This is a genomic window from Bacteroides fragilis (assembly GCF_019583405.1).
GTDB classification, from domain to species: Bacteria; Bacteroidota; Bacteroidia; order Bacteroidales; family Bacteroidaceae; genus Bacteroides; species Bacteroides fragilis_B.
Window position 1 is genome coordinate 57,672 of the sequence record NZ_SZUU01000005.1, and the last position, 57,671, is coordinate 115,342.

Consider the following 57,671-nt stretch of genomic DNA (forward strand, 5'->3'; position numbering starts at 1 on the left):
TGATAGCTGCGGGATTATTGAATACGACGATGTCGTCTTTATCAATGCGCCTTGGATTCCAGCGGTGGTAGGAGAACAGTGACATATAAGGTGCCCGAAGTCCGTAGCTCCACTTATTGACCAGAATACGTTCGCCTTGGAAAAGGGAGTTCTCCATGCCCGATGAAGGTATCAGGCATGAGGTAAAAGCAAAGCCGCGGAGCAATAATACGATAACTATTGCTCCGGCAAATGCGATAATCCATTTGAATCCCTTTCTCATTACTACGTTAGTCTACCCACTTAAAGATGCGGTTCCAGCGGATTTTACCGTCAAACCAGCCACGGTCTTTATCCAATGACAGCCATACGACGATCGGTTTACCTACTACGTGGTCTTCGGGTACGAATCCCCAATAACGGGAATCAGCCGAATTATGCCGGTTATCACCCATCATCCAGTAATAATCCAACTGGAAAGTATACTGGTCTGTCTTCACACCGTTAATGTAGATTCCGTCTTCTTTCTGCTCCAGTTTATTGCCTTCGTAGGCAGTGATGCAACGTTCGTAGATAGGCAGATTATCCGGAGTCAGCGTGATAGTGGCTCCCTTTGCCGGAATCCAGATAGGGCCGTAATTGCTGCGGTTCCAGTGAGTATATAAATTCAGAGGATACATGTCTCCGGCATAATCTTCCGGTTCTATCACGATTTTGCTGATCAACTTTTTGTTGGCGGACAGAGTATCATACATTTTCTTTGTGAGCGGGAGGTGATATACAGGATTCAGCCTGCCTTGGGCGTTTCGTCCATCCATTCCTAACTCAACCAACCCTTCTTCATAACCTGCTCCTTCGGGAGTTAATCCCTGGTCGGCTTTACTGATTCCCAGTTCGCGGAACATCTCTTCTGTGATATACGGACCCGTAGTTTGCACAAAGTAGTTGAATTGCAGGTTCTCAGGGTTTTCTATTGCCTTCCCGTCAATCATCACCTGACCGTTGATAATTTGGAGTGTATCGCCCGGCAGTCCTACACAACGTTTTACGTAATTTTCCCGGCGGTCCACCGGACGGGTGACAACCTTGCCATACCGTTGGGGATTGGACATTATTTCTTTTCGTCCGGCATTGTAGTATAAATCGTATACAGTCTTCTGTTGTTCCCGGGTCAGACTGTCCATATTGATCGGATTCGGATAAATCTGCTTCCCGATGTTGTATGCCAGTGTATAAAAGTCGGCATCCGGAAAGTTCAACGCAACAGTGTCTCCTGCAGGGAAGTTAAACACTACAATATCGTTCAGCTTTACTTTACCGAACCCGGGCACACGTTTGTATTTCCATTGAGGCCACTCAATGTACGACTTGGTGTTCAGTATCGGCAGTGTATGCTGTGCCAATGGCATCGATAGTGGAGTATTCGGTACACGGGGACCATAGCTCATCTTGCTTACATACAGGAAGTCTCCCACCAACAATGATTTTTCCAGTGAAGAGGATGGGATCTGGTAATTCTGAAAGATATAGATATTCACGAAATATACTGCTACCAAAGCGAAAACGATAGCATCTACCCAACTCATTACGCTTCGGACAGTCGGGTTCTTTGACTTCTTCCAGAATGACCAGGGGATTTTCTTGGTAATGTAAACATCGAAAATGAAAGGAACCACAATCAGTCCCCACCAGCTTTTCACCCAGATCAGGAAAATCAGATAAAGAAGAATAGCAATGGAACATTTTATCCATTGAGTACGTGTTGCTTTTCTCATGATGTTAGTCTTTTAAGAATGGGAATAAATCGCTCATACCCAGATAGCCTTCATGGGTTGCTGTGTATTCTGCGGCAAGTACCGCACCCAAAGCAAAACCTCCCCGGTTTTTGGCATCGTGGGTGATGGAGATACTGTCCGCCTCCGAATCGTAACGGATGGTGTGGATACCGAATACTTCGCCTTCACGGATGGAGTGAATCGGCAACTCGTTCGCTGAGTGTGCTTCCTCTTTTACCCAAACGTTTTTACGCTCCATGTTTTCAAGAATACCTTCTGCCAGCGTGATGGCCGTTCCGCTTGGTGCATCGAGCTTGTGCACGTGGTGGGTTTCACTTATGGTCACGTCATATGCCGGGAACTGGTTCATTATTTTAGCCAGATACTTATTGACTGCCGAGAAGATGGTTACGCCCAAACTGAAATTGGATGACCAGAACAGGGTTTTTCCACCTTTGCTGCATAGTTCCTTTACTTCATCGCCGTGTTCTGCCATCCATCCGGTACTGCCCGAAACTAACTTTACACCTGCTTTGAAAGCTTTCATATAATTGTTGTAGGCTACCATGGGATTAGTGAACTCAATAGCCACATCTGCCGATTTAAATGCTTCAGACTCGAAATCATCCTGATTGTTGATGTCGATAATGCTGACAATTTCGTGTCCGCGACTGAGGGCAACTTTTTCGATTTCCCTGCCCATTTTTCCGTAACCTATTAATGCTATTTTCATTGTTTTACTGACTTTATAGACTTTATATCCAAAATATTAGTTGCAAAGATAGGATTTTTATTACATTTGTCGAGCACATTAACGTCTTGTTAACAATGGAACAACTCCTACATTATGTGTGGAAACACAAAATTTTTCCTCTTCACGAACTGCAAACAACCACTGGGCTGCCTGTTGAAGTGATTGATACGGGACTGCCGAATCCTAATGCAGGCCCCGATTTTTTTAATGCCAAATTAAAGATTGACGGTACGCTTTGGGTAGGCAATGTCGAAATACATACAGCCTCTTCCGATTGGTTCCGTCACGGGCATGATCGTGATATGGCCTATGATTCGGTGATTTTACACATTGCGACGGAAATAGATTGTGAGATATACCGCACCAATGGTGAACCTGTCCCTCAACTCCGGTTGGCCTGTCCCCGCCAGGTGAAGGAACATTATGACGAGCTTTGCCGGGCAGACGTACATCCACCTTGCTATTCGATCTTGGAAACTCTCCCTAAACTAACAGTTCATTCCTGGCTGACAGCTTTGCAGACCGAGCGTTTCGATCAAAAGAACCAGACCGTATCCCGGCGGCTTCAGCGCTGCAATCAACATTGGGAGGATGCCTTTTTCATCACGCTGGCACGTAATTTTGGTTTCGGACTGAATGGAGATGCTTTTGAAGCCTGGGCGAATCTGCTTCCGTTCCGTTCCATTGATAAGCATCGTGACGACCTGACACAAGTGGAAGCTTTCTTTTTTGGGCAGGCCGGTTTGCTGGAGGGAGAACCTGTTGACGATTATTTCAGTTGGATGCAGAAGGAATTCCGTTATCTGCAACATAAGTTTGAACTTCCACCGGTGATGAATGCTTCTTTGTGGCGTTTTCTCCGTCTTCGTCCCGGCAATTTCCCACATGTGAGGCTGGCACAACTGGCCTCCCTATATTACAAAGAGCGTTCCTTATTTTCACGTGTTATGGAAGCGCAAACCCTGAAAGAATTAAATTTGATTTTCTCCGGTCATACTTCTGCTTATTGGGAGGAACACTTCATATTTGGCAGGACCTCTCCCCGGAGGGAGAAAAGCATCGGTTCCGGTGCAAGGGAACTGATCATTATCAATACGGTCATACCTTTTCTGTATGCTTACGGTTTGCATAAAGCAGATGACAGGTTGTGTGAACGTGCAGCTTCATTGCTTGAAGAGTTGAAAGCTGAAAACAACTACGTCACCCGCATGTGGAGTGGAGCCGGAATTCCTGTCCGGACAGCAGCGGACAGTCAGGCGTTGTTACAATTACAGAAGGAATATTGCGACAAGAAGAAATGTCTTTATTGCCGCTTCGGATATGAATACCTGAAACATAAATAATTCTGTTCTTCCCGATTGGATATTAGGAAGATATATTATCTTTGCCCGCTGAAAATGCGGGGTGGGATTCCCCGTCTTAATAACCCATTCATTATGAAAGTGAAAAGATTTGTGCTTTGTCTGTTTATGCTTACCCTGATGGGAGGCATTTGCTTTATTTCCTGTGGAAATACTTCGAAAGCGAAGGCAGAAAGTGCTGCTACTGCGGAAACGGCTGATGAACCTTTCCAGACGTTTCTGAAGAAGTTCACCTCAAGTGCTTCTTTCCAGTATACCCGTGTGAAGTTTCCGTTAAAAACTCCCATCACTCTGATGACGGACGATGGAAATAGCGAGAAAACCTTCCCTTTTACACAAGAGAAATGGCCGTTGCTGGATGGCGAGACTCTAAAAGAGGAACGCATAACCCAGGAGGAAGGAGGAATCTATGTTTCTAAATTTACGGTGAACGAACCTACCCATAAAGAGTTTGAAGCCGGGTATGAGGAGTCGGAAGTTGACTTACGTGTGATATTCGACTTGATTGACGGTAAATGGTATGTAACCGATTGCTATACCGGGTGGTATGGATACGATCTGCCGATTGACGACCTGAATGAAACTGTGAAGCAGGTGAAAGAAGAGAATCAGACTTTTAAAGAATTGCATCCGTAGAGAATCTGATATCAGGGGGAGGATCACTCAAGGACTCCCTTTCTTTTAAAGAAAAGATAGGTTACTGCCCCAAGAGATGCAAGTTGACTAACATTCCCGTGTGTTGGTCAAGATTTTACGTACTGACGTAAAAGCCTTTACATGCCGGGGTAAATGCTTTTACATCGAAAGGAAAATACAGGTAAATATAATTTGCTGACTATCAGTGATAATGAAACGGATGCCAAACTACGCATTGTCCGGATGAACTTTCTGTCAGAATGCCGAACGGACGGCAATGTTGTATTTGGTAAGCGTAGTGCTTTTATGGATAGCTTTCCAACTTTTCCGGTCGATCTGTGGAGCCAGATACTCCCAGAATGTTTTCATCTTGGTTACCAGTTGCGCTTCGCCACCTTGTATCTGCTCTTCATAATGAAGGAAAACGGCTGTGTGCAGTGCCTTAAGCTTTTCATGCCACTCTTCGGGAGAAAGCTTTCTGCCTTCTTTGTACTCCCAGCCTAATGCAGGGTTTGTCAGTAATCCGCGTCCGATCATCACTCCGGCAAGACTTGGGAACTTGTCGGTAATGCGGTGGATGTCTGCTATGGTCAGGATATCCCCATTATAGACTACGGGATGTCTGCATGCTTCGTAGAAAGAGGTAAATCCCTCCATGTCTACCTCGCCTTTGTATTGCTGGATGCCCAACCGGGGATGGAGGGTGATTTCGGTCAGGGGAGCAGCGTTAAGCAACGGTATCAGTGACAGGCATTCATCCGGTTTTTCCCATCCCAGACGCATCTTTACCGAAAAGCGCATGTCGGGAAATTGTTCCGTTTGTTTTAGCAATGCCTCCACCTTGTCGGGATAAGGCAGCATGCCGGACCCGCATTGTCGTTTTGCCAACATCGGGAAAGGACAGCCGAGATTGATGTCTATCTCCCGATAGCCCTGTTCGATGAAGAGGGCGATCATACGCTCTGTTTTATCCGCTTCGGAGGCTATGAGTTGCGGGATAAGGCGGCCCACCCGGTTGTTTTCGGGTAGAATGTCCCGAACGTCTTTGTGGCGGAACTCTCCCCGGTCTACTCGTACAAAAGGAGTATGATAGACATCTATGCCGCCGAAAACGGCGGCATGGGCATTACGATAGGCTGCCTCGGTATATCCCTGAAGCGGAGCGAAGTGGATAGGTAATGTATTATTCATCTGTTTTTAAAACATAAACATGGCTACACCTACGATACGGTTGTTACCGATGGAATGCGTATCGATGATTTTGCCGCTTTTAAGATTCAGTGAACCGTAAGCAGCGGAAGTATAGGTATATTCCACTCCAAACTTCCAGTGATTGACGTTGTATGTCAGTTCGGCTCCGGCAGTTACTACCTGGTCTACATTGGTTCCTGTTCCGTACAGTTGACCGGATGCTAAAGCATCACTTGTCCCCAGATTCTTGACATATCCCAGGAAGATACCCGGTTTCCATTTCTGTCCGTATACAACGTTCAGCCATGAACTGGATACCCGGATCGGTGTATATTTCTGTTCTCCGGTCTGCTTATCGATCGATTTGATTCCGAATCCACCGAGCATCGAAGTTTGTGTCAGATTAGAGCCCAATACGGTTTTGGCTCCTACAAACCAGTCTTTATTGCTGTATTTTACATGTCCTTCATAAGATAAAGTGGTGATGCGTTCGTTCACTTTATAAACTTTATCATCTATTTTAGACTCTGTACGGGGTTTCAGGGAGAGAAGTTCTATGCCTGCTCCGGCTATCCATCCGTTGGCTTTATAATCGAGTCCCAGATAGAATTCGGGGACACAGCTGTTCTTTATATAAGCCTGGCTCTTGCCCGCAATACCTTGCGATAAATACTGCGATTGCCAGATTGCGGCTCCTGTCAGTTGGAATCCCTTATGTGTATAGCGATAGCGAATTTGAGGGGCACGGCTGAATGGCTGGAAAGGTGCACCCACCGAAAGATTCAGTATTTGTGGTGATACATCACCGAACAGCGGATGCCAGGTTTGGCCGAGTAAGAGAGCTGAACGTCCCCAATCCAGGTTCAGGTAGGCATGGCGTAAGCGGATGGTGGAGTAGGAAGTTCCTGAGCCGCGGAAGTCCACTTCTACTTTGGCAGAAGTCATGGCACGTCCCAATTTAGGGCCGGTTACGTCTATTCCCAGGCGGGTATATAAAGTATAAAAGCTACCGTTGGCAGTTGCGTTCAGGTCCTTGCCGTTTTCATCGAGTACTTCGTCTTTGGGATACATGTAAAACAATCCGTCTACTGTCTCTTCGTTAGCACGGCTGTTGTAATAAAGGTCTGTGCGAATCTGTCCGTAAAACTTATAACTAAAGTCTTTCTTTTGAGCAAAACTGCTTACTGCCATCATCAGGCAGGCAGATAAAATTAGATGCTTCTTCATTTTTTGTGTTATTTGTTAGATACAATGGGGATTTACCCGTTGAAGTTATTATCTTAAATCAATGTAAGATGGTTGTTTCACGCTGCAAAGGTAAGGAAATCATCTGACTGACCATGAAAAAGGATACCCGAAAGTAAACGTTTTCGGAAAAGGTTGTAAAATAGCACCGGATGGAGAATGAAATACTGGAATAAAGTATATATTTTTGCAAGATAAAAATAGAATAGACCATGAAAGTAAAAAAGATCAGTATTGCTAATGTGGAGGTCGATGCACTTCCCGAATTACTGGATAAAGAAAAGATCGGTTTCCAGGCTATTGATAATGTGAATTGGGAAGCTTATCCTTATCGTCCGAAAGTGGAGTTCCGTATAGCCCATAGCGATGATGCTGTTTTGTTGCACTTTAATGTGAAAGAGGCCAGTGTGAGGGCTAAGTACGGAGAAGACAACGGGTCTGTGTGGACAGACTCTTGCGTGGAGTTCTTTTCTGTGCCTGCCGGTGACGGTATTTATTATAACATCGAATGCAACTGTATCGGGACGATTCTTATAGGTGCCGGAGCAGAACGTAACGACCGGGAGCGTGCCTCTCAGGAAGTGATGGATCAGGTAAAGCGTTGGGCCAGCCTGGGACGCCAGCCGTTCAATGAACGCATTGGAGAGTGTAACTGGGAAGTGGCGTTGATCATTCCATATACAGCATTCTTTAAACACAACATTACTTCTCTGGACGGAAAAACGATTACTGCGAACTTCTACAAATGTGGAGACGAATTGCAGACCCCGCATTTCCTTTCATGGAATCCGATTAAAATAGAGAAACCGGATTTCCATCGTCCCGATTTCTTCGGTACCTTGGAGTTTGAATAGAATGAACCTGCCCGTGTAAAAGCATGGAAAATAATAAAAGAAAGGTGTAGTCATCCCAGGATGACTACACCTTTTCTTTATCGGCAGATGATTGTGCCTATTTTACGATTCCACGTTTTGACTCCTTGACGAATGCAACGATATTTTCTATCTCTTCGCTCATGGGAACCTGGTCTACAATTTTTTGTACTGCATCCTGCAGGCTGAAATTGCCCTGATAGATCAAACGGTAAGCATTGGCAATATGTCGCAAGACCCTTTCGCTCGTATTTTTATGTTGTTGTAATACTACAGCGTTTACTCCGTGATATTCTACCGGATTTCCGGCCATAATAACATAAGGAGGTACGTCTTTTGATATGCGGCAACCGCTCTGAATCAACGTCCATTGTCCTACATGGCAATATTGATGGAGTGTGACGTTTCCACTCAGGATCACGCAATCGTCCAAGGCACATTCTCCGGCAATTGTAGTACCGATACCGGCTACGCAATTGTCACCGATTTGTACGTCATGACAGACATGAACCTTGTCCATCAGGAAGTTGCCGTTGCCGATCTTTGTGGCGTTTCCGCCGAAAGTGGCCCGGCTGATGACTACATTCTCGCGGATATGATTGTTATCACCGATGATCAGTGAACTTTCTTCTCCTTTGTAATGGAAATCCTGTGGCTCCGCTCCGAGTACGGCGTGTTGATGCACTTTGTTACCTTTTCCCAGCTGCGTACCATTCAGTATGCTGGCATAAGACATAATGATGCAGTCGTCCCCTATTTCGACATTATCTTCAATGTAAGCGAACGGTTGAATGGTGACATTCTTACCGATTTTTGCCCCGGGGGCTATCGATGCTAATGGACTAATCATAATTGTATTGTATTTAAAGTTAATCTTCTCTTCCGCCGCCTAATGCCTGATAAAGGCTTACTACAGCCTGCATCCGGTCGAAAGTATCGTTTACCTGAGATAAACGGGCACTGAGCAAAGATTGTTCGGCCGACAATACCTCCAGATAAGTAGACGTCCCTAATTTAAACAATTCTTTTGTATATTCAGATGCTTTCTCTGATGATTCCACTTGCATTTTGCGGGAAGCCGTTTTTTCGGAAGCACTCTGATACTGGTATAGTGCATTGCTTACTTCACTTCCTGCATTCAGTATACTCTGTTGGAAGGCCAGTTTAGCTTCTTCCTGTTGTGCCTTGGCTATCTTCAGACGGGCGATGTTTGCACCCCGGTAGAATAGCGGCTGAGTAAGTGAACCAAGTACGGATGCCAGCAGTTTACCCGGGTTGACAATGGCGCTACCGGCACTGTTGGTCCATCCGGCTGACCCACTGATTGTGATCTGCGGATAGAAGGCGGCACGGGCTGAGTTTGCATTGTAATAAGTGCTGGCCAGAGCCATTTCGGCTGCTTTTACATCCGGACGGTTAGAAAGTAGCTGCAAAGGAACACCTACTGAAAACTCTTCCGGCAATTGCTGTTCTTCAAGGACTCCCCGTTGAATAGTCTGCGGCGCCTGTGCCAGCAGCATAGACATGGCATTTTCGGTTTCGCGGATACTCTGCTGAATGGCCGGGATAGAGGCCAATACTTGTGCATAGGCAGCTTTGCTTTGTTCCACTCCGGCAGAGGTCGTGTTGAACATGGCGGCATCCTTCATAGCTTGCATAGTTTCAACATTACGTTTCATGATGTCGGCGGTCTGTTCGGTGATGTCGAGCTGACGGTCGAGCATTAATAACGTGTAGTATGTATTGGCAATTCCCGAGATGATCTGGGTCTGTACAGCTTGGCGATATGCTTTCGTTTGTAACAATGCTACTTGTGCACCCCGTTTGGCATTCAGCAGTTTGCCGAACAAATCGATCTCCCAACTGGCAGTTGCAGGCAGTGAATAAGTTTTCGTTGCCGCATGTTTGTCGAAACTGCTGATGGTTCCTTGTGGTGACAATCCGAGTGAAGGAGCATAAGCCAAGCGGGCTGACATCAGCGATGCCTGTGCCTCTTTCACTTTCAGTGCGGCAGTCAGCAGGTCAGTATTGTGAGTCAGTCCCTGTTCGATTAACGCTTGTAACTGAGGATCTGTGAAGACCTCTCTCCAAGGCAGATTTCCGAAGTTGGCAGTATCGGATATCAAAGTATCGGCAACAGATACTGTATCCCGGTAAAGTCCGGAAGCTTCTATATCCTTAGGTCTGTCATATGATTTATAGATGTGGCAGCTGCTCAGGAGAGCAGTTGCACACAACATACCTATAATTTGTTTCTTCATATTCTTTTCTTTATTCCTATTTAGCGTATTGTTCAATTTCTGTTTCTGCATCTGTATTATCGATGTCTTCCCATTCGATAGGTTTCACCTTCTCCTGTAAATACTGGAAGAGAACGAACAAAGCAGGAACCACAAATATCTGGCATATCATACCGATAAACATACCGCCTACCGCAGCTGTACCCAAAGCACGGTTACCATTGGCACCTACACCCATGGCAAGCATCAACGGAATCAAACCTACTACCATTGCTAAAGAGGTCATCAGAATAGGACGGAGACGTGCACCTGCTCCCAATACGGCAGCCCAGGTGATGCTCATACCCATCTTACGACGGTCGAGGGCAAATTCGACAATCAGGATCGCATTCTTTGCTAACAAACCTATCAACATAATCAATGCAATCTGCATATAAATGTTGTTGGTAGCTGCTCCCAAAATAGGGATGATATTATTGGCCAATCCCATCAGGTGGGCAAAGATGAAGCTGCCTGCCAGACCGAAAGGAATAGAAAGCAATACAGCCAATGGTAAAATATAACTTTCGTACTGGGCACTCAGCAACAAATAAACGAATACGAAGCAAAGGACGAAGATCATAGCTGTGGAGCTGCCACTAGAGCTTTGTTCTTCGCGGGTCATACCCGAGAATTCATAGCCATATCCTGTAGGTAAAGTCTGTTCGGCTACTTCCTGCATTGCCTGGATGGCTTGACCGGAACTATAGCCGTCGGCGGGAGAACCGTTGATGGTCATAGCGGTAAACATGTTGAATCGCTTGATATTATCCGGTCCGTAGATGCGCTTAATATTCATAAACTGAGTGATAGGCGCCATTTCGTTACCATTGCGTATCTTGATTGACTTCAGCGACTCGAGGTTGGTACGACTGTTCGGTTCCGCTTGAATCATTACGCGATACATTTTACCGAAGCGATTGAAGTTTGAAGAATACAAACCACCGTAGTAGCCTTGCAAAGTGGTCAGAATATCGTTAGGTGATAGTCCGGCTTTCTTACAGGCAGCTGCGTCGATGTCTATCATGTATTGCGGGAAGTTCGGATTGAACGATGTTTGCGCTGATTGAATTTCGGGACGGGCCTGCAATTTAGAGATGAAATCCTGAGCCACCTCATAGAATTTGTCAAGGCTACCTCCCGTTTTATCCTGTAGGTTCATCTCGAAACCATTGGACACACTATAACCCGGAATCATTGGTGGAGCGAACAACAGTACACGGGCGTCTTTAATCACTTCACGAGCTTTGAGGTATAACATACCCGAAACAAAGTCTGAACGTTCTTTGATGGATCGCTCATCCCAGTTTTTCAGTTTACAAATAAATGAACCGTAGCTGGGTCCCTGTCCTGCTATGAAGCTATAGCCTACAATCATCGTACGGCTGTCGATTGCCGACTCTGAAGCTATCAGGCTGTCTACCTGTTGCATCACCGCTTCGGTACGTTCTTTAGAACTACCCGGGGGCATGTCGACAACAGCCATGATGGTACCTGTATCTTCATTCGGAACCAAACCGGTCGGGGTGATATTCATCAGGAAAATCATCAGGGCAAAGCCGGCTACTACCGCACTGATTGTAAGCCAAGGTTTCTGGATGAAGAAAAGTACCCTTTTCTTATATTTTTTCAAAATCGTATCGTATGCCGCATTGAATGAAGCATGGAAACGTTTGGCAAGTGTCACTTTTTCTTTTTTGTTCGGATCGTGTGGTTTCAGTAGGATGGCACACAGTGCAGGACTCAATGTCAAAGCATTCAAGGCCGAAAGTGCAATAGCGATAGCCATTGTCAGACCGAACTGGCGATAGAATGTACCGGAAGTACCGGACATGAAACTTACCGGAATAAATACAGACATCATTACCAATGTGATAGAAACGATGGCACCTCCCAATTCATTCATGGCGTCGATGGAAGCCAGACGGGCTGATTTATAGCCTTGGTCAAGTTTTGCATGGACGCCTTCCACGACGACGATCGCATCATCGACCACAATCGCTATGGCAAGTACCATGGCACATAGTGTCAGAAGGTTGATACTGAACCCAATCAGATATAAGACAAAGAACGTACCGATCAATGCAACCGGGATGGCGATAGCAGGAATCAATGTAGAGCGTAGATCCTGCAGGAAAATGTATACCACAATGAATACAAGAATAAATGCCTCGATCAATGTCTTGACTACCTCATGAATAGAGGCGAACAAGAAGTCATTGGCATTCTGTGATACATTTACTTTGACGCCCGGTGGGAAGGTAGAAGCTGATTTATCCAGTAAGGTGAGGATGTCGTTGATAATAGCTGTCGCATTCGAACCGGCTGTCTGGAATACGATGATGGTTACTGCCGGATGCCCGTTCACTTTATTGGTAAATCCGTAAGTCAGACGTCCCAATTCTACACTGGCGATGTCTTTCAGTCGAAGTACCTGTCCGTCTTCAGTAGCACGGATTACAATATTCTCAAATTCTTCTTGACTTTGCAGGCGCCCCTTGTATCTCAGAGTATATTGAAAAGTCTGGTTACCCTCTTCACCGAATGCTCCCGGAGCAGCCTCAATGTTCTGTTCGGCCAACGCTGCGGAAACATCGGTAGGCATCAGGTGATATTGGGCCATGATATCCGGTTTCAGCCAGATACGCATTGAATAGTCTGCACCAAGCACCATGGCGTCACCTACACCCGGTACGCGCTGCACTTCCGGCACCAGATTGATCTTGGCATAATTTTCCAGAAATTCGTTATCGTATTTGTCGTCGGAACTATATAAAGAGAATACCAGCAACATACTGGTCTGTCGTTTTGAAGTGATGACGCCTACTTTGGTTACTTCGGCGGGCAGCAGACCTTGTGCTTTGGCTACACGGTTTTGAACGTTTACCGCGGCCATATCCGGATCGGTGCCTTGTTTAAAGTATACGTCAATACGGGCTTCACCGGTATTGGTTGCTGTGGAACTCATGTACATCATGTTTTCCACACCGTTGATTTGCTCCTCCAGCGGGGCGACTACACTGTTTAATACCGTTTGTGCATTAGCACCCTGATAAGTGGTCGAAACGCTTACCGTAGGTGGGGCAATATCCGGATATTGGGAAATAGGCAGCGAAATCAAGCCCAGAATACCCAAGATTACTATAACGATGGAGATCACCGTAGATAGTACCGGACGATTAATAAATCTATCTAGTTTCATATTTAACTTGCTATGCTGATTTTATTTTCCTTGTTTTTTCTCTTCAAGTGCTTGTTGGAAATTGGCTTTAGCCTGTTCCGGAGTAACTGGTTTGATTGCCTGTCCGTCTTTCAGGGTGCTGGCATTATCCAAGACCACTTTTTCACCAGCTTTCAAGCCGGAAGTCACTACGTAATCGTGTCCGTTATCCACATTGAAAACATTTATTTCAGTCATCTTTACAGTATTGTCCGGCTGCAATACGAAAGCAAATTTCTTGTCTTGTATTTCCGTTGTAGCTTTTTGCGGAATAACAATTGCATTTTCCAGATGATAGGGTACGATCAGGTTGGCCATACCACCGCTTCTCAGCAAATGTTCTTTGTTAGGGAAAGTGGCCCGAATACTTACTGCTCCGGTATTTTGGTTGATGACACCACTAATGGTGGACATTTTACCTTTATCGGCGTAGGTGGTTCCGTCCGATAGCTCAAGCCCTACCTCCGGATAAGACTCTACAGCTGAAATCTGAGAACCGTCTTTACGTACCAGTGCCAATAGATCTTTTTCAGTCAGTGAAGAGTAGACATACATTTCGTTAATGTCCGAAACGATGGTCAGCGGAGTTTGGATAGAAGGGCTGACAAGGCTTCCCAGACGATAAGGAATTGTGTTGACAATACCATCTGAAGGACTTTTTACATTGGTGAAGGTTAAATTTTGTTCTGCACTTATCAGTTGTGCCTGTGCGGAAGCCAGTTGTGCTTTGGCAGATGCCAGAGAGTTTTCTGCCATCGCCAGGTCGTAATCACTGATAATATTCTTTTTATTTAATTCACGTTTGTTGTTCACTGTGATTTCTTGTGTGTTCACTCCGGCTTTTGCAGTAGCTACGGCTGCTTTGGCCGAACGGACAGCGGCTTCATATTGTACCGGATCGATGATGAACAATATCTGTCCTTTGCGTACCATAGAACCTTCGTCTACGCAAACTTTTGTGATGAATCCCGATACTTGCGGACGGATTTCTACGTCTTGTTTACCTTTGATAGTGGCCGGATAGGAACTCTTCAGATTTACTGTAGTGGGTTGCAACACCTGTACTGCGCATTCCGGGGTTCCCCCGCTCAGGTCAAATCCCTTTTTGCCGCAACTCGACAGGAGGGCTAAACAAAATGCAAATAAAACAATTTTACTTTTCATACCTTCTTTATATTCAATTTATAATGATGTCCATTTTGTGGTAATGTGATTTATCGTGCTAACCCTTCAATGATAAGGGAGAGAAAACCGAATGTACTTAATCAGTTTTCTGCGCAAAAGTACTCTTTTTTCCATCTTGATGTTCTTTGAATAGCTGTTTTTTAACTATGTTTTTCTCTAATTAATATAGGTGTTGCGTAAAAAGCTGTCAAAAGGTATCTGTCATTCTCGTTGGAAAGACTGCATAAGTGGAGCGGGAGAAGGTATATATAAAAACAGTGATCCGGAACACTCCGGATCACTGTTTGATTGTTGCTTTGAGGAATTTCTTTTTAATTCCTTACATGTTGACTTTATGACGTACAGGTGTCAGGATGAAACTGAATTCATAATCCTGATAAGGTACGCGGTACTTTTCAAGCGGAAGTGTTCCCCAACTGTTGACACATCCTAATCCCATCTGCACCTTGTCAATGCACAGATTGGTGAAAGGAGCTTTCGGCACTTCAGGAGAGTGACGTTGGTCTTTCTGTGCTCCGTCATCCAAAGATTCGATGCTGTAGTTCAGGGCAGAAGCAGAGAAAGGAGTATCGCCTACGAACTGCAAGCCGTTTCCGCTGACGTTCAATACTCTCCACCAACGTAAATCGGTCTTGGTTCCGGTTTCCTGCGGTCGGATATATGGATAGAATTGTTCGGCAACTGTCTGGCGATATTTGCCAAGCATGGTAGAGTGATTACGGTCGGCGTAATTTTCTATCGGACCGCGGCCATAATATTCTACTTCATTAAAGTTCTCGGGCATTTGCATTTGCATGCCAAAGCGGAACATATCAGAAACTTTCTCTTCTTTGCCGGCTTCCATCTTTTGAGTTACTTTGATGGCGCCTTCATTGTTGATGACGTAAGTCAGGAACAATTTACCCTTTACGGCTTTCATGTCATATTCTGCCTGAATAACCGCCTGCTCGTTTTCAATATTCTGTTTCAGAGAAGTTAACTTCAGTCCCGGATTTTTCCATACGGCATACCGGTGCTGCAATCCTGCTCCATAGTCGTTGTCGGTAGGAGCACGCCAGAAGTTGGGAGTCAGTTGGGCTCCCTGATTCAATAACTGTATGCCGTCTGCTTCGTAGCGAGAAAGATAGCCATTGTGTTTATTGAATTCAATAATGAAGTTTTCACCTTCTACAATCAGGTAGTTATGATCGTTATCTTTGATAGCCGGTACATGAACGGCAATGTTAGATGCCTTCCGGTTTTTTAATTCCGGAGTTTGGGCTTTGTACGGACGGATGGTCAACTGGTCATATGCCACTGTACTTCCTGCCGGCATCAATGTTTCGGCGGATTTCAGTTTGTAAGCTACGTTGAGTAGCAGTTCTTTGCATGGGTAGATATTTTCCGTATTCAGATTCAGTTTAAGGGTAGCTGTTTGTTGTGGAGCCACGTTCAGGTCCTGAATCACTCCGGCTTGCATTACTTCGCCGTCTGCCAGTAATTGCCACTCCATATAGTATGCAGACAAGTCGCGGAAGAAGTTTTCATTATATACTTTTATTTCTCCTTTGGCAAGGTCTGCGGGAGTGGTCCAGATAGACTGATAGAAATATCCTACTTCATGGGCATGCGGATTCGGACGGCGGTCGGGACTGATCAAACCGTTATTATTAAAATTATTGTCCGAAGCGTCATATTTATTGAAATCGCCGCCGTATCCGTAAATATCTACACCGTCTTTATTCTTCCAGTGGTTGGATTGGTCAACAAAGTCCCAGATGAATCCGCCCTGGTATTTCGGATATTTACGTATCAGATCCCAATATTCTTTGAAACCACCCTGTGAGTTACCCATGGCGTGGGCATATTCACACTGAATCAGGGGCTTGTCTATGTTGCCTTCACAATATTTCTTGCAGGCATCATAATCGTAATACATCGGGCAGAAAATGTCTGTGAACTGATTGGTGCCTGCCTGTTCGTATTGTACGGCACGCGTTTTGTCTTCATTCTTGATCCATGTGTAGCATTGTTCGAAGTTCGGACCGTATCCGGCTTCGTTCCCTAAAGACCAGAAGATGATGGAAGGATGGTTATAGCCTCTTTGTACGTTGCGCTGGTTGCGTTCCAGATGTGCTTTTTTATAAGATGGATTTTTGGCAAGTGTCTCTTTGCCATATCCCATTCCGTGTGATTCTACATTGGCTTCCGCCACTACGTAAATGCCGTATTGGTCACAAAGGTCGTACCACAGATTGTCGTCCGGATAGTGACAGGTACGCACGGCATTGATGTTCAGCTGTTTCATTCGTAAGATGTCTTGCAGCATGCGCTCACGTGAAACAACATATCCGCCGTCCGGATCTATTTCATGACGGTCGGCGCCTTTGAAAAGCACCGGCTGACCGTTTACCAGGATTTGTCCGCCTTTCAGTTCTATTTTGCGGAAACCTATTTTGACCGGGATCACTTCCAAGGTGGTATTGTTACCACTTTTCAATGTTGCAGTCAATGTGTATAAATTGGGTGTTTCTGCGGTCCATTTTGCGGGATTGTCTACGTTCATGCCAACAGACTTTTTACCGTTTCCGCTAACTTGGGCTGTGGCTACGTTTTTCCCTGTCGGATCTGCCAGATTCAGTTCTACCGTTCCGCTTCCGTTCAGGTTGAGTGCTATATCCAGTGTACCGTTTGTATAATTGGCGTCCAAATCAGGCGTTACACGGATGTCCTGAATATATTTCTTATTGCGGCTGTATAGGTAGCAGTCACGTCCTACTCCGGAGTAGCGGAAAAAGTCCTGATCCTCCAGATATGTTCCATCACACCAGCGGAATACTTGGAAAGCGATCAGGTTTTTACCGGGTTTCAGGTAATTGGTCAGGTTAAATTCGGCTTCCAGCTTACTGTCCTCGCTATAGCCTACATATTTACCGTTGACCCATAAATACATATTTGAGGTTACCGAGCCGAAGTGAGCGAATATTTCTTTTCCTGACCATTCGGCAGGAATAATGATTTCCTTCCGATACGAGCCTACATGGTTGTTTTCTATGGGCACATAGGGAGGATTGTTTTTGTATTGGCTTCTCCAGGCGTAACCTACGTTGACATAAATCGGATCACCGTATCCGTTCATTTCCCAAACACCGGGGACTTTCATCTGTCCCCAACCTTTATCGTTATAGTCTGTCCGGTAGAAGTCGGTCGGTCGCGCATCTGCATTTTTCACCCAGTTGAATTTCCAGATGCCATTCAGGGTCATAAAGTTGCTTGAATTTTCCTTGTCGGCTTTTGCGGCTTCTTCACTTGAGGAGTAAGCAAAGTAATTGGTGTGCATCGGTGCACGGTTTACCGCATTAATTTCGGGGTTTTTCCATTCGTCATGTTGAGCCATGGTCGCCAGGCTACACATCGCCAGGCAGCAAGTCAGCAGTTGTCTTTTCATGGGGTTAATCTTATTAGGTTTGTAAATTGTTGGTCAAAGATACGTTTTTTGTCTTGTAGGGCAGAGTCTTTTTGGATAAATTAGTGTAAAGTATAGCATTAATTAATGGATAAGGCTTATTTTTGCAGCATGTTAAAAGACAATATATATAGAAAAAAACGACTCATCCGTAGTCTGTTGGGAGTTGCTGCTCTGGTAGCTACTCTTTATTCTTGTGCCAGTATGGGACGTCCGGATGGGGGACCTTTTGATGAAACTCCACCCCGCTTCATCGGCAGTACGCCGACAGCAGGAGCCGTAAATACTAAAAAGTCAAAGATTGTCCTTGATTTCGATGAGTTTATTAAACTTGAAAAGGCCAGTGAAAAGGTAGTGGTTTCGCCTCCCCAGTTACAACAACCGGAGATCAAACCCGGAGGGAAGCGGATTACTGTAAACCTGCTCGACTCTTTGAAGCCCAATACCACCTATACAATCGATTTTTCGGATGCGATCGTCGATAATAACGAGGGCAATCCGCTCGGTAATTTTGCGTTTACATTCTCTACAGGGGCCTCCATCGATACAATGGAGGTATCGGGCACATTGCTTGAAGCTTCTGATCTGGAACCCATTAAAGGTATGTTAGTGGGACTGCATTCCAACCTGAATGACTCGGCTTTTACCAAACTTCCTTTTGACCGTGTAGCTCGTACCGATAGTCGTGGACACTTCACGATTCGCGGGATTGCACCGGGCAAATATCGTATTTTCGGTTTGATGGATGCCGATCAGAATTTCTTCTATAACCAAAAAGGTGAAGCGGTGGCTTTCAATGACTCGCTGATTATTCCCCGCTTCGAAGAGCGGATACGCCAGGATACCGCCTGGGTCGATTCACTGACCATCGATACGATTGTTGAGCAGAAATATACCTATTTCCTGCCCGATAATATTGTGCTTCGTTCATTTAAAAAGCCTTCCGTTTCACAATATCTGGTTAAGAGCGAACGCCTCACTCCGAATAAATTTTCCCTGTACTTTTCGGCTCCGGCAGATTCTTTGCCCGTGTTGAAAGGATTGAACTTCGACGAGAAGGATGCTTTTGTTATAGAAAAGACATTCCGCAACGACACTATCCATTATTGGATACGCGACTCGCTGCTTTATAAGCAAGATACACTTACGTTGAGCCTGAACTATTTGTATACTGATACGTTAAATCAATTAGTTCCTCGTACGGATACGCTTAGGCTGGCTGCAAAAAAGGTGAAGAAGGAAGAGCCTAAAAAGAAAAAGAAGAAAGACGATGAGCCGGAACCGACTAAGTTCTTGTCGGTAAATACACACGCTCCCTCGTCTATGGACGTGTTCGATTATATCACCATGACTTTCGAAGAGCCGGTAGCCCGCTTTGACAGTGCGGCTATTCATCTTCGCCAGAAAGTAGATACGATATGGACCGACGTTCCTTTTGAGTTCGAACATGATTCGCTTGATGTGCGACGCTATAACCTCTATTATGATTGGGAACCCGGAGGCGAGTATGAATTTGCCGTCGACTCTACAGCTTTTCATGGCATTTATGGGTTGTTTACCGATAAGATAAAGCAAGCCTTCAAAGTTCGTCAGATCGAAGAATACGGTAATGTGTTCCTCAACATAACCGGAGCAGATTCTATCGCTTTTGTCGAACTGTTGGATAATCAGGATAAAGTTCTTCGCAGGCGTCCGGTGATTGACGGGAGAGCGGAGTTCTACTATCTGAATCCCGGCAAATACGGAGCCCGGTTGGTAAACGATACCAATGGCAATGGAGTATGGGATGCCGGTGACTATGAGAAGGGCATACAGCCTGAAATGGTATATTATTATCCGCATATCATTGAATTTAAAGCAAACTGGGATGCTACTCAGGACTGGAATGTGACAGCTGTGCCTCTGGATAAGCAAAAGCCGGACGAACTTAAAAAACAGAAACCAGATGAAGACAAGAAGAAAAAGACCCGAGATAGTCAAAACGCAAACCGTAGCCGCCGCAGCAATTAGGCGGAAAAAGTGGATATGCCTTATTATCGCCCTGCTTTTTGCTTTCCCATCATCGGGCAATGCCCAGTGTGAAGCAAAGAACGATGCGTTTAAGTCCGGTGAGCACGTCATGTACGAACTTTATTTCAACTGGAAATTCATTTGGAAGAAAGTGGGACTTGCCAGCCTTACCACTAACTCGACGACTTATCACTCCGAGCCAGCCTATCGGGTCAATTTGTTGGCCATCAGCAGTAAAGAGGCCGACTTCTTCTTTAAGATGCGGGATACACTGACAAGTGTCATGACTGAAAAGCTGGAACCCCGTTATTTCCGTAAGGGAGCCGAAGAAGGAAAACGTTATACCGTCGATGAAGCCCGTTTTTCGTTTCGGGACGGCATGTGCTATGTCAATCAAAAACGGGTGCGTAAAGACGGAAGTATCACCGAGACGGAGCAAAGTGACAATCGTTGCATCTATGATATGCTTACTATTCTGGCGCAGGCCCGTTCGTTCGATCCGAAGGAATATACCATCGGTCAGCGTATCCAGTTCCCGATGGCGACGGGGCGTAGAGTAGAAGAACAGACTCTGATTTACCGGGGGATTAAGAAGATTACCGCCGAGAACGATACGACCTATCGCTGCCTGATATTCTCACTCGTGGAGTATAATAAAAAGGGAAAGGAGAAAGAGGTCATAACGTTCTATGTGACGGACGACCGGAATCACCTTCCGGTGCGTCTGGATATGCACCTTAACTTTGGTTCGGCCAAAGCCTTCCTGAGGAGTGTCAGCGGTTACCGCCATCCCCAGACTTCTATTATTACAAAGTGAACGGAACTTCGTCTTTTTTGCGGAATACGCTCGACTCGAAGGTTGCTATCAGTCTGCCTTCCTGATCGGCTACATCTATCTGGTAATAGCCTGTGCTGCGTCCGGTATAGCGTTCGCGTGCTTCGGCATAGAGCGTGTCTCCGGGACCGCTGGCGCGTAAGAAGGTGATATTGGAAGAAAGGGAAAAGGCTAATGTGCCGTGTGAGTTGGCTGCCGCCGCCAGTGCCAGGTCGGCCAAAGTAAAGATGGCGCCTCCCTGTGTCCGTTGTCCCGCATTCAGATGTTCGGGTTTTATTTCCAGTTTTGCTTTGCTGTATCCTTCCCGTATCTCGATCAGCTCTACACCCGCATTGGTGGCAAATAGGTCGTTTTTGAAAAATTCTTGTGCTGTCATTTTTATATTTGTTCTGAATTAGCCACAGAGGACACGGAGCATACAAAGCTATTACTTTGTTTCCTCCGCATCCTCTGTGATGTTTTCTAAATACAACTTTCTGAAGCTTTTTATTTATTCAGTTTCCACTCAAACCCGTCCTTCGTATCTTTAATTTCGAATCCCAGTGCAGTCAGTTCGTTGCGGATCAGGTCACTCGTAGCCCAGTCCTTGTTAGCTTTTGCTTTCACCCGCTGTTCCAGCAGCATATCGACCACTTTCCCATAAGCGGCTTCACGTCCGTCCGACGAGCCGATTTCTTCTTTCAGGCCCAGGATATCGAAGCAGAATGTATGGAATACTTCTTTCAGGTCTTTCAGGTCATCGGCAGAGATGGTATTGTTTCCGGCAATGATATTATTGATCATCTTGGCTCCGTCAAAGAGGTGCGAAATTACAATCGGAGTGTTCAAGTCATCATTCATCGCTTCAAAACATTTCGTGCGCAAGCTTTTTACGTCGACGTTCGAAGTAGCTGCAGGAGTGATTTTCTCCAAACCATCCACTGCTTCCATCAGTCGGCTCAGTCCTTTTTCTGCTGCCTGTAATGCTTCGTTGCTGAAATCCACCGGACTGCGGTAGTGTGCCTGCAAGATAAAGAATCGTATGGTCATCGGGCTGTAAGCCTGAGTCAGCAATTTGTGCGAGCCGCTGAAGAATTCATCCAGCGTGATGAAGTTTCCGAGACTCTTGCCCATCTTGGTGCCGTTGATGGTGATCATGTTGTTGTGCATCCAGTAGTGAACCATATCGTCACCCTGTGAAGCTACCGACTGTGCGATTTCGCATTCGTGGTGCGGGAAGATAAGGTCCATGCCTCCTCCGTGAATGTCGAAGTGTTCGCCCAGATACTTACGTCCCATGGCTGTACACTCGGCGTGCCAGCCGGGGAAACCGTCACCCCATGGCGAAGGCCAGCGCATGATGTGTTCCGGTTGTGCCCGCTTCCAAAGGGCAAAGTCGGCAGGATTATGTTTTTCTTCCTGTCCGTCCAGTTCGCGGGTTGTATTCAGTACATCGTCCAGATTGCGTCCCGAGAGTTTACCATAATGGTAGTCTTTATTGTATTTGGCTACATCGAAGTATACCGAACCCTGGCTTTCGTATGCATAGCCGGCATCCAGAATCTTTTTTACCAATTCTATCTGCTCGATGATATGTCCCGAGGCATGCGGTTCAATGCTGGGGGGAAGTACGTTCAGTGCCTCCATGGCTTTATGGTACCGGTTCAGGTAGTATTGCACTACTTCCATGGGCTCCAGTTGTTCCAAACGGGCTTTCTTGGCAATCTTATCTTCCCCTTCGTCTGCGTCATGTTCCAGGTGGCCTACGTCGGTGATATTACGCACGTATCGCACTTTATAACCTAACCGGGTGAGATAACGGAAGAGTACGTCGAACGTGATGGCCGGACGGGCATGTCCCAGATGTGCATCGCCATATACCGTCGGTCCGCAGACATACATGCCCACATGTGGAGCGTGCAAAGGCACAAACAGCTCTTTTTTTCTATCTAAAGTGTTGTAAATCGTCAGTTGATGTTCCATAACGTTTGAGATTTATTCTGTTTTAAACCACAAAGTTAGAATAAATAATTTGAATTGGGACGTGTTCTGCCGGATTATTCTCTGTAAGTATATGTGTCTGATGTAAGATCGGGCCACTCATACGAAAAATGCATTCCGATCTTCCATCTTCCACCTTTTTCTGTTTACTTATCTAATTATCAACGAAATGAATGGGTGGAAGATAGCGTTTTCAAGCCGTTTATCTTCCACCTTTATCTTCCATCTTCCACCCACTGTTTTTGATGGATAAGGTATTGATCTGTAATTGTATATAGCGTGTTATCTATCTGTTTATGCCGTTTAAAGCATTTCCTTTTCCTTAGTATCTTTAGTGAAAATGGTCCGGACTTTATCTCATCCCGCATGCCTGTGCCCATAAGCCCGCATGCCTGTGCCCATGAGCCCGTATACCCGGGCCCACCGGCCCGGGTATACGGGCTGAGATAAGTTTAGTATGATGAATGATAATATACTTATATATAACGCGTTAATATCATGGAGAAATCAACTTGCTTTCTTATTAATTTCTGTGTTTAAACTGTTGTCTCCCCCTTCTCGGGTGCTTTTGTAAAGAACTTGTTTACGACCGCAGCTACACCGTCCTCCTCGTTGCTAAGGGTAATGTAGTCGGCGGCTTTCTTTACCGGTTCCTGTGCATTGCCCATGGCTACACCCAATCCGGCAAATTGAATCATTGAAAGATCGTTGTAGCCGTCGCCTACAGCCACCATCTCTTCCCGGTTCATGTTCAGCTTGTTAAGTAAGACAGATAAAGATTGTGCCTTGTCTATTCCCTGTGGCACCAGTTCGAGGAAGAAGGGCTCCGAGCGGTAAACACTCAGTTGACCTTGCAATTCTACCGAAAGTTCGGCTTCAATGGGAATCAGACGATGTGGCTCACCCACAATCAAGCACTTAGGAAGCGGCAGACGGATATCTTTCAGAAAATCCTTGGAAGGATATATCTGCATTTTATTGAGGAAAGCCTCTTTCCGGACATACACGTCATCGGGATATTCAGTGATGATATATTGCCGGTCGTAAGTCAAGATAGGGAGTTGGTTGCGTGTGGCGCATTCGTATAGCCGAGGTATCACTTCGTCCGGCAATACATTGGCATAAACGATCTCTCCGGTACTCCAGTCGATAATTTCTCCGCCGTTATAGGAGAGGATAAATCCGCCGAACTCCTTCATGCGCAGTTCGTCGGCCAAGGGTGCAATGCCGAAGGTAGGACGTCCCGATGCAAGTATCAGTTTCACACCCTGTTGTTGTACACGTATCAGTGCTTCTCGGTTGCGTGGAGTTATCTCTTTTTTAGCGTTGGTCAGTGTTCCGTCCAAGTCGAGTACGAGGAGTTTGTATTTCATCAGTCGCTTTTGTTTGGGTTTTGAGGGTGCAAAGGTAGTGGTTTTGGGTATATCACCCAAACAGGATGCGAGTAAATAAAGAATGAATGATACGTAGTCTGTTTGATGCGCTTTGATACGTTTATGCTATTGGGGAATTTATTGTCTTGAAATTTTTCTTTATTTTCTTTAAAATCAGAAATAAATACACGATATTTGTATAAATAGAGAATTAGATATGAGGCCGATAAAACTAATTTGGGGTATTGGAGGGACACTATTGGTAGCTTTATTAATAGGTTGTTATTTCTATCAGAGAAGTAATGAGATGATGCGTGTGGAATCAAAAAATCTATTCATACAGGCATTAAAAGGTGAAATGCTGCGAATGGAAAGGGAACTGGATCTACCATGTGTGTCTATGAATGTATCGGGTGCAACGGCTCCTTGGACCAGACTTTCTGTGAAAACTGAGTTTGGTACAAAAGATTATGTTGTAGATGTAAAAAAGGATTTGAAAAATATATCTTCTGATTTTAATGAGCGTTCTTTGCATTCTGTTGTTTGTATGGAGAAGCAGCTTTCTGCTGATACTTTGAATCGGATTTGGGCAGATAGTTTGAGAATGCGGCATATTGTCGCTAAAACCTCTGTACAGGTAGTTACTGTCGATTCAAGTAAATGTATTCGTTCTGAAGGGAGTTGTGGCAATGATTGTTTTGTATCGCCCATTTGGATTGCCTATGTCGGGAACGAGTGTGAGGTAGAGGTTGCCGGTTTTTTATCTTCTACTTGTTGGTCGGTGATTCGATACTCTTCTTCTTCATTTGTCCTTATTGTTGGAGTGACTTTTATACTTATTGCTTTTTTCTACTATGTGTATAAGGTGAAAAAACGTTTGTCTGATTCGGAGGTTGAAGAAGAGCTTCTAAAGGAAAGGCTGGAGAAGGACAGAGAGCGGTATCAAGATTTAGAAGAGAAACGCAGGCAATATGAACAACAATTGAATTTGCTTCAACAAGAAGAAAAAATGCGGATAAGAGAACTGAGTGATCTACGGGAGAAGCATAAACAAAAAGAAGCTCAGATTGAAGTATTGTCAGTAGAGAAGAAACGTAGCAAAGAACAGCAAAGTATTCTTGCAAAGGAATGTCAAGAGGGTATGCTCCAAATAACGATGCTTTCCGATAAATTGGAAAAGGAAAAGATAGACCGGGGAGAGCTTCAACAAAAGTTGGCTGCATGCGAACTGCAAATAGCAGAACTGAGAAAAATAAAAGAAATGTTTGGTGAAGAATTAGTCATTTATAAACTCTGTTCAGGGTTGACTTTTGATCCTCGAAATCATATTTTGGATTGTGCCGGAAACCGGATAAAACTGGATGCTCAGGGTAGCCGGCTTTTACTCCTTTTTTTAGAGGCCTCTGAAAATAAACTATCATATGAAGAACTGCTTGAAATGATGTGGGCTGATCGTCGAAAGGATAAGAATCGTTTATGGACGGCTGTTTCTCGTTTGCGTAAAGCTTTAGTGCCTACTCGTGTTATCATAAAAATGGAAAATGAAGGTGGGTATCAGTTGGTGCTGCCTAAGAAGAGTGATGACTTCTCGCAGAGAGAACTCTTTTGATATAAGTTCTGGTAAGGGGGCATTTTATTGATTTTCAACTTGTAAGTTTTAGTAAGGAACGTTTTCTTAATAGACAGAAAAAATCGTCTATATTTGTTATGTGTTACTAAAACAACCGAGTATATGAAAAAGTATTTAAAAGCAATTGGCTGTTTTGCCATTTTCGTATTGGCTGTATTCTCGTATTTCAGAGAGCAATCTTATAAGTTGGATTCTTTGTCATTACAGAATGTTGAAGCATTGGCTGAAGGTGAGGAATATACACATATTTCTTGTATAGGTGTAGGCTCTTTGGATTGTCCTGTTAATCATAGTGGTGTGAAGTATATATTTAAGGGATATTAAATATTTAATTGGGTTGGGAAGGGAGTGGAACGATGCATGCTCTGGAAAAGTTTAGAATCGTCCACTCCCGGAAAAACCTTCAAAAGAAAGGAGGTCCACAAAGGTAATGAATTTAAGTAAGAATCAGTAGGTGCATCATTTACTTTTTCTGCGGGTGGGTGGCTCCCCGAAATAGAGACACGACAAATGAATGAATTACTAACCTCATAAAAAACATGTAGATTATGAGTAAGAAGATTTTTGCGGCTCTGATAGTCGCTGTAGTCGCAACTTTTGCAGGCTACAATATATATCAGTCACAGAGAGCAGAGAAAATAGTTTCAGACTTGGTGATGGCTAATGTCGAAGCATTGGCAGGCGATACTGAGGGTGGTGCTACTATCACTTGCTCCCGTACGTGTTCTGATGGAGTAGGACGTTGCTACAAGGTTTATGATAAGTGGGGAAACTGTCATTTTGACGGTAGTCAAACATATTCTTGCACCTGCTAACTATTAAGAAGAAGTTATACCAAAAGTTTAGAGTTTCTTCATTTCTTTTTTTAAAATACAGGAGAGGAGATGATTACTACAATTTTCTTGGTATAACTTCTTGTATTGTTAATCTAATCTAATAAAGTTATGAAGAATATCTTGTTAACACTTCTCTTGTTTATACTTTTTTCATGTAAAAGCACTGGAGATAAAACCGACTGTGAAGTATTACATGTCGATTTGGTTGAACGCCCTGTTGCAACGGAAGAATTATTTTCTAAAATATCTGTCATTCCATTGGAAACCAATGATAGTTCCTTTCTTGTAAGGCCTGTAAAAGTTATTGTAAAAGATAACAGATATTATATTGTCGATGAAGGGGTTCCGGCTGTGTTTTCTTTTGATGAAGAAGGGCATCTTTTGCATAAAATAGGTAAAAAGGGACAAGGCCCCGGAGAGTATCGTGAAATATACGATGCCGTTATTAAAGAAAAAGAAAATGCAGTGTATATGCTATCTCCATTTGGCTCTCTTTATGTGTATTCTCTGGATGGAAAATTCATAAAAGAAATAGAACTGCCAACGAGGTCTAATTATCAATTGGTAGAGGAACTGGAGAGTAAGTATTTCGTTACATGGACATTACCTGCTTCTGAGAATGATAATTGTATCAGCGTCATTTCTAAAGAGTCTTTCAAGAATGTGAAAGAATTTTGGCATGTCCCTCCCGTTCTCACTACTCTGAATTCTAAACCTTTTTATAATTATGAACATAAAGTATATTTTTCCAATCCTTATCAAAATGAAGTATATGAAGTAAGGACAGATAGCTTACGGGTTGCATACCGTTGGGATTTTGGAAAAGATAATCTTGATTTAAAGGAGTATGGATTCACTTTATTAGAGGATAAAAAGGTTGAAGAATATAAATTAATGTTGCAGTATTTACGTGATTCTACTGTGCCTTATTTTTTATGCGATCAATATCAGAATGATAAATTCTATTATATCATGTTGGTGTTCGGGCTTAAGCATTCGAAAAATCTATTTTATCGGAAGGAAGACGGTAAGAGTTTCTTTTTTGAAAAAACAACAGAAGGCATTCATTTTGAACCTTTAGCTTTTAATGAAGATTTCCTGACTTGTATTGTTTTCAATGAAGACTTTCCAAACTATGAAAAAGTGCTTCCTCCAGAGGAATATCAGAAGCTGGAAGAGCGTTTAGAAGATGATAATCCCTGTTTAATCAAATTTTATTTTAAATGAAAAATTTTATATTTATACTGGGTTGCTTTCTCTTTCTAATCTCATGTCAGCAGACCGAGAAGGAAAAGCTTGAAGAACTTGTTAAAAATTGGAATGGGAAGGAGGTACTATTTCCGACAAATCTTAGTTTTACGCTATATGGAAAAACTCCTGTCGATTTTAAAATCCCTGCTTCGGATTATAAGATCGTGACCTATGTCGATTCGTTGGGTTGTTCCAGTTGTAAATTGCAATTGCCTAAATGGAAGGATTTTATGAAATATGCGGATTCTATAGTAGGCTATCAAATACCGGTTCTTTTTTTTCTTCATCCTGCTAATGTTCGCGAGATGAGGTCTGTGTTAAAACAAAATCGTTTTGATTATCCTGTTTGTATGGATACGGAAGATACTTTTAATAAAGTGAATAAGTTTCCTTCACAGCTAAATTTTCAAACTTTTTTATTAGATAAAAACAATCATGTAATTGCGATAGGAAATCCGGTCCATAATTACGATGTAAGAGAACTCTATATCCATCTTATTTCAGGAGGAATAGATGGAGATTCTCTTTCAAATATGCGAACTGTGATAAAAATAGAGAAAGATATGGTTGATTTGGGGAGTTTTGATTGGAGGCGAGAGCAGCATATAACTTTTGAGATACACAATATTGGTGATAATAATTTGGTCGTTTATGATAATAAGACATCTTGCGGATGTACTTCTGTTGAATACTCCAAAGAACCCGTTCAGCCCGGAAAGTCTTTAGCAGTTAAAGTAACTTATAAAGCGGATCATCCGGAACACTTTAATAAAACTATTATACTATATTGCAATGCTTCCGCTTCTCCTTTGGAGTTAAAGATAACTGGAAATGCTGAATAATTTAATGTTTATATTTAGTACTTTTGAATCTTTGTTGACAGGTATTTGTATATGTCCCCTTAGCTTGAATATATGTTGCTAAATATAGGTAGTCAACCTTGGATCATTGCATTGGAACCTATTAATGTTATGGCTTAAGGTTGATTTTTATTTAATATTTGTTATATGAGAAGTCTGTTTTTAATATTCCTTTTTTGCTATGTAACTGGGAAAGCCCAGGACAGAGCGTGTGTCGTGAGTGAAAAGGATAGCATTCCTCTTTCAAATGTATATATCTGTTTGAAAGATAGGAGAGTCATAGCTATCAGTGATGAAAAGGGGGTGTTCTCATTAGAGAAATATGATTCGTTGTCATTGAATGATACTTTATATTTTTCTCATATTAATTATTTGCACAAGAAATTGTCTTATGGTGATTTAATTAAAAATAGATGTACCGTTTTTTTGATAGAGAATAATCGGGTTTTGGAAGAAGTATCTATTTTTAGCAATAGGCATTTAAATCGCTTTTTGCATTATGAAATATTGTCTCCATTGAAAAGAGGAGTCTATTCGTTTGCTTCGGTCTTGGTAGATGGGCAGATTTATATTGTAGGAGGGAGTACGTCGTGCGGTCCCTTTCAGAATTATATACGTTCTACTCTATTTTGGGAAAAATATAGTAACATGATGTATAGATATGATATCAAGCAAGATAAGTGGGAGACGATCAGGCATAAGTTTAGAGAAAGGGCATATCATACGGCGGGTTATTATGATGGAAAAATTTTTATTTTAGGGGGAAAGAGATTGTCTGAAACCAGAATTGTTGATTATCTGGATAATGCAATAGAAATATATGATATTAAGCGTGATACCGTCTGGACAGATTATACTAATCCGCATCAAGCGACTTTATTGGGATCCGTTGTGTATAAAGATAATATGATTGTTTTAGGCGGTGTTAAAAAGGTTTTGCAAAATAATGAAGGAGTCTATTCGGATGAAATGCATTTATGGAATTTAAAATCCGGCTACTGGTATGAGTTGGGAAAAATGCCGATTAGGCAAGCTCCTGATGCAATTCTGGTTGATCATTGTATTTATTTAATCGGAAATAGTAACGGTGGCGGACGGAGTCTTGAATGTTATAACTTATTGACAGGCGCATGGACCAATGCCGGACATTTGTTATATCGGCTTGGCTGGCCCAGTTTAGCTTATCATAATGATATAATTTATATTTTTGAACAAGGTGTTGTGCAGACGTTCAATATAAAAAGCAGGCAAGTTCGTTCGTATATGATAGATCTGAAATTGAAATCTCCAGCTTTGTATTACTTTGATGGGAAATTATATATTTTGGGAGGATTTTATATGGGAGATCCCTCGCGCAATGTATATAGTATTGATCTGAAAGAATTTGATAAAACAGAAATCGATTATTATTATAACAATAAAAGGTAAGCATTCGGTGAATCCTGTCTATTGTATAGAAACTGAACTTTATTGTTTTTTCTTATTCTACCATTATTATCATATTTTTAAAATCTAAAAGTATCTCTTTGCAATTTTTGAAATAGTCAACTCCTAAATAGCCATTGTATTTGCCATTAGCATTCTTCATGATAGAAAACTTATGCATATTTGTTTTGTGTTTATCAATAATTAAAGAGAAATCAGCTATTGAATAGCTTTTATTAACTATAAATCCACTTATTCCACCAGCCTTGACAGAATCTTCTTTAAGTTTTAGCTCTCCCAATTTATCTTTGTTTTGTTGATAGAAATCATAATTAATATATCCTTCCATAGTCATACCTGTATCACAGAATAAAAGTAAACGAAGATTATTATAGAAAGCTTCTACTCCAACACTACCCATGAAATTAATCATATTAGAAGGTCGTTTTTGGATATTTAAATCTTGTGAAAGAGGTGGGAATATTATTTTCTGTTCTTTAGGGTATATTATTGTTTGACCTATAACTTCCATGAAAGGATTACCTAATACAGCTTCCATAGTATATACCAACGAATCTGTTTTGGGAAAAATATTGTCAAGTATATTAACTTTTACATTAGTGTAGGTAATATTACCTATTCTGAGTGTATCTACAACTCCCACTTTTGAATAGACAATGTCACCTGATATACCTGTTATGGACATGGAGTCTGCTACAACCTTTATGTGGTGCTTTTTTGCAAATGAGGTCGAAACCATATGAATTGCTGCTCCGGTATCAAATATAAAAGGTTCTTTTGTTCCATTTATTTCTACTGGAATGTACCAATAGTGGTTTGCACCTTTTATGTCTGTAATCATGTCTATAATAACTTCAGAGTTAGGAGATTGTCTTATGACTTCGCTCTTAGGCGTATTGCTTAGATTTTTGTACCCTTTGTAGTAATTATATATCATTGTCTGCATTTCTGTGTCTTTATCGTAGTCGTTCACTTTTTTTAGAGTTTCAGCAGCCTCTTTATATTTTCCTATTTTAGATAATTGTTCCGCCTTTATTATTGTATAAGCTATAACCGCAGATGAACCCAAATCTGCTGAATAGTTATTTAATAAAGAATCAAGTAGGCTTATAGCCTCATGTGGTTGATTAAATGCGCAATTTATACCAGCTTCAGCCATTAATCCTATCATTGGATATGCTAAACTATCCTTTATAGTAGGATAGACCCTTTTTAGTTCCAAATAATCGTACGTGTTGATCAAATCTGCAACTTTTTGATCAGTATATTGAGCATATGATGAAAAACATAGACTCAGAATTACTAAAATCAAGCTTGTTCTTTTCATAATATTATGGTGTTGTTTACAAATATGGTAAGTCTTATAGATGATAGCAAATATTCTTTTCCAAAATTTGTTAATCTTGTTTAAGGTGCTTGAAGTATTTTAAATTAATTTGGTAGAATATTAATTTGGTTTTCTTTTTATCAAGAAATATCGTTCTACACTTGGTTCCATATTTTGACCCCGTTTTACAAGTACATATCCACGTAGTTTCTCTAACAACAAGTCAAGAGGGAGCATACGTCATTGACAACCGGTCTTCACTAAATAAAAGATTGCATTCCAAATCATTCGTAAATCATATTTTCGCTTTCTTGCTTGCGGGTTCAACACTTTTGTTATATATTGCCACTCTGTTTTCGTTAAATCAGTTTGATACATCTTTTTTTAAGTTTGGTCACTTCAAAGAAAGCAACTATCAGACTGATATGGAAACTTTGTTAGGAATTTTCTTTACTGCCTCTAAACAAACTGCAAAATGCAGTAGTATTGGAAGGTCTGGAAATGAAGGTGATTTTCGGGGGAAGCGGGTCTTCGTTGTGCCCAGATGGTTATCCGTATGTATTCAGGTGTTCTAATGGCAATCTACATTGTTGCAAAGTTAATTCAGAGTCTGTTTGTTGTCCATAATAGACAACTTACTCTTTATTAAATGCTTATCATCTATTTTGGCGGATGATAAGGCTCTGTTAATTAATTAAAATTGAAGATCATGAATATGAGAAAAGTATTTTATTTAGTCTTATCACTTGTAATTGCAAGTTGCACCTCTAATAAGGAACTGCAAGAGAAACTGGCATTTATTGATGTCACCAAAGAATATCCCGAAAAGAAAATTGAGCTCACCGATATTGCGGATGTCTCTTATCTGTACCTCAATTCGAAAAATGATGATTATCTCTATAAAGGCAGCATTGATTATGTAACCGAAAACAATATTATTGTTATAGACCGCTCTCAGAACAGCGTGCTGTTTTTCTCAAAAGAGGGAAATCCCAAATCACATTTTAACCGTAGGGGACAGGGATCGGAAGAATACAGAGATGCATATTCGGTAATGTATGACGAAGCAAATGATGAAGTGTTTGTTTCGCCCGACTTTAGCGATCATATTATGGTCTATTCATCATTGGGTGAATTCAAAAGGAAAATAAATTTACCTCAGACGAATGTTAACGGACAAATGGCTTTGTTTGACGATGTGTCCATATTGGTGTATGATAACACGAAATTGTGGAAATCTATCATGCAAAGCAATGCCCCAGATATAGTACAAACCATTGATTCAGCTTTCTTTCTTATTTCTAAATTGGATGGTACAGTGCTGGATTATATCTCACTACCAAACAAAAATATAGATCTGAGTTATAAAGATTTGAACAGTGTATTTACTGGTCAGGTGAGTTACGGACGTGTGAGAAAGTCGGCTGACGGATTACTTTTATACAATCCTGAATCCGACACCGTTTTTCATTACAGCAAAGAAAAGCGTTTAACTCCATATATGCACAAAAAACCAATATTGAGCAGTCAAACCTCAATGACGGTTATGGATATCTGCATGGATGCGGGAAAATATCAGTTTATAGCGGTTTACCCTTATCGGGAAACAGCGAAATCTCCGACACCAAAGTATTATATGCGCAACAAAGCAACAGGAGAACTGTTTCGCCCAAAAATAACTCTTTCCGATTTTGAAGGAAAAGAGTTGTATATCAATCCCCGGCTTTTAAATTATTATGAACATGCATACCACTTTGAACTGGATTTTGCTGAACTCGAAGAAGCATATTACAAAAACAAGCTCAGCGGTAAACTCAAAGAACAGGTTGCTTCACTTCTTGAAGATGAGGAAAGTAATAATGTTTTTGTGTTTGCGGATTTTTATTGATAAAAACACACCTTCTGGGGTTGTTTTCAATATTGAGTGATTTGTAAAAAGAGTTACAGATAAGCCTGGACTACATGAAGAGATGATATTACATGTCGTACCAAGATCAATACAATATTTTAGTAATTGCCAACAAGTCTTCAAACTACAAAACAATGACTTTTCTCGTAGCGCACTCAGCGATAATACTCATTATTAAATATTTAATAGAGGGGGAAGTTTACAAAAGTCCCGCCCACTCCTGGTTGGTTAGTGTGGGGAGCTGATCTGTTTCTGTGATGAAAGTTTCCGCCAGTTTTCGTTTTTCCTCTTGTAGCTGTATGATTTTCTCTTCTATGCTTCCTTGCGTGATGAAACGGTAGGCAATTACTTGTTTGTCTTGTCCGATACGGTGCGCGCGGGCAATGGCCTGTGCTTCGGCTGCCGGGTTCCACCAGGGATCGATGATGAACACATAGTCTGCTTGTGTCAGGTTGAGGCCCACTCCTCCGGCTTTTAGTGAGATAAGGAAAGCTTGTATCCTGGGGTCACGGCTAAAGCGTGCAATCTCTTCCGGGCGATTGGTAGAAGAGCCTGTTAGAAGAGCATAATCCCATTGACGTTTACGAAACTCATCGGCCACCAACTCCAGATGTTTAACGAAAGAAGAAAAAATCAATACCTTATGGCCTTCGCTCCGGAGTGTTTCGAAGGTCTCTATAATCAGGTTTAGTTTACCGGATTCACCGATGAAACCGGGTAAAATCATCTGCGGATGGCAAGCGAGTTGCCTTAAACGGAGAATCCCGTTGAGTACTATGAGCGGTTGCTGACCCTTCTCTGCGGTCTGTTCCAGCAGAATGTTCCGGAGACTGTTCTTTTCATGTTGGTAGAGCTCGTTCTGTTTCTTTGCCATGTCGCAATAAATCACTTCTTCGGTTAATGACGGTAGTTCCGGAGCTACTTCCTGCTTGCTTCTGCGTAGTATAAATGGGGAAATGAGTTGTCGTAGACGAAACTTCATCCGTTCGTCACCTTGACGGATGGCGTTGATGAACTGTTTGCTGAACGCTGTCTCGTTTCCTAAAAGTTCAGGCTGTAGAAAATGAAACTGTGCCCAAAGATCCTTCAGGGAATTCTCAATAGGAGTTCCTGTCAGAATTAGCCTGTGTTTACTTTGTAATTGTATCGCTGAACGGAATGTAAGTGATTCGCTGTTTTTTATGTTTTGACTTTCATCGAGAACTATGTACTCAAACTTATATTGGGATAAAGTCGCAATATTATTGCGCATCGTGCCATAAGTGGTAAAGACCAGATGATATTGGTCGAAGTGCTTTGACAAGCGATTGATTTCATTGGCGGAGTTTCCGTTATATTCCGTCATTGACAGGCTGGTAAAACGGGATGCTTCCCGTTTCCAATTATGCAAAAGCGAGGTGGGCACAACAATAAGGGTGGCATGCAGGCGTGGTGTCTGGCTTTTCTTTTGATTTAGTACAGCACATTGCAAATCGTTTTGTCCGCTTCGGGAGGCGTTGGGGGCTTCGGTTTTTACCGGAAAAAGTGATAACTGTCCCTTTTCATCGAAGAAAGCTTCCTTTTGCACAGGAGAGCCTTGAGTATTTTCTTTCTCTTCCAGGCTGTTTGTTTCCTGATTTGTTGAGGCGGCTGTTCCCGGTTTGTAGATGTATTGTAAAAGTGTAAGGGTTTGCAAGGTCTTTCCAAGGCCCATATCATCGGCCAGACATCCTTCGAATCTTTCGAGGTATAGGTTTGCCATCCATGAGAAACCTTTCTGCTGATAGGGGCGAAGATTGGCCTTGAGTCCTGCAGGTACAGGGATTGGTTTCTCCAATCGGACACCGGTTGCTATACCTGGACCTTTTTCCAGGATCGATTTTATTACACCCACAAAAGGACGCTTCAGTCGGATGTTCTTACCTGATTCTTTACCTATCTCAAGCAGATTGGCGTATTTGGTGAACCATTCTTCGGGGAGGAGGATAATGCGTCCGTCAGAGAGGGGATATTCCCTGTTGTTGTCCAGTATATTTTTGCGGAATCGGCTAAAGGGAATTTTCTGATTGTCTATGACGACATTGATATGTAATTCGAACCAGTCGGGGCCATCTTCGTAATCCTGTTCTATCCGGATATCCGGAAGATAGTATGGCTTCTTGTGCGTATCACTTGATAAGATAAACTTTTCCAGTAGCATTTCCCGGTGACGGCTGACCCACTCGGTAATGTTTTTTTCGGGAGCGATAGGCGATAGTTTGAAATGGGAATCACTGACACATTGTAATCCGGCTTTTTGAAGCAGACGGATTGCCTGCTTCTCGGCAGCTGAGTTACGTTGGAAATAGTGGATGACAGTTTGTCCATTCTCTTGCCCCTGGAAGATGATTTTCTTGATTCCATCGGAACCATGAGGTGAAAAAGTCCGGTCTCCATAACGAAAATCAAGCCGTAACAAAGTATCATTATAGATTGTATCTTCAAGGTAGAGATAAGCATCACACGGACGTCTTTCTCTGATCACTTTGACTCCTTGAATATTGATTTCATGGTAATATGCAAGGGGAATCATGATATTGTCTATGTATTTTTCAGTCAATGAAGCGTCCACGCTGATACGTTCTTTCTTGGTGAAAGGCAGTAAGCGTGAAGCTTCAATATGGGGGACAGTAAATAAATCCATACCCAGCAATAAGGTGGCAGGATTGGAGGTGAGGACAGTGACAGGTTTTTGTTCCATCAGTGAAACCGGCAGGTCGTCATAGTAGCATTGCAGTTGATAGCTGAAATGTTCCTCGGTTACTTTAAAAGAGAAATGGGCTTCTAAATCGTGGGGATGGACACGGTATGCATGGTGTTCATAGAGTTGCTTGCTTCCACTTGGTTTCTGATAAAACGGAAGTTGTCTGGTGCGTATCAGTTCTAACATCTCCAACAGTTTTTTCTCTATGAAAGGACGGATTTGTTCTTTAAGTTTGTTATTGTCCTCGGCCAGTTTGCGGAGGAATTTAGGGACTGTTTTTTCACGGGAATAGACTCCCATCAGATATTTTTCAGTATAATGAGAAGCAATGTCAATGGCTTTTTGTTCTGCTTCATTCATTTTTTTGATCGCATCGGGAGAGGCATGGAAAGCTTGTTCGATCACTTCCAACGTGTTGTCAGGGGTTCGGCTGACAGTGTAGGGGATGAGTAATATCCCCAGAACAGGGTGCTCTACGAGTACAATGACAACTTGGTTGGTGGAAAGTGCTTTTTTCATTCTGTCCGGTTTGGAAGGTCAAAGATACGGGATTTTATGTAATTTTGCGGTATGATGGAGGAAAACAAACGAGTCTTATTGGGAATGAGCGGTGGTACGGATAGCTCTGTGGCTGCCATGCTATTACTTGAAGCCGGTTATGAAGTAACGGGAGTTACCTTTCGTTTCTATGAGTTTAATGATTCTACGGAATACTTGGAAGATGCCCGTGCATTAGCAACTCGCTTAGGTATCGAACACATCACTTATGATGCGCGCGAGATTTTCCGGAAGAAAATTGTTGATTACTTTATCGATGAATATATGGCCGGACATACTCCGGTCCCCTGTACTCTTTGCAACAACTGGTTAAAATGGCCTTTGTTGGCCAAGATTGCCGATGAAATGGGTATTTTCTATTTAGCTACCGGTCATTATGTGAGAAAGAAATGGATGGACGGAAGCTATTATATTACGCTTGCCGCAGATCCGGATAAAGACCAGTCATTTTTTCTGTGGGGATTAAAACAGGATATTTTGCAACGTATGTTGCTTCCGATGGGTGAGATGACTAAACCTGAAGCACGTGCTTATGCTGCCGGAAGAGGTTTTGAGAAAGTTTCAAAAAAGAAAGATAGCATCGGGGTTTGTTTCTGTCCACTTGATTACCGTAGTTTTCTGAAAAAGCATCTTTGCGATGCGGGAGGCGACAGGAGCAATAAAATAATCCGGGAAGTGGGCAAAGGCAGATTCCTCGATGAAAGCGGCAATTTTATTGCCTGGCATGAGGGATATCCTTTTTATACTATAGGGCAACGCAGGGGGTTAGGCATCCAACTGAACCGTGCTGTTTTTGTAAAGGAGATCCATCCTGAAACCAATGAAGTGATATTGGCTCCTTTAAAGTCCCTTGAAAAGTCAGAGATGTGGTTGAAAGACTGGAATATAATCAACGAATCCCGCCTGCTGGGCTATGATGATATTATTGTGAGAATACGTTATAGGAAACAGGAAAACCATTGTTCTGTCACAATCACTCCGGAGGGATTATTGCATATACAACTACACGAACCTTTGTCCGCCATTGCAGAAGGACAAGCAGCCGCTTTCTATAAGGATGGTTTGTTGTTGGGAGGAGGGATTATAACGATGGATGATGAACGATGAATCGTATGCGGATAGCACACAGCCCATTCATCGTTCATCGTTTATCGTTCATTGTTTATTGTTTATTCAAAGCAATCATTTCTTCAATGTAGTCTCTTGTATTGCTGAGTCTCGGTACTTTATGCTGACCACCTAATTTCCCTTTTTGAGCTAACCAGTCATGGAAAAGTCCTTTGCGTGCGACAATCACTTCCAATGGTTGGAGAGCGATATCTTTCCATCGTTTTGCTTCGTAGTCGGAGTTTACTTCTTTCAGTGTAGTGTCCAGTACCGCCGCAAATCTTTCGATGGAATCGGGCATTTTGGCAAACTCAATAAGCCATTGATGACGGCATTTGGCATTTTCATCCATAAATACGGGGGCAGCGGAATATTCGCTGACTTGGGCACCAGTTTCAGCACATGCTTTGGCAAGCCCTTTTTCTGCATTATCTACGATCAGCTCTTCACCAAAAGCATTGATGAAGTGCTTGGTACGTCCTGTAATGACGAACTTATACGGATTCTTTCTGGTGAATTTCACAGTATCTCCGATCATGTACCGCCATAATCCGCAGGAAGTGGAGATCACCATAGCATAATTTTTATTTAGCTCTACTTCTTCAAGGCAATAGGTGCGGGGATTCTCTTTTTCCACATCCTCCAAAGGAATAAATTCGTAGAAAATACCATAGTCAATCATCAATAACATAGATGGGTCGGAGAAATCGTTTTGTGTCCCGAAATATCCTTCCGATGCATTGTAGGTTTCGACATAATGCATTTTAGAAGAATGAATGACTTGCTTATATTGTTCACGGTAAGGGGTAAAAGCGACGCCTCCATGGAAGAATACTTCCAGATTGGGCCATACTTCTTCCAAGGTCTGCTTGCCTGTTTTTTCAAGAATACGTTTGATTAAGACCAGCATCCAGGAAGGAACACCCGAAAGATTGGTTACATCCACCGGTATGGTGCTGTTGGCGATAGCTTCAATTTTGGTTTCCCATTCGTCCATTAATGCTATTTGCTTGCTTGGCACACGTATCAGGTTGATCAGCGGACTTACATTCTGGATCAATATGGCTGAAAGGTCACCTACCAGACTATGGTTGGAGTTCAGGTTCGGACTATGGCTGCCTCCCAGAATCAGTCCTTTACCGGAAAAAAAACGGCTGTCGGGATTCATGCGGAAGTAGATTGCGGCCGCGTCTTTTCCTCCCCGGTAATGAATATCCTGCAAGGCCTCTTTGCTAACCGGAAGAAACTTGCTTTTATCGTTTGTGGTGCCCGAGGATTTTGCAAACCAGCGTATTTCTGAAGGCCACAATAGGTTTTGTTCGCCTGCACGGAGACGTTCCACATAGGGCTTTACTTCTTCGTAGGTTTGTATGGGGAGTCGGTTTTTAAAGTCTTCGTAGTTGCGGATAGATTTATAATCATACTTTTTTCCCCATTCGGTATTCTCTGCCTGTTTTACCAGACGACTCAATACCCGGTGTTGTATTTCTCCGGCTTGTGTATCGTAAAGATCTATGGCTTTTAAACGGGAATCAAAAACTTTGCTTATAATCTTTGTAATATTCATTGCTCTTTAACATATAATGTTTAGTCGTGCAAAAATAGCCTTAATTATCTTTTTTTTCTATCTTTACGACGGAAATAATAGTTAAAAGTGAAGATATGTCATGCTTTTGTATGTAATAGAGTAGCTTTTTTCTTTTAAATACGTAATATTCAATAAAAAAAGAGCAGCAATGAAGATTGGAATTCTTACATCAGGCGGCGATTGCCCCGGTATAAACGCTACAATTCGTGGGGTATGCAAAACGGCCATTAATCATTATGGAATGGAAGTTGTGGGGATTCACAGTGGTTTTCAGGGATTGCTGACGAAAGAGATAGAATCGTTTACTGAAAAATCCTTGTCCGGATTGTTAAACCTGGGTGGTACTATGTTGGGAACTTCACGCGAGAAGCCGTTCCGTAAGCAAGGTATTATTTCGGATGTGGATAAACCGGCGCTGATACAACGTAATATTGCTGAATTGGGACTTGATTGCGTGGTGTGTATCGGTGGAAATGGTACGCAAAAGACTGCCGCAAAATTTGCAGCGATGGGAATTAATATCGTTTCTGTTCCTAAGACGATTGATAATGATATCTGGGGTACGGATATCTCTTTCGGATTCGATTCGGCAGTGAGCATTGCTACAGATGCTATCGACCGGCTTCACTCTACGGCAAGCTCTCACAAGCGGGTGATGGTAATCGAAGTGATGGGGCATAAAGCAGGATGGATTGCTCTATACTCGGGTATGGCAGGAGGAGGAGATGTAATCCTGGTTCCGGAGATACCTTATAATATAAAAAATATAGGGGATACAATTTTAAATCGTTTAAAAAAGGGGAAACCTTATTCGATTGTGGTCGTTGCCGAAGGTATCCAAACTGATGGGCGTAAGCGTGCTGCCGAATACATCGCCCAGGAAATTGAATATGAGACAGGTATTGAGACGCGTGAAACGGTGCTTGGCTATATTCAGCGCGGTGGCTCACCTACACCTTTCGACCGTAACTTATCTACCCGAATGGGAGGGCATGCAACGGAGCTGATTGCTAATGGGCAGTTTGGACGTATGATTGCATTGAAAGGTGATGAAATATCTTCCGTTGCATTAGAAGAAGTAGCCGGAAAGTTGAAATTAGTGACTGAAGAACATGACCTTGTTGTACAAGGGCGCAGGATGGGAATATGCTTCGGATAATAATCGGAGGTGTTTAGACTATATACTGATATTTTCAGTTGATGTTATTTTATCAACTTGCGGAGATTCCTCTGTCTGGTTTATTTCAGGATCGTCGGGTGTATCTTCTGTGGAGATATTATTCTGTACTTTGGCTTCTTGTACACCTGCCATGAACTCAGGATCCCCTTTGATTTTTTTGAGAGCCATCTGTGCGGCATTCTGTTGTGATTCCTTTTTGGAGTATCCTGTACCGGCTCCTCCGAGTATGCCTTCAATCCGGACTTCTGTCTGAAACACAGGATTATTCTCTTTGTCAAGGAACTGTTCTATTAGTTCGAAAGAAACTTCCATCTTGTTTTTCTGGCTCCATTCAATCAGTTTAGACTTGAAGTTCACCTCTTTGCGTGAGAGTTTGTCCAGATCTATATAGGGCTCGATGATTTTCTTCTGCATAAACTGTTTGCAACATTCATATCCCCGGTCAAGATAAATGGCTCCAATAAAAGCTTCGAACGCATTCCCATACATATAGCTGTTGTGGGAAGAAGAACGTGTAGAATATTTGATAAGTTTGTCCAGGCCTATTTCGACGGCGAGTTTATTCAAGGTTTCGCGCTGGACGATTTTAGAGCGGGTGTTCGTCAGGAATCCCTCTCTTTTACCTTCGAAATGTTGATAGACAATATCTCCTACAATGGCGTCAAGAATGGCGTCACCAAGGAATTCCAGGCGTTCGTTGTTCAACGGGCGTCCTTTGTCCGAACGTACTGCCGTTGATTTATGCAGGAGAGCCTGCTCGTATAGCCGGATGTTGCGTGGATAGAATCCAAGTATGCGATAAAAACAAAAATAAGACTCTCTATCCTTACAGAACAGGAGCCTTATCTTATCTATTTTATTACGTAACACGACTTTATTCAGCGTATTTCTTGAAGATTACACAAGCATTGTGACCGCCAAATCCGAATGTATTCGAAAGGGCAACGTTAACTTCACGTTTCTGTGCTTTGTTGAACGTGAAATTAAGGTTATAGTCGATGTTCTCGTCGTTATCACCTTCGGCATGATTGATAGTCGGAGGAACGATGCCGTTCTTAATGGCAAGGATACTTGCAATAGACTCTACCGCACCGGCAGCACCCAACAAGTGACCTGTCATTGATTTGGTTGAACTGATATTCAACTCAAAAGCATGTTCGCCAAATACTTCCTTGATTGCTTTGGCTTCCGATATATCACCCACCGGAGTGGATGTACCATGAACGTTGATGTAATCCACTTCTTTAGGATCCATTTCTGCATCTTCCAGGGCATTCATCATCACCAGTTTTGCACCAAGTCCTTCCGGATGAGATGCTGTCAGGTGGTGAGCGTCAGCAGACATACCTACACCGGCTACTTCTGCATATATTTTTGCGCCACGGGCTTTTGCATGTTCAAGTTCTTCAAGAATCAAACATCCTCCACCTTCACCCATTACAAAGCCGTCGCGGCTTGCGCTGAACGGACGAGAGGCAGATTCTGGTTCGTCGTTACGAGTAGACAATGCATGCATAGCGTTGAAACCTCCTACACCGGCCGCGGCGATAGCTGCTTCTGAACCACCGGATACAATCACGTTTGCTTTACCCAAACGGATCAGGTTGAACGCATCGGCAATAGCGTTAGTAGAAGTTGCACATGCAGAGCAGGTTGCGTAGTTCGGACCGTGGAAACCATACATGATTGAAATCTGTCCGGAAGCAATATCTGAAATCATTTTAGGAATGAAGAACGGATTGAACTTAGGACCGTTTTCTTTATGAAGTGCGTAATTGCTTACCTCGTCTTCAAATGTCTGTATGCCACCAATGCCAGCACCGAATATAACGCCAATTTTATTCAAGTCCTCAACTTCAATATCAAGGCCGGAGTCGGCAACAGCTTCTTTGGCTACGGCTACAGCAAGTTGGGTGTACCGATCCATTTTACGTGCCTCTTTGCGGTCTATATATTTGCTTGCATCAAAGTCTTTTACTTCACATGCAAATTGAGTCTTGAATTGTGATGCATCGAAATGAGTAATAGGTCCTGCTCCACTAACCCCGTTCACAAGGTTCTCCCAGAATTCCGGGACACTATTGCCAACAGGAGTAATGGCGCCCAGACCTGTTACTACAACTCTTTTTAATTCCATACTTATGCAGTCGAATTACTTAGCGTGTTCTTCGATGTAAGTTACAGCATCCTGTACTGTGCCAATCTTTTCAGCCTGGTCATCAGGAATAGAGATACCGAATTCTTTTTCGAATTCCATGATAAGTTCTACAGTGTCAAGAGAATCAGCTCCCAGGTCGTTAGTGAAGCTTGCTGTTTCTGTAACTTCTGATTCTTCTACGCCCAATTTATCGACGATAATCGCTTTCACTCTTGATGCAATTTCAGACATAACTTTAAGTTTTTAATTAATAATTAGTTTTATTTCTTTAAATTTGCGGTGCAAAGGAATAAATATTTATCGTCCTGCGCAAATTTTTGATTAAATAAATGCAATCTTTTGCACATTTTTCACTGTTTTGTGCACTAAAAGGTCTGATTATGGAGAAAAACATCGCTATTTTTGCTTCCGGCTCTGGTACAAATGCTGAAAACATTATCCGGTATTTCGAGGGAAATGATTCAGTCAGGGTAAAATTAGTTCTTTCTAACAGGAAGGACGCGCATGTTTTGGAGCGTGCACATCGTTTAGGAGTGCCCTGTAGGGCTTTCCCGAAGTCTGATTGGGAAATTGCGGAATCCATTTTGGATTTGCTGCGTGAACATCAGATTGACCTGATAGTGTTAGCCGGCTTCTTGTTGCGTATACCGGATGCACTTTTGCATGCTTATCCTAATAAAATTATAAATATTCATCCGGCTCTTTTACCTAAGTTTGGGGGAAAGGGGATGTATGGCGATCGGGTGCATGAGGCGGTGGTAATGGCAGGAGAGTCCGAAAGTGGTATTACTATACATTATATAGACGAGCATTACGATGAGGGAAGTATCATTTTTCAAGCTAAATGTTCAGTACTTCCCGGAGATACCCCTGCGGAAGTGGCTAAAAAAGTTCATGCATTGGAATATGAATGGTTTCCCAGGATCATAGAACAAACCGTAAATACCTTCTTGTAGAGCTGGTTTTCTGAGGAAATGTTTTATAGTATCGTATGAGGTTGTGTCGAAACTTTTTCACTACAGCCTCATGCGATATTTAATATCCTCTTATTGAGGATCGGCATTATCAGGGTTAAATAGTAAATCAACCGATATTAATCTTATATGCTCCTTCTTCTCTCCTTAATGGGTAATCTCCCCGGAGTTGTTCAAATAGCTTCGGATGGGTCTTTAGTGCATCGCTGTCCCGTCGGGGATCGTAAATTTGCAGGGAGGCCGCTTCATAAGTTGTTGCGGAAATTATTTTGTTTTCCGGTTCCGGAGGAACAATCTGATAGCCGGCTTCAATCCGGAAGAACCGGCATAAGGCTTCAAGTGACATTCGGGTTGCGTTTGCTTTTCCGTCTGCGGAATATCCGGCGATGTGAGGAGTGCCTATAATTACTTTCTCTAATAATTTAAGATTGATATCCGGTTCATGTTCCCATACATCAATGACAGCATCGGACAAGATACCTGACTGAAGAGCATCGAGCAGTGCCTCTGTTTCGATAACTTCACCGCGTGAGGTGTTCATGACTATCGCCCCCTTTTTCAGTGAACGGAAGAAGTGCTTGTCTGCCAAATGATAAGTTTTATATTTTCCCTCCTTATATAAAGGTACATGAAATGTGATTATGTCACACTCTTTGGCTATATTCTCTAAAGTAGTGAACATTGTGCTTTCTTCTTTTTCTGCTCTGGGAAGATCGTTCAGCATTACTCGCATTCCTAATTTTCGGGCTACATCAGCTACTTTGCTTCCTACATTTCCTACGCCTACGATGCCAATGGTCATTTGATGCAACTTCATTGCATGGGTTTGTTGTAAAATGAACAGGGCAGATTGGATATATTGTGCAACGGATGCCGAATTACATCCCGGGGCATTGGTCCATGTGATACCTGCTTCCCGGCAATAGGCTGTGTCGATATGATCGAATCCTATTGTAGCGGTTGCGATAAATTTTACTTTGCTTCCGGCAAGCAGTGGACGGTTACAATGCGTACGTGTGCGGATAATTAATGCATCGGCATCATGTATCAGTTCCGGGGTGAAATCTTTTCCCGGAGCATATACTACTTCATCGGCTATTTGCTCAACAGCTTCTTTGATGTAAGGTATTTTGTTGTCTACAATAACTTTCATGATTGATCAGGGGTTTGCATGCAAAGGTAGGAAATAAAAAGCAGGAAAGATTGGCTATATGGAAAATATTGCATAGATTTGCCCGGTAATGCGCATTACGATAAGTTTGAACTTAGACAATTTATATCAATAATGAAGTGTATCCACATTATTACTCCGGTAAAAGATTCTATTGAGTTGACGTTGCAAACAGCTGAGGCTATTTTAAAATCAGATTTCACCGTTCCTTTTCATTATACTATTTATAATGATTTCAGCACCGATGAAAACACGAAACGACTGAAGGAAGCATCCCTGGCGATGGGATTTGAGTTAATTAATCTGTCCGAGATCACTTCTCATCCTTCTCCCAATTATTTGCTGGTGCTTCAGATGGCACAAGAAAAGGCTATTGCCGCTGAAGCAGGCTTGCTGATCGTTGAATCTGATGTGATTGTGAAGAAGCATACTTTACAGTCTCTTTTTGATGGTGTGCGGTCCAGAAAAAACTGTGGAATAGCTGCTGCTGTGACAGTAGATGAGAACGAAGTAATTAATTATCCCTATTTATATGCAAAAGGCAAAGAAAATCAGGTGTTTCCGGAAAAGAAACATCTTAGTTTCTGCTGTTCTTTGCTGACAACCGACTTTCTGCGTGCTTTTGATTTTCATTCTTTGAATCCGGAAAAGAACTGGTTTGATGTAACCATTTCCCATCAGGCACTTGAAAAAGGTTTTGTCAATTATCTGTTTACTACTTTGACTGTATGGCATCGCCCGCATAGTAGTCGTCCATGGAAACAGTTGAAATATACGAATCCGCTTAAATATTACTGGTTGAAGTTCACTAAAGGATTGGATAAAATTTGATGGTATGGCAAAGCCGTTAGTATCTGTAGTTATTCCTGTATATAATATGGGGGAGTTTCTGGAGGAGACACTGGATTCTGTCCTGTCTTCTGATTATCCGAACTTTGAGGTGATTGTGATGGATGATGGTTCGAAAGACCGTTCTTTTGAAATTGCCGAAAGCTATAAGTCCCGGTATGAAAATGTAAGGGTTTACACACAAGTAAATAGTGGCGTTGCCACGGCTCGTAATCATGCTATTTCTAAAGCAGGTGGAGTATATATTTTGCCGGTCGATGCTGATAATCGTATTAGTAAAGAATTGATTCATTCTGCTGTAGATATACTGGAGTCGGATCCGGAAGTAAAAGTGGTCTGTCCACGTGCCGAGTTTTTCGGAGACCGTTCGGGCGAATGGGTATTACCACCTTTCTCGCTATCATTGCTTGCTCGTAAAAATATGATGGATACTTGTGCTGTTTACCGTAAGTCCGAATGGGAAAGAATTGGAGGATACTGTGCGGAGATCGTGGCTCGTGAAGATTGGGAATTTTGGATCTCAATGTTAAAGGATGGAGGAAAGGTTGTAAAGTTGCCGGAAATAGGTCTGTTTTATCGGGTGCGCGAACAGTCTAAACGTGTTACTGACCGTTTGCTAAAAAAGCATGTGATTGACGTTTTAAATAGACGACATCCTGATTTCTTTGAGCGGGAATTGGGAGGGCCGTTACGTTATCAGCGTTCCTGGTCAAGGTTAATCAATCGGATTTCCCGAATAATCCACCCTCGGAGAGTCTTCGTTGGAGATGATTTTCAGGACTTATCTTCTTTTGTACGTGTATTACCTGTGCATTTTGAGAATGGAGGAACGTTGATATATGAAGGAAGAAATAAATTGAAAGAGTTTGAAATACATGGTAGAAAGCTGATAGTGAAGTCATATCAGCTTCCTCACCTGATTAATCGAGTTGTTTATAATTCTTTTCGTACCTCTAAAGCCCGCCGTTCTTATCAATACGCGCAGATGCTGCGTAAAGCAGGTATTGGCTCTCCTGCTCCTGTTGGATTTTATTCTACGGGAACATGGTTGTTGTTTGGCCGTAGCTACTTTGTGAGCCTAAAGTCCGAATGTCCTTATACGTATCGTAATCTGTTAGAGGAGACTTTTACCGGTGACAAAGAAAAGGTATTACGTGCTATAGCACGTACCACAGCAGCTTTACACGAAAACGGTTTTCTACATAAAGATTACTCGGGAGGGAACATTCTTTTTAGGGAAACGGATAAAGGCATTGAAGTGGAAATCATTGATTTAAACCGCATGCGTTTTGGCAAAGTCGACATAGAAACCGGTTGTAAGAACTTTGAGCGCTTGCCCGGAACACACGAGATGTTTGTTATCTTGGCAGATGAATATGCCAAAGTGAGGGGATTCGATGCCGATAGATGTCTGGAACTGATTGAGAAGAGTCATTTATGACGCATTGATTGAGACAACCCTTTGCCTAAGACTATGGTGGGCAGTATATACCAACGTCTGAAGTGGAAACATAATTTGATTATAATGATCCATTTATATATGATATAGAATAAAAAATTGGAATGCTTTTTATATACATATAATTTTGAAATAAACCTTTCTTTGTAAGCCAACGCATAAACTTTTGTAGATTCACCTTGGAGGTGTAAAAATCTATAGGTTGGCAGAACCGTTGACTGATAGTTGTGATAAGATAACCTTGTACAGATATCATACTCTTCATAATAGAGGAATATATTAGTATCAAAGCCTTTGATTTTGAAGAAGACTTCTGAAGGAAACATCATAAATGCTCCGTTGATCCATGAAGTATGTATAGGAAACTGGTATACTTTCTTTTTTCGTTTGGGGTAGCGGGCGGGACATAATCTTTCCGGGATGTCGTTTCCTAAAATCTCATATAGAATACCGATTGGATGATTGAATGAGGGTACTGCTTTCAGGTGTTTGTTGTATTGCTGTGGTGTAATACATCCTGTTTGAGGATTTTCTTTCAGGTAATTGCATAATGGGCTGATACAGTCCTCTAATAGCTCAGTGTCATTGTTTAGAAAACAGAGGTATTTCCCTTGGGCTATGTTTGCGCCAACCATATTCCCTGCCCCGAAACCACTGTTTATTTTGTTGCGTATAATAGTAATTTCCTGACCGGAAAGATTTTCAGTAAGGTATTGATAGTCTGTTTCCTGGCTGGCATTGTCGACAACTATTATTTCGTAAGTGCCATTAGGCAGGTATTTGTGTATACTGTTAATGCAGTTTAGGGTTAATCGGGAGGTATTATAATTCAGGATGATAATTGATACTTTCATAGTGGTATGGGGTTTATTTAATTATTATTGGGTTTATATATCTATCGAAATCCAGCTTTCCGGAAGTATGTGAGGTGTCTTTTTGACGTTTGACCAGCGTGAAGGTGCGATAACAGTTTTATCCTTATAGGCATTTAGCCATGCTCCCCACCAACTGAAACTGCTGTTGGCTATTATATTATGACGACACAGGCTCATCAACATCATGTCCTGCCAACTGTCAGGGCCCTTATTCCAAGATATATATTGATGGGGTAAATGATGTACCTTCAAATGTGCTTTCGTCCATTCCACATCATCAGAAAAGATATGGAAGAATGCTTTCGGTTCTTTTTTTAGTATGATTGAGATTGCCTTTTGATAGTATTCTTCTGTGCATATATTTCCATATTTTATTTTGTTTTTGGCTGATGTATAATCTCCTCTTCGGATATGAATTGATACGCTCGAACGTTGTTCTTTAATTATCTTTGCCCATTCTTTTGTTCTGAAATTGGCATTTTCTATGTTGAAAGAAAAAATATCTCTTATGGTATCTGAAGATTCTTTGAAGAAGAGCTCAGATTGAAAGAATCCTTTGTAATATACTAATGGCCATCTCTTGTGTTGTGTGTATTTATGAATGGATAATTCTTCTTCGGATTTTTCTCGTATAATCGAAAAGAATGCATACACAATTACTCTTTTAAGCCATTTGTGGGCAGATATTGTTTGGGGACGGATCGAAAATACATCTTCCAATTCATATCCGTTATGTAATTTATATTTCTTCATTTCAGACATATCTATCCGAAGCTCCGGAAATATTGTTTTCATTTGTATATAGAAGGCGTAAATGAACATTTGATTCCCTAATCCGCCTGTCATTCGTACTAATTTCATCATTCTTTGATTTTGATATGTTTTTTTAAACGTACGTTTAAAAAACATCATATTTTAACCTGCCATTTATTTTTATATGTTGTGAAATATGGATTATATTGTATGAGGTGTAAAAGGCTTATTAAAGGTTTGTTTAATCTTTATCTTCGGTTTTCTTAATAAAAAACTGTAATTAGTTTTTTCAAGTTGAAAATAAGTCTTATTTTTGTTTCATTAAACGTACGTTTAATGAAACAAAAATGAAGCTGAAAGACGTTTAGCTTAACTGCTTAATGATATGAATGATAGTCTTTTATATAAACTTTCCAGTGGCAAGCCTCCTAAGTTTATTTATTTTATAAGTAATACTTTGAAGATGCTTATTCCGAATGCTTTTTATCGGTATAAGTTGAAAAGTACATTGGCTCAATTACAGTATCGTTCGGATAAAGACTATATCGAAGAGAGAGTGAATTATTATAATAAGCTGTCTTCTCCTTCTTCTTTGCCGGAAAAGTCTTTTATAAAGAATGAATTTCGGTATTTGATCTTTTTAGGGACTCTTGCGGACAATAAAAAATCTCTTTTTCATACCGCATATTTTTTTGATACCAGGGAATATACCCGTTGGTTTAAACAATCTCTTCGGTGGGGATATTGCCCGGGCGATGTATATTTCACTCCGGAATTCCCGTCTATTGTGAAAAGCCGTTTACTGACCGATTCCAATGATAACTCTGTTGTTATGAAACTGGATAAGTTCAGGCATTTTATGTTTGTAAATGATACAATGCCTTTTTCTTCTAAAAAGGATATGGTTATCTTCAGAGGGAAAATACGACGAAGCCGTACCCGTAAATTATTTTTAGAGATGTATATGGACCATCCGATGTGTGACTGTGGAGTCGTTGGTAAGGATGAGGGAGTACCGGACGCATGGATGACTCCTAAAAAAACGATTCGTCAGCATTTGGATTATAAGTTCATAATGGCATTGGAGGGGAATGATGTTGCATCAAATCTGAAATGGGTAATGTCTTCTAACTCGATAGCAGTGATGCCGCGTCCCACTTGCGAAACTTGGTTTATGGAAGGGAAATTGATTCCTAACTATCATTATATTGAGATTAAACCCGATTTTACGGATTTGGAGGAACGGTTGAAGTATTACATCGAACATCCGGAAGAGGCTCAACAAATCATAGAGCATGCTCATGAATATGTGGCTCAGTTCAGAAATCCTCGTCGTGAAAAGTTAATATCGCTGTTGGTTCTGGATAAATATTTTCGGATGACAGGTCAAAATATTGAAGATTGATAAAACTCTATTCTCCTATGATACATATAGCATGTAATATTGATTCTAATTTTACGGTACACTGTGCAGTAACTTTGGTTTCACTGTTCGAAAATAACCGTGAATCTGAGTTTTGTATCCATATTGTGGCCTCTACACTGCCTTCTGAAGATAAGGAAGTACTAAAAACAATAGCAGGTCGTTATGGCAATGAAGTACGCTTTTACTTTCCTCCGGAAGACTTGTTGCATAATTTTTCTATCAAGAAGTTTGGTAAGCGCATTTCTATGGCTACTTATTACCGTTGTATGTTCTCAGCCATTTTACCGGAAGAGGTGGATAAAGTGCTTTATCTGGATTGTGATATTGTTATTCTTGGAGATATATCAGAGTATTGGAATACAGATATGAGTAATTATTCGGTTGCTTGTGTCGAAGATATCGGCAGTAATGAAGATGAACGTTATGATATCTTGAAATATGATAAGTCATTCTCTTATTTTAATGCGGGAGTACTACTTATCAATTTGCGCTATTGGCGTGAGCATAAAATAGATGAACAATGTGAACAGTATTTTTTACGATATCCCGAGCGTATCCGCTTTAATGACCAGGATCTTTTGAATGCTGTTCTGCATGAATCTAAACTTTTTGTTCCCTTGAAATGGAATATGCAGGATGGTTTCTACCGTTATGGGGCGGATAAAGGAGTGAAAGATAAGAAGCAATTGCATCAACAATTGCTCCATCCTGTTATCCTGCATTATACTAATAAAAAACCCTGGAATTATGATAGCATGCATCCTTTGAAAGGAGAATACTTTAAGTATCTGGATATGACTCCCTGGAAAGGCAAACGACCTTTATCTACTTTTAAAGCTCGTTTGTCCTGGTGGTTGAAGTTGCTTCCTTATGCAATGCGGTTCCGTAAGCCCAAGTATATGAAGCTGTAAATACATTGATCAAAGGATTTGCTATCTGTTGCGTCTTTTTTGTACAATTTTCCGGTACATAATCATTCCAATTGTATATAGCTTGAAATGATTATATATGCAGTATCGTCTGATCGCTTTTGATAATCCAATGTCTTTCAGACTGAGATAGTCATAATGGTGACAAATCTCCATTGTAGCTGCAATTATTTGGTCATTAAGGGGGGAAGGCCTCATGATGATGATATGATTGATTAAGTGGAATGCTTTTTTTAGTAGTTTTAATGGCTTTTCCGATATAGCTTGTTGCTGTTTGACAAATTGGTATTGATCGTGCAGGGCCTGAACTAACTGAAACTCTTTTATTGGATTAAATGTTGTATTTGTGAGACTGCCTGAACGGATCCTATAATGATATTTAGGTGCTTGTATCAATACGGTTTTGTTAGCTCTATAAAATATCTTGTAACTGAGAGCAGCATCTTCAAAACTTTTTCCTACAGGAAAGCGGAGGTTATTGAATAGTTCCCGTTTATATAACTTTTCCCAAACATAGTTTCGTATAATCTTATCTTTGATGAGAGCCATCATGGCATCTTTGTGGTTAAATGTGATTATCTCTTTAGATTCAAAAACAGCTTTTGTCTTGGTTCCATATTCTATATAGTGTGCACAGGCAGATATGTCCGCCTGATACTTATTTAGAAGATTATAAAGCGTTTCGTACATATCATTTTCAATCCAATCATCGCTATCCACAAAACCTATAAAATCACCGGATGCAATGTCAAGACCCGCATTACGAGCGTCACTTAATCCTCCGTTCTTTTTGTGTATGACTTTGATTCTTGTATCCAATTTAGCAAACTTATCACAAATAGCAGGGGACTCATCTGTCGAGCCGTCATCAACAATGATTACTTCTAAGTGAGTATATGTCTGGTCTAAGACCGATTGAATGCATTGGCTTAAAAAGGGGGCTACATTATATACCGGAATAATAATACTTATTAATGGAGACTCATCGATTTTTTTCATCATTAAGTAGTTTATTTAGTTAAGTCTAGGATAGTTTTTACATATATGGATGCAAATATAGTATAATAGTAGTACATATGTGCTCTTTTAACCTAAAAAATGTAAATACAATCCGTTTGTTGTCTTGGCTATACATACTTTTGTATATGATAAAGAGAAGAATTTTATTTTTTCATGGTGAGTTTCCTGCTGGAGGAGCTGAAAGAGTTACAATGGATATTGCCGATTTTGTAGCTCAATATGGCTATGAAACATATGTTATTACACATCAGATTAACAGTGGAAGTTATTCCAATATTAAGGTTATTGAGTTTCAAGGTGGAGGCGATGTTGACAGTCAGGAGAATGCTGACTTTATCATACATACTCTCAACTCGTTGAAAATTGATATCTTCATTCTGCCTATTTGTCTTTTAAGCAGATTGGATTTTATTAAAAGTAAAGTTGATAGTAAATTGATCTTTGCTTGTCACAGCACTCCTTTCTGGGAAATAACAGCCCGTCTACATAGGAGAAGGGGTAGAGCGCGTGGTTCTTTCTTTAAAATGTTGGAATGGGGGTTATTAACTTATCCAAAGATAGTATGGTTAAAGAAATATGACTCTTTTTTTATTAATCAATATAAGTTTGTTTATGATCAAGTTGATGCTTTTACTGTTTTGTGTGAGGAATATAAACAAATACTGCTTAATAAAATGGGAGTATCACTTGATGAGCAGAAAGTACATGTTATATATAATTCTGAGAGACAATGTCCGAATGTTAATTTGAATAAGAAAAAGCAGATTCTCTTTGTTGGGCGTATGAGTTATTATGATAAGCGGGTTGACCGTTTGTTGGATATTTGGGGAATGATATATAAAAAAGTACCGGCTTGGGAATTGATTTTAGTAGGAGGTGGAAAAGAACTTCCTCTACTTCAAGCAAAAAGTCAAAAGATGAAACTTCAACGAATACGTTTTGCGGGACATAGCGATCATGTCGATGATTTCTATCGTGATGCTTCTGTATTATGTTTGACTTCAGCTTTTGAGGGATGGCCACTATGTTTGACGGAGGCTCAGGCGAATGGTGTCGTACCTGTAGCTTTTGATTGTGTAGCCGGGATACGCCAGATTTTGTCGCCTTCAGGCGTTAATGGGTGTCTTGTACCTTCTTTTAGTTTACATAAATATGCTGAGATGTTATTGTCTCTGTTGATGGATTCGGAAAAGTTACAAAAGATGCGGAATAACGTGATTTTGAAATCAAAAGAGTACTCTCCTGAAATTGTCGGACAAAAATGGCTCGGTTTGTTCGAATCATTGTTATAATCTCTTTTGTATGAATACCTTTTTAGGAGAATATAAGTTTAAACTTTTCTCTTCTTGGGAATCAGTTTGCGATAAAGTGTCATTCCTATTTTATATATTCTGAAATGATGATAAATGAAATATCGTTTGATGGTTCTTGACACTCCGATATCTTGTGGTTTTAGATAATCATATTGGTGCATAATCTCTAATGTTTTGTCAATGACCTCATTGTTGAGTGTTGAGGAGGGTAGTATAATCGTGTGATTGATTAAGTGGATGCTTTTTTTTATAATCATTACAGGTTTGTCATTGATTAGTTGACGTTTTTTCATGAATTGGTATTGTTCGTGTATGGCTTGCACATATTGTATTCCTTTGAGAGGGCTGAACGAAGAATTAGTAGTGCTTCCCAAACGAATTCTGTAGTGATATTTAGGTTTGTATTTTAATACTGTTTTGTTGGATCTATCAAATATCTTATAACTTAGGGATATGTCCTCAAAAACTTGTCCAATAGGGAAATATAATCCGGTAAATAGGTCACGTTTATATAATTTTTCTACGACATAATTTTTTATAATCTTATCTTCAAACAATGTTTTCATAACATCTGCATGGTTGAAAGTCATTATTTCCTCTTTCGATCTGTAGACAGTTGGTCTGCCATCCTCATATTCCAGATAATGTGTGCAGGCAGATATATCTGCTTCGTATTGACTGATTAGATTATAAAGTGTCTCATACATATCGTTATCAATCCAATCATCACTATCCACAAAACCGATATATTCTCCGGATGCTGTGTCTAAACCGATATTTCGGGCAGCACTTTGTCCACCATTTTTTTTGTGTATCACTTTCACACGAGCGTCTAAGGCTGCAAAATGGTCACAAATAGCAGGTGAATGGTCTGTGGAACCATCATCTACAACAATAATCTCCAGGTTAGTATATGTCTGATCCAAAATTGATTGCAGGCATTGATGTAGATATGCCTCTACATTGTATACAGGCACAATAATGCTGATAAGGGGGAGTGTTCCCGATTTTTCCATTTTCATTTAGGTTTAGTAATATGCTATTGTCTTTGTACGTTGCAAAGATAACATATTGTTTTTGTTTTTCTGAATATATATTTGATAGCTTTATGGGATGCGTGGTTGTTTTTGCAGTATAAAAAGAGACATCTACTTAATTCGCCACTGACTTTCTACTCTCTGAATAGTAACTTGCTGAATATTTTCTGTTATCTTTGCAACTTAATCATTTAATAGTAAGTAATGAAGGAATTTTTTCAACTTATGCGGCGTTTTGTACCGCCTTACAAGAAGTATGTAATATGGGCGTTGATACTGAATTTATTCTCGGCCATTCTGAATATATTTTCTTTTTCTTTGATAGCCCCCATTCTACAGATATTATTTAAGGTTGATAAAGATGTATATGAGTTTATCCCATGGGATACTGCTTCAATTAGTACAAAGGACCTTCTGATAAATAATTTCTATTATTATGTTTCAGATATGATCCAGATCAACGGCGCTTCTTTTACTCTGATGTTGTTAGGACTCTTTTTAGTGGTAATGACTTTCTTTAAAACATTCTGCTATTTCGCTTCGTCAGCCGTGATGATTCCTTTGCGTACCGGTGTGGTACGGGATATTCGAGTGATGGTCTATGATAAAGTGATTCGTTTGCCACTTGGATTCTTCTCGGAGGAGCGGAAAGGAGATATCATAGCCCGTATGAGCGGGGACGTGGGAGAAATAGAGAACTCGGTTACCAGTTCATTGGATATGTTGGTAAAGAATCCGATCTTGATAATAGTTTATTTTACTACACTGCTTATAATAAGTTGGCAACTAACCCTTTTCACTTTATTGGTTGTACCATTGATGGGATGGGTGATGGGTACGGTAGGCAAGAAACTGAAACGTCAATCCCTTGAAGCTCAGGCAAAGTGGAGCGATACGATGTCGCAACTGGAAGAAACATTAGGAGGACTTCGTATCATTAAGGCTTTCATTGCTGAAAATAAGATGATGAATCGTTTCCTGAAATGCAGTAACGAGTTTCGGGAGGCAACCAATAAAGTGGCGACCCGTCAGGCATTAGCCCATCCGATGAGTGAGTTTTTAGGTACGACCATGATTGTAATTGTGCTTTGGTTTGGCGGTTCACTGATTTTGAGCAGTCATTCTTCTATTGATGCTTCTACTTTTATGGTATATCTGACCATCCTTTATAGCGTAATCAATCCTTTGAAGGAATTTTCAAAAGCCGGGTATAATATTCCTAAAGGTTTGGCTTCGATGGAGCGTGTGGATAAGATTCTGAAAGCGGAAAATAAGATTGTGGAGATTCCTGATCCGAAGCCGCTGAATGGGTTAAAAGAGAAAGTAGAATTTAGGGATATTTCTTTCAGCTATGATGGAAAGAAAGAAGTGCTTCAACATATTAACCTCACTGTACCTAAAGGTAAGACCGTTGCTTTGGTTGGACAGTCCGGTTCAGGGAAATCTACATTGGTAGATTTGTTGCCCCGTTATCACGATGTACAGGAAGGAGCGATTACTATTGACGGAGTCAGCATTAAAGACGTTCGCATCTCCGACTTGCGCAGCCTGATCGGGAATGTCAATCAGGAAGCCATCTTGTTTAACGATACTTTCTTTAATAATATAGCTTTTGGTGTAGAAAATGCTACGATGGAGCAAGTGATTGAGGCTGCCAAGATTGCCAATGCTCACGATTTTATCATGGAGAAAGAAGACGGCTATCATACGAATATAGGTGACCGGGGCAGTAAACTTTCCGGAGGCCAGCGTCAGCGTATCAGTATAGCACGGGCTATCTTGAAGAATCCTCCGATTTTGATTCTTGACGAGGCTACTTCTGCTTTAGACACTGAGTCGGAACGGTTGGTACAGGAGGCATTGGAGCGTTTAATGAAAACACGTACTACCATTGCTATTGCCCACCGTCTCTCTACCATCAAGAACGCAGATGAAATATGTGTACTATATGAAGGAGAAATAGTAGAACGTGGAAAACACGAAGAATTATTGGCTAAGAACGGTTATTATAAACGACTGAATGACATGCAGTCGTTGTAAGCATGGCAGAGAGATAGTGAACTCCCTCACTCATCTGCTTTTTGATAATAACTTTTTTACTAAGGCGGGTAGGGCAAGGTGGATTTGCCCTACCGAGGTTATAGGCTAATTCGATATCAGAAGAAAGAATCTTTGAGGCGGTTGAACGTTATCATGTTTGAAAGAAATTTTTTCGGTATATTCCTTTCGGGATTTATTTGTTATTGGGGGTGATACGATACAATCCTTATTTCCTTCCGAAGTCTGCCGGGATTTCTCCCCATTGCTTGGTTTCCCACTTCAATATTGGGGTGGAATATTTATTTTCTTTAAGCCATTTTTCTGCACGTTCTATCAATCCGAACAATTTTTCTGTTTCAGCGTTCCGGGGAAGTTTTGTCTTGCATTTTTTTTGTTTTACCCAGCTGATTGCATTTGCGCTATCGCTATAGATAGGCATGTCGAATCCTTTCTGTTTCAGTAAAGCGAGTCCATGTACCAATGCCAGAAATTCGCCAATATTGTTAGTCCCCTTCATCGGGCCGAAATGAAAAATCTCTTGTCGGCTTGCGACGTGAACGCCACGGTACTCCATAGGTCCAGGATTACCACTGCATGCTGCGTCTACTGCAAGGCTGTTTTCAATGACCGCTGCCGGGAGTGTGTCTGGGAGGGTAGGGGAATCAGCTGTTTTCTTCTTAGCATTCTTGCCGATATAAGCATAAGGTGATGAAGCAAAAGCACGTTCTGCTTCCTCCCGGTTATCGAAAGATTTATATTTGGCACTATCATATCCTTTCACCTGCAGCTGACATTCGGTCCAGGATGTATAAATGCCGGGAGTTACTCCATCCCATACAACGTAATATTTTTGTTTGGCCATACTTGGTGTTTTCAGCTTATTGGGCAGTAAAGGTACGAATATATTCTATTACCGAACAACTTTCGTTTATAGGTTGTTTTAATTTCAAAGAACCAATGTAAAAAAGAAAGGAGTATTTTTATGAAAAAATCCTTCGAAGAGGCCCTCAAACATAGAAGGACCTATTATTCGATAACAAATCAGTCTCCGGTTTCTGATGAGGAGATAGAGCGGATTGTCAATCTTGCTGTAACCCATGTGCCCTCTGCATT

The 57,671-nt window shown here is 41.5% G+C and carries 48 protein-coding genes (2 of these 48 cut by a window edge); 22 read left to right on the plus strand and 26 right to left on the minus strand.

Translation table 11 applies throughout. The features are described from left to right. The 3 genes in view from lepB to dapB are tightly spaced (at most 7 nt apart) and all read right to left on the minus strand, a layout consistent with a single transcriptional unit that may run on beyond the window. Nucleotides 1–262, minus strand: partial view of a signal peptidase I gene (gene lepB / locus FDF36_RS12630; protein ID WP_220391554.1) — the 5' end (the start) only. Its footprint begins 674 nt before the window's first position; only the first 262 of its 936 coding nucleotides appear in the window; the start codon lies at nucleotides 260–262; the stop codon falls past the left edge of the window. A 7-nt stretch (nucleotides 263–269) separates the two neighbouring features. Beyond that, nucleotides 270–1,754, minus strand: a complete 1,485-nt coding sequence (locus FDF36_RS12635; RefSeq protein WP_005779578.1) for a S26 family signal peptidase — start codon at nucleotides 1,752–1,754, stop codon at nucleotides 270–272. A 4-nt stretch (nucleotides 1,755–1,758) separates the two neighbouring features. Further along, nucleotides 1,759–2,487 carry a 4-hydroxy-tetrahydrodipicolinate reductase gene (dapB, locus tag FDF36_RS12640; RefSeq protein ID WP_220391555.1) on the minus strand — a complete coding sequence of 243 codons (729 nt, stop codon included), beginning with the start codon at nucleotides 2,485–2,487 and terminating at the stop codon, nucleotides 1,759–1,761. Nucleotides 2,488–2,582: 95 nt separating this feature from the next. On the opposite strand from dapB, the gene FDF36_RS12645 reads away from it, so the two are divergent. Further along, nucleotides 2,583–3,851 (plus strand): DUF2851 family protein, encoded by a 1,269-nt coding sequence (locus FDF36_RS12645; protein ID WP_220391556.1) that lies wholly within the window; start codon nucleotides 2,583–2,585, stop codon nucleotides 3,849–3,851. Nucleotides 3,852–3,944: 93 nt separating this feature from the next. Beyond that, a complete protein-coding gene (locus FDF36_RS12650) occupies nucleotides 3,945–4,505 on the plus strand; it encodes a DUF4348 domain-containing protein (RefSeq protein WP_005812309.1) in 561 nt (186 codons plus the stop codon). A 255-nt stretch (nucleotides 4,506–4,760) separates the two neighbouring features. On the opposite strand, the gene FDF36_RS12655 is transcribed toward FDF36_RS12650, so the two are convergent. Together FDF36_RS12655 and FDF36_RS12660 are read right to left on the minus strand one after the other, a co-directional pair. Further along, nucleotides 4,761–5,696 (minus strand): tRNA-dihydrouridine synthase family protein, encoded by a 936-nt coding sequence (locus FDF36_RS12655; RefSeq protein WP_220391557.1) that lies wholly within the window; start codon nucleotides 5,694–5,696, stop codon nucleotides 4,761–4,763. Between the two features lie 6 nt (nucleotides 5,697–5,702). Next, nucleotides 5,703–6,923, minus strand: coding sequence for a hypothetical protein (locus FDF36_RS12660; RefSeq protein ID WP_220391558.1), 1,221 nt, complete (start codon nucleotides 6,921–6,923; stop codon nucleotides 5,703–5,705). A gap of 230 nt (nucleotides 6,924–7,153) precedes the next feature. On the opposite strand from FDF36_RS12660, the gene FDF36_RS12665 reads away from it, so the two are divergent. Further along, nucleotides 7,154–7,795, plus strand: a complete 642-nt coding sequence (locus FDF36_RS12665) for a carbohydrate-binding family 9-like protein (RefSeq protein WP_220391559.1) — start codon at nucleotides 7,154–7,156, stop codon at nucleotides 7,793–7,795. Between the two features lie 97 nt (nucleotides 7,796–7,892). On the opposite strand, the gene lpxA is transcribed toward FDF36_RS12665, so the two are convergent. The 5 genes from lpxA to lacZ form a co-directional block, all read right to left on the minus strand. Beyond that, entirely contained in the window at nucleotides 7,893–8,663 is a 771-nt protein-coding gene (gene lpxA, locus FDF36_RS12670) for an acyl-ACP--UDP-N-acetylglucosamine O-acyltransferase (protein WP_005779566.1), read from the minus strand. 19 nt (nucleotides 8,664–8,682) lie between these two features. Next, the gene (locus FDF36_RS12675) at nucleotides 8,683–10,074 is read right to left on the minus strand and encodes an efflux transporter outer membrane subunit (RefSeq protein ID WP_220391560.1); all 1,392 of its coding nucleotides are present in this window, start codon (nucleotides 10,072–10,074) and stop codon (nucleotides 8,683–8,685) included. A gap of 16 nt (nucleotides 10,075–10,090) precedes the next feature. Next, the gene (locus FDF36_RS12680; RefSeq protein WP_220391561.1) at nucleotides 10,091–13,294 is read right to left on the minus strand and encodes an efflux RND transporter permease subunit; all 3,204 of its coding nucleotides are present in this window, start codon (nucleotides 13,292–13,294) and stop codon (nucleotides 10,091–10,093) included. 21 nt (nucleotides 13,295–13,315) lie between these two features. After that, entirely contained in the window at nucleotides 13,316–14,476 is a 1,161-nt protein-coding gene (locus FDF36_RS12685) for an efflux RND transporter periplasmic adaptor subunit (RefSeq protein WP_005812297.1), read from the minus strand. Nucleotides 14,477–14,816: 340 nt separating this feature from the next. Beyond that, complete coding sequence (gene lacZ / locus FDF36_RS12690; RefSeq protein WP_220391562.1) at nucleotides 14,817–17,924, minus strand: beta-galactosidase, LacZ type; 3,108 nt, start codon at nucleotides 17,922–17,924, stop codon at nucleotides 14,817–14,819. Nucleotides 17,925–18,029: 105 nt separating this feature from the next. Here lacZ and FDF36_RS12695 point away from each other — a divergent pair, with 105 nt between their 5' ends. Beyond that, nucleotides 18,030–19,952: an Ig-like domain-containing protein gene (locus tag FDF36_RS12695; protein WP_220391563.1), complete on the plus strand. Its 1,923-nt coding sequence runs from the start codon at nucleotides 18,030–18,032 to the stop codon at nucleotides 19,950–19,952. Next, nucleotides 19,888–20,769, plus strand: coding sequence for a DUF3108 domain-containing protein (locus FDF36_RS12700; RefSeq protein ID WP_220391564.1), 882 nt, complete (start codon nucleotides 19,888–19,890; stop codon nucleotides 20,767–20,769). The genes FDF36_RS12695 and FDF36_RS12700 overlap by 65 nt, the downstream gene beginning before the upstream one ends. Here the strand turns inward: FDF36_RS12700 and FDF36_RS12705 are convergent. The 3 genes from FDF36_RS12705 to FDF36_RS12715 form a co-directional block, all read right to left on the minus strand. Beyond that, nucleotides 20,759–21,163: a PaaI family thioesterase gene (locus tag FDF36_RS12705; protein WP_220391565.1), complete on the minus strand. Its 405-nt coding sequence runs from the start codon at nucleotides 21,161–21,163 to the stop codon at nucleotides 20,759–20,761. The two genes, FDF36_RS12700 and FDF36_RS12705, sit on opposite strands and share 11 nt — an antisense overlap. 110 nt (nucleotides 21,164–21,273) lie before the next feature. Then, nucleotides 21,274–22,749, minus strand: coding sequence for a cysteine--tRNA ligase (cysS, locus tag FDF36_RS12710; RefSeq protein WP_220391566.1), 1,476 nt, complete (start codon nucleotides 22,747–22,749; stop codon nucleotides 21,274–21,276). 554 nt (nucleotides 22,750–23,303) lie between these two features. Beyond that, nucleotides 23,304–24,140 carry a Cof-type HAD-IIB family hydrolase gene (locus FDF36_RS12715; protein ID WP_022011666.1) on the minus strand — a complete coding sequence of 279 codons (837 nt, stop codon included), beginning with the start codon at nucleotides 24,138–24,140 and terminating at the stop codon, nucleotides 23,304–23,306. A gap of 217 nt (nucleotides 24,141–24,357) precedes the next feature. On the opposite strand from FDF36_RS12715, the gene FDF36_RS12720 reads away from it, so the two are divergent. The 6 genes from FDF36_RS12720 (at nucleotide 24,358) to FDF36_RS12745 (ending at nucleotide 30,145) form a co-directional block, all read left to right on the plus strand. After that, nucleotides 24,358–25,749, plus strand: coding sequence for a winged helix-turn-helix domain-containing protein (locus FDF36_RS12720; RefSeq protein ID WP_220391567.1), 1,392 nt, complete (start codon nucleotides 24,358–24,360; stop codon nucleotides 25,747–25,749). A gap of 123 nt (nucleotides 25,750–25,872) precedes the next feature. Further along, a complete protein-coding gene (locus FDF36_RS12725) occupies nucleotides 25,873–26,094 on the plus strand; it encodes an NVEALA domain-containing protein (RefSeq protein WP_022011668.1) in 222 nt (73 codons plus the stop codon). A gap of 224 nt (nucleotides 26,095–26,318) precedes the next feature. Beyond that, nucleotides 26,319–26,585, plus strand: a complete 267-nt coding sequence (locus FDF36_RS12730) for an NVEALA domain-containing protein (RefSeq protein ID WP_005779547.1) — start codon at nucleotides 26,319–26,321, stop codon at nucleotides 26,583–26,585. 129 nt (nucleotides 26,586–26,714) lie between these two features. Next, the gene (locus tag FDF36_RS12735; RefSeq protein ID WP_203463139.1) at nucleotides 26,715–27,833 is read left to right on the plus strand and encodes a 6-bladed beta-propeller; all 1,119 of its coding nucleotides are present in this window, start codon (nucleotides 26,715–26,717) and stop codon (nucleotides 27,831–27,833) included. Next, nucleotides 27,830–28,699, plus strand: a complete 870-nt coding sequence (locus tag FDF36_RS12740) for a DUF1573 domain-containing protein (protein ID WP_220391568.1) — start codon at nucleotides 27,830–27,832, stop codon at nucleotides 28,697–28,699. Before FDF36_RS12735 ends, FDF36_RS12740 begins: the two co-directional genes overlap by 4 nt. 165 nt (nucleotides 28,700–28,864) lie before the next feature. Beyond that, nucleotides 28,865–30,145 carry a Kelch repeat-containing protein gene (locus tag FDF36_RS12745; protein ID WP_220391569.1) on the plus strand — a complete coding sequence of 427 codons (1,281 nt, stop codon included), beginning with the start codon at nucleotides 28,865–28,867 and terminating at the stop codon, nucleotides 30,143–30,145. A 52-nt stretch (nucleotides 30,146–30,197) separates the two neighbouring features. Here FDF36_RS12745 and FDF36_RS12750 read toward each other — a convergent pair whose 3' ends face one another. After that, the gene (locus FDF36_RS12750) at nucleotides 30,198–31,490 is read right to left on the minus strand and encodes a retropepsin-like aspartic protease (RefSeq protein WP_220391570.1); all 1,293 of its coding nucleotides are present in this window, start codon (nucleotides 31,488–31,490) and stop codon (nucleotides 30,198–30,200) included. Nucleotides 31,491–31,730: 240 nt separating this feature from the next. Beyond that, the gene (locus FDF36_RS12755) at nucleotides 31,731–31,868 is read right to left on the minus strand and encodes a transposase (RefSeq protein ID WP_032530644.1); all 138 of its coding nucleotides are present in this window, start codon (nucleotides 31,866–31,868) and stop codon (nucleotides 31,731–31,733) included. Nucleotides 31,869–32,199: 331 nt separating this feature from the next. On the opposite strand from FDF36_RS12755, the gene FDF36_RS12760 reads away from it, so the two are divergent. Further along, nucleotides 32,200–33,378, plus strand: coding sequence for a 6-bladed beta-propeller (locus FDF36_RS12760; RefSeq protein ID WP_032541632.1), 1,179 nt, complete (start codon nucleotides 32,200–32,202; stop codon nucleotides 33,376–33,378). A gap of 220 nt (nucleotides 33,379–33,598) precedes the next feature. Here the strand turns inward: FDF36_RS12760 and FDF36_RS12765 are convergent, their stop codons facing one another. Next, on the minus strand, nucleotides 33,599–36,640 hold the full coding sequence (locus FDF36_RS12765; RefSeq protein WP_220391571.1) for a DEAD/DEAH box helicase: 3,042 nt from the start codon (nucleotides 36,638–36,640) through the stop codon (nucleotides 33,599–33,601). A gap of 54 nt (nucleotides 36,641–36,694) precedes the next feature. On the opposite strand from FDF36_RS12765, the gene mnmA reads away from it, so the two are divergent. Beyond that, nucleotides 36,695–37,786 carry a tRNA 2-thiouridine(34) synthase MnmA gene (gene mnmA, locus FDF36_RS12770; protein ID WP_032541678.1) on the plus strand — a complete coding sequence of 364 codons (1,092 nt, stop codon included), beginning with the start codon at nucleotides 36,695–36,697 and terminating at the stop codon, nucleotides 37,784–37,786. A 55-nt stretch (nucleotides 37,787–37,841) separates the two neighbouring features. Here mnmA and FDF36_RS12775 read toward each other — a convergent pair whose 3' ends face one another. Further along, nucleotides 37,842–39,353 carry a GH3 auxin-responsive promoter family protein gene (locus tag FDF36_RS12775; RefSeq protein ID WP_220391572.1) on the minus strand — a complete coding sequence of 504 codons (1,512 nt, stop codon included), beginning with the start codon at nucleotides 39,351–39,353 and terminating at the stop codon, nucleotides 37,842–37,844. A 169-nt stretch (nucleotides 39,354–39,522) separates the two neighbouring features. Between FDF36_RS12775 and FDF36_RS12780 the strand changes: the two genes are divergently transcribed. Next, the gene (locus FDF36_RS12780; protein ID WP_009291360.1) at nucleotides 39,523–40,533 is read left to right on the plus strand and encodes an ATP-dependent 6-phosphofructokinase; all 1,011 of its coding nucleotides are present in this window, start codon (nucleotides 39,523–39,525) and stop codon (nucleotides 40,531–40,533) included. Between the two features lie 18 nt (nucleotides 40,534–40,551). Here FDF36_RS12780 and rnc read toward each other — a convergent pair whose 3' ends face one another. Genes rnc through FDF36_RS12795 form a run of 3 tightly spaced genes read right to left on the minus strand, consistent with a single transcriptional unit; the run spans nucleotide 40,552 to nucleotide 42,943 of the window. Continuing rightward, complete coding sequence (gene rnc, locus FDF36_RS12785) at nucleotides 40,552–41,424, minus strand: ribonuclease III (protein ID WP_220391573.1); 873 nt, start codon at nucleotides 41,422–41,424, stop codon at nucleotides 40,552–40,554. A 4-nt stretch (nucleotides 41,425–41,428) separates the two neighbouring features. Next, complete coding sequence (fabF, locus tag FDF36_RS12790) at nucleotides 41,429–42,691, minus strand: beta-ketoacyl-ACP synthase II (protein WP_220391574.1); 1,263 nt, start codon at nucleotides 42,689–42,691, stop codon at nucleotides 41,429–41,431. A 15-nt stretch (nucleotides 42,692–42,706) separates the two neighbouring features. Next, on the minus strand, nucleotides 42,707–42,943 hold the full coding sequence (locus tag FDF36_RS12795; protein WP_220391575.1) for an acyl carrier protein: 237 nt from the start codon (nucleotides 42,941–42,943) through the stop codon (nucleotides 42,707–42,709). A gap of 98 nt (nucleotides 42,944–43,041) precedes the next feature. Here FDF36_RS12795 and purN point away from each other — a divergent pair, with 98 nt between their 5' ends. After that, nucleotides 43,042–43,668, plus strand: a complete 627-nt coding sequence (gene purN / locus FDF36_RS12800) for a phosphoribosylglycinamide formyltransferase (protein WP_032537628.1) — start codon at nucleotides 43,042–43,044, stop codon at nucleotides 43,666–43,668. 127 nt (nucleotides 43,669–43,795) lie between these two features. Here purN and pdxB read toward each other — a convergent pair whose 3' ends face one another. Then, on the minus strand, nucleotides 43,796–44,839 hold the full coding sequence (gene pdxB / locus FDF36_RS12805; protein WP_220391576.1) for a 4-phosphoerythronate dehydrogenase PdxB: 1,044 nt from the start codon (nucleotides 44,837–44,839) through the stop codon (nucleotides 43,796–43,798). A 132-nt stretch (nucleotides 44,840–44,971) separates the two neighbouring features. On the opposite strand from pdxB, the gene FDF36_RS12810 reads away from it, so the two are divergent. Together FDF36_RS12810 and FDF36_RS12815 are read left to right on the plus strand one after the other, a co-directional pair. Next, nucleotides 44,972–45,688: a glycosyltransferase family 2 protein gene (locus FDF36_RS12810; protein WP_220391577.1), complete on the plus strand. Its 717-nt coding sequence runs from the start codon at nucleotides 44,972–44,974 to the stop codon at nucleotides 45,686–45,688. Between the two features lie 4 nt (nucleotides 45,689–45,692). Continuing rightward, nucleotides 45,693–47,147, plus strand: coding sequence for a glycosyltransferase (locus tag FDF36_RS12815; RefSeq protein WP_220391578.1), 1,455 nt, complete (start codon nucleotides 45,693–45,695; stop codon nucleotides 47,145–47,147). On the opposite strand, the gene FDF36_RS12820 is transcribed toward FDF36_RS12815, so the two are convergent. Next, complete coding sequence (locus FDF36_RS12820) at nucleotides 47,138–48,019, minus strand: glycosyltransferase family 2 protein (protein ID WP_220391579.1); 882 nt, start codon at nucleotides 48,017–48,019, stop codon at nucleotides 47,138–47,140. The two genes, FDF36_RS12815 and FDF36_RS12820, sit on opposite strands and share 10 nt — an antisense overlap. Nucleotides 48,020–48,052: 33 nt before the next feature. Continuing rightward, on the minus strand, nucleotides 48,053–48,952 hold the full coding sequence (locus FDF36_RS12825) for an alpha-1,2-fucosyltransferase (RefSeq protein ID WP_259281438.1): 900 nt from the start codon (nucleotides 48,950–48,952) through the stop codon (nucleotides 48,053–48,055). A 226-nt stretch (nucleotides 48,953–49,178) separates the two neighbouring features. Between FDF36_RS12825 and FDF36_RS12830 the strand changes: the two genes are divergently transcribed. Together FDF36_RS12830 and FDF36_RS12835 are read left to right on the plus strand one after the other, a co-directional pair. Beyond that, nucleotides 49,179–50,198: a glycosyl transferase family 90 gene (locus FDF36_RS12830; RefSeq protein ID WP_005812245.1), complete on the plus strand. Its 1,020-nt coding sequence runs from the start codon at nucleotides 49,179–49,181 to the stop codon at nucleotides 50,196–50,198. A gap of 17 nt (nucleotides 50,199–50,215) precedes the next feature. Then, nucleotides 50,216–51,130, plus strand: a complete 915-nt coding sequence (locus FDF36_RS12835) for a glycosyltransferase family 8 protein (RefSeq protein WP_005822680.1) — start codon at nucleotides 50,216–50,218, stop codon at nucleotides 51,128–51,130. 21 nt (nucleotides 51,131–51,151) lie between these two features. Here FDF36_RS12835 and FDF36_RS12840 read toward each other — a convergent pair whose 3' ends face one another. After that, complete coding sequence (locus FDF36_RS12840; RefSeq protein WP_005822682.1) at nucleotides 51,152–52,150, minus strand: glycosyltransferase family 2 protein; 999 nt, start codon at nucleotides 52,148–52,150, stop codon at nucleotides 51,152–51,154. Nucleotides 52,151–52,293: 143 nt separating this feature from the next. Between FDF36_RS12840 and FDF36_RS12845 the strand changes: the two genes are divergently transcribed. Further along, nucleotides 52,294–53,460 carry a glycosyltransferase gene (locus tag FDF36_RS12845; RefSeq protein ID WP_259281439.1) on the plus strand — a complete coding sequence of 389 codons (1,167 nt, stop codon included), beginning with the start codon at nucleotides 52,294–52,296 and terminating at the stop codon, nucleotides 53,458–53,460. Nucleotides 53,461–53,498: 38 nt separating this feature from the next. On the opposite strand, the gene FDF36_RS12850 is transcribed toward FDF36_RS12845, so the two are convergent. Beyond that, a complete protein-coding gene (locus FDF36_RS12850) occupies nucleotides 53,499–54,497 on the minus strand; it encodes a glycosyltransferase family 2 protein (protein ID WP_220391581.1) in 999 nt (332 codons plus the stop codon). A 225-nt stretch (nucleotides 54,498–54,722) separates the two neighbouring features. Between FDF36_RS12850 and FDF36_RS12855 the strand changes: the two genes are divergently transcribed. Then, nucleotides 54,723–56,558, plus strand: coding sequence for an ABC transporter ATP-binding protein (locus tag FDF36_RS12855; protein ID WP_220391582.1), 1,836 nt, complete (start codon nucleotides 54,723–54,725; stop codon nucleotides 56,556–56,558). 226 nt (nucleotides 56,559–56,784) lie between these two features. On the opposite strand, the gene FDF36_RS12860 is transcribed toward FDF36_RS12855, so the two are convergent. Then, nucleotides 56,785–57,420, minus strand: coding sequence for a ribonuclease H1 domain-containing protein (locus tag FDF36_RS12860; RefSeq protein WP_220391583.1), 636 nt, complete (start codon nucleotides 57,418–57,420; stop codon nucleotides 56,785–56,787). A gap of 120 nt (nucleotides 57,421–57,540) precedes the next feature. On the opposite strand from FDF36_RS12860, the gene FDF36_RS12865 reads away from it, so the two are divergent. Continuing rightward, on the plus strand, nucleotides 57,541–57,671 hold the start of the coding sequence (locus tag FDF36_RS12865; RefSeq protein WP_005779392.1) for a nitroreductase family protein. 472 nt of this gene lie beyond the right edge of the window; 131 of the gene's 603 nt are visible here — the first part of the coding sequence; it begins with the start codon at nucleotides 57,541–57,543; its stop codon lies off the right edge, out of view.

Bases quoted from the DNA above. Each gene is read 5' to 3' on its own strand.
- purN (WP_032537628.1), top strand. From the start codon at position 43,042: ATGCAATCTTTTGCACATTTTTCACTGTTTTGTGCACTAAAAGGTCTG.
- FDF36_RS12750 (WP_220391570.1), bottom strand. From the start codon at position 31,490: ATGAAAAGAACAAGCTTGATTTTAGTAATTCTGAGTCTATGTTTTTCA.
- FDF36_RS12855 (WP_220391582.1), top strand. From the start codon at position 54,723: ATGAAGGAATTTTTTCAACTTATGCGGCGTTTTGTACCGCCTTACAAG.
- FDF36_RS12665 (WP_220391559.1), top strand. From the start codon at position 7,154: ATGAAAGTAAAAAAGATCAGTATTGCTAATGTGGAGGTCGATGCACTT.
- FDF36_RS12660 (WP_220391558.1), bottom strand. From the start codon at position 6,923: ATGAAGAAGCATCTAATTTTATCTGCCTGCCTGATGATGGCAGTAAGC.
- FDF36_RS12815 (WP_220391578.1), top strand. From the start codon at position 45,693: ATGGCAAAGCCGTTAGTATCTGTAGTTATTCCTGTATATAATATGGGG.
- FDF36_RS12825 (WP_259281438.1), bottom strand. From the start codon at position 48,952: ATGATGTTTTTTAAACGTACGTTTAAAAAAACATATCAAAATCAAAGA.
- mnmA (WP_032541678.1), top strand. From the start codon at position 36,695: ATGGAGGAAAACAAACGAGTCTTATTGGGAATGAGCGGTGGTACGGAT.
- FDF36_RS12695 (WP_220391563.1), top strand. From the start codon at position 18,030: ATGGATAAGGCTTATTTTTGCAGCATGTTAAAAGACAATATATATAGA.
- FDF36_RS12730 (WP_005779547.1), top strand. From the start codon at position 26,319: ATGAGTAAGAAGATTTTTGCGGCTCTGATAGTCGCTGTAGTCGCAACT.
- FDF36_RS12735 (WP_203463139.1), top strand. From the start codon at position 26,715: ATGAAGAATATCTTGTTAACACTTCTCTTGTTTATACTTTTTTCATGT.
- FDF36_RS12680 (WP_220391561.1), bottom strand. From the start codon at position 13,294: ATGAAACTAGATAGATTTATTAATCGTCCGGTACTATCTACGGTGATC.
- FDF36_RS12720 (WP_220391567.1), top strand. From the start codon at position 24,358: ATGAGGCCGATAAAACTAATTTGGGGTATTGGAGGGACACTATTGGTA.
- FDF36_RS12765 (WP_220391571.1), bottom strand. From the start codon at position 36,640: ATGAAAAAAGCACTTTCCACCAACCAAGTTGTCATTGTACTCGTAGAG.
- FDF36_RS12700 (WP_220391564.1), top strand. From the start codon at position 19,888: ATGAAGACAAGAAGAAAAAGACCCGAGATAGTCAAAACGCAAACCGTA.
- FDF36_RS12655 (WP_220391557.1), bottom strand. From the start codon at position 5,696: ATGAATAATACATTACCTATCCACTTCGCTCCGCTTCAGGGATATACC.
- FDF36_RS12745 (WP_220391569.1), top strand. From the start codon at position 28,865: ATGAGAAGTCTGTTTTTAATATTCCTTTTTTGCTATGTAACTGGGAAA.
- FDF36_RS12860 (WP_220391583.1), bottom strand. From the start codon at position 57,420: ATGGCCAAACAAAAATATTACGTTGTATGGGATGGAGTAACTCCCGGC.
- FDF36_RS12675 (WP_220391560.1), bottom strand. From the start codon at position 10,074: ATGAAGAAACAAATTATAGGTATGTTGTGTGCAACTGCTCTCCTGAGC.
- FDF36_RS12760 (WP_032541632.1), top strand. From the start codon at position 32,200: ATGAATATGAGAAAAGTATTTTATTTAGTCTTATCACTTGTAATTGCA.
- FDF36_RS12840 (WP_005822682.1), bottom strand. From the start codon at position 52,150: ATGATGAAAAAAATCGATGAGTCTCCATTAATAAGTATTATTATTCCG.
- FDF36_RS12685 (WP_005812297.1), bottom strand. From the start codon at position 14,476: ATGAAAAGTAAAATTGTTTTATTTGCATTTTGTTTAGCCCTCCTGTCG.
- FDF36_RS12845 (WP_259281439.1), top strand. From the start codon at position 52,294: ATGATAAAGAGAAGAATTTTATTTTTTCATGGTGAGTTTCCTGCTGGA.
- FDF36_RS12830 (WP_005812245.1), top strand. From the start codon at position 49,179: ATGAATGATAGTCTTTTATATAAACTTTCCAGTGGCAAGCCTCCTAAG.
- FDF36_RS12635 (WP_005779578.1), bottom strand. From the start codon at position 1,754: ATGAGAAAAGCAACACGTACTCAATGGATAAAATGTTCCATTGCTATT.
- dapB (WP_220391555.1), bottom strand. From the start codon at position 2,487: ATGAAAATAGCATTAATAGGTTACGGAAAAATGGGCAGGGAAATCGAA.
- FDF36_RS12820 (WP_220391579.1), bottom strand. From the start codon at position 48,019: ATGAAAGTATCAATTATCATCCTGAATTATAATACCTCCCGATTAACC.
- cysS (WP_220391566.1), bottom strand. From the start codon at position 22,749: ATGGAACATCAACTGACGATTTACAACACTTTAGATAGAAAAAAAGAG.
- FDF36_RS12740 (WP_220391568.1), top strand. From the start codon at position 27,830: ATGAAAAATTTTATATTTATACTGGGTTGCTTTCTCTTTCTAATCTCA.
- FDF36_RS12715 (WP_022011666.1), bottom strand. From the start codon at position 24,140: ATGAAATACAAACTCCTCGTACTCGACTTGGACGGAACACTGACCAAC.
- lpxA (WP_005779566.1), bottom strand. From the start codon at position 8,663: ATGATTAGTCCATTAGCATCGATAGCCCCCGGGGCAAAAATCGGTAAG.
- FDF36_RS12810 (WP_220391577.1), top strand. From the start codon at position 44,972: ATGAAGTGTATCCACATTATTACTCCGGTAAAAGATTCTATTGAGTTG.
- FDF36_RS12725 (WP_022011668.1), top strand. From the start codon at position 25,873: ATGAAAAAGTATTTAAAAGCAATTGGCTGTTTTGCCATTTTCGTATTG.
- FDF36_RS12795 (WP_220391575.1), bottom strand. From the start codon at position 42,943: ATGTCTGAAATTGCATCAAGAGTGAAAGCGATTATCGTCGATAAATTG.
- FDF36_RS12650 (WP_005812309.1), top strand. From the start codon at position 3,945: ATGAAAGTGAAAAGATTTGTGCTTTGTCTGTTTATGCTTACCCTGATG.
- lacZ (WP_220391562.1), bottom strand. From the start codon at position 17,924: ATGAAAAGACAACTGCTGACTTGCTGCCTGGCGATGTGTAGCCTGGCG.
- FDF36_RS12850 (WP_220391581.1), bottom strand. From the start codon at position 54,497: ATGGAAAAATCGGGAACACTCCCCCTTATCAGCATTATTGTGCCTGTA.
- FDF36_RS12775 (WP_220391572.1), bottom strand. From the start codon at position 39,353: ATGAATATTACAAAGATTATAAGCAAAGTTTTTGATTCCCGTTTAAAA.
- FDF36_RS12645 (WP_220391556.1), top strand. From the start codon at position 2,583: ATGGAACAACTCCTACATTATGTGTGGAAACACAAAATTTTTCCTCTT.
- FDF36_RS12780 (WP_009291360.1), top strand. From the start codon at position 39,523: ATGAAGATTGGAATTCTTACATCAGGCGGCGATTGCCCCGGTATAAAC.
- FDF36_RS12755 (WP_032530644.1), bottom strand. From the start codon at position 31,868: ATGTATCAAACTGATTTAACGAAAACAGAGTGGCAATATATAACAAAA.
- FDF36_RS12835 (WP_005822680.1), top strand. From the start codon at position 50,216: ATGATACATATAGCATGTAATATTGATTCTAATTTTACGGTACACTGT.
- FDF36_RS12705 (WP_220391565.1), bottom strand. From the start codon at position 21,163: ATGACAGCACAAGAATTTTTCAAAAACGACCTATTTGCCACCAATGCG.
- fabF (WP_220391574.1), bottom strand. From the start codon at position 42,691: ATGGAATTAAAAAGAGTTGTAGTAACAGGTCTGGGCGCCATTACTCCT.
- pdxB (WP_220391576.1), bottom strand. From the start codon at position 44,839: ATGAAAGTTATTGTAGACAACAAAATACCTTACATCAAAGAAGCTGTT.